The following is a 55,945-nucleotide window of genomic DNA, read 5'->3' as shown; positions in this document are numbered from 1 at the left end:
CCGCCTCCTGTTGCACGGCGAGCGCCTCCTGGTAGGCCGTCCAGCCTCCGCCGTAGACGGTCACCGAGCCGGTTCGCAGCTCCGCGATACGGTCCACCCGCTCCAGGAGCTCCAGGTCGTGGCTGACCACCACGAGGGAGCCGGAGCGCCAGGTCTCCACGGTCTCGTAGAGCCTGCGCCGGGCGAACAGGTCCAGGTTGTTGGTGGGCTCGTCCAGCAACAGGACGTCGGGGCGCTCCAGCAGAACGGTGGCCAGGCGCAGCAGGACCGTCTCGCCGCCGGACAGCTGCCCGACGCTGCGGTCCAGGCCGACCCCGTCCAACCCCAGCGAACCCAGGGTCGCGAGGGTGCGCTCCTCGATGTCCCAGTCGTCACCGACCGTCTCGAAGTGGCGTTCGGAGGCGTCACCGCCCTCGATGGCGTGCAGGGCGGCGCGCTTGTCGGCGACGCCCATCGCCTCGTCGACACGCATACCCGTGTTGAGCGTGACGTTCTGCGGCAGGTACGCCAGACTCCCGCCGACGGTCACCGAGCCCCGCGCCGGACGCAGTCGGCCAGCCAGGAGCCGGAGCAGAGTGGACTTGCCAGCGCCGTTGGTACCGACCAGTCCGGTGCGGCCCCGGCCGAGGGTGAGGGACAGGCCGTCGAACACGACGGTGCCGTCCTTCCACTGGAAGGCCAGGTCAGAGCAGGCGACGGCGGCACTCGTGGGGGTGCTGGTCTTTGACATGGGTGTTCTCGCAGTCAGAAGCAGTGGGAAAAGGGCTTCGTGTGCGAGCACCACGCGGCGTTGCGCCGGGAGGGGTGGGAGTCCCGGTCGAACCGGGGACGTCTCCTACACCGAGGTTCCATACACGCGTCGGACAGACCGGATACCGGCTCCGTACCGCGTGATGATCGCGAACCTCAGATGCGCAACGTCCACCTCGTTCGTAGACAACAGGACGAGGAGTACTGTACCCACTCGGCGCCGGGAGTCAATCACCATTTCCACGTGACCCGGGTCTCGGAACCACGGGTGGGGCCCAGATGCGCGGGTGGGGACCCAGATCCGCGGGTGTCGGGACAGACTCCGGGCCGGGTCTCAGGATGTGGACCGGGTCTTGGAACCGCAGGGCTGGACACGAACGTGGACCGGGCCTCAGGACGGGTCTCAGAACTCCTCCAGGTCGATCCTGCGCTGGAGGTACTCCTCCCGGCTGATCTCCCCACGGGCGTAGCGCAGGCGCAGCTCCTGTGTGGCGGCGTCCCCTGGCTCGTCCACCGGTGGCTCGTGACGCCGCCGGAGCAACCGCCCGGTCTCGGTGACGGTGAGCACGAGGAAGAAGCCCAGGCCCGCCAGGACCACGATCGCGACCACGGCGACGAAGACGTTCACGGTGTGCCTCCCTGCCCCCTGTCTACCGCCTGACCGGGGCCGCCGCCAGGACCCCAACGCACCGCGAACCCCCCAGAACGCCGTAACCTGGGACATCGCGATCCGGTAGCCGGGACAGAAGGGGCGGGATGCGCGTCCTCCTCGTGGACAACCACGACTCTTACACATACAACCTCTTCCAGCTCCTCGCCGGTGCGCTCGGCGCCGAGCCCCGGGTCCTCACCAACGACGACCCGCGCTGGGTCGAACTGGACCCCGCCGAGCTGGACGCCGTCGTGGTCTCCCCTGGGCCGGGTCGCCCGCAGAACCCGCGCGACCTGGGGCGTGTCCCCGAACTCCTCGCCCGCACCGACCTGCCCGTCCTGGGGGTGTGCCTGGGCCACCAGGCCATCGCGCACCTGGCCGGAGCCCGGGTGAACGCCGCCCCCCAGCCCCGCCACGGCCACCTGACCCGGGTGCGGCACCACGCCACGGGGCTCTTCACGGGAGTCCCCCAGGACTTCACCGCCGTGCGGTACCACTCCCTCGCGGTTCCCGAACCCCTGCCCCCGGCCCTGGAGGCCACCGCCTGGGCCGAGGACGGCGTGGTGATGGCGCTGCGCCACCGCGACCTGCCACGCTGGGGAGTGCAGTTCCACCCCGAGTCCGTGGCCAGCGAACACGGAGCCACGCTGGTCGCCAACTTCCTCTCCCTCGCCAGAGAACACCACGGCACCGCCCCCGTCTTCGCCCCACCACGGGTCACGGCGCCCGATGCGGCGCCGACACCGCCCGCCGTCACCGTGCCCCGCTCCGCGACCCTGCCCTACGCGGTGGACACCGAACGCGCCTTCGCCCACCTCTACGCCGGGGCCGAGCACTCCTTCTGGCTGGACAGTTCCCGCCCCGAGGGCCCGGCCCGGTTCTCCTTCCTCGGCGCGGGGTCCGAAACCCTCACCTACGACGTCGGCGACCGGAGCGTGCGCGTCGAAGGACCCGGCGGGGTCCACGCCGAACCCGGGAACGTGTTCGAGGCACTGGACCGACGCACCTGCCACACTCGTCACTCGCGCGACATGCCCGGCACCCGCCACACATGGGACCCCCGCGACGCGCGCGACACCTCCAGCCCCAACTTCAGCACTGGCGGTCCTCACTCCGGCTCCTCCGGCCCCAACTCCGGCTCCGGCCAGGGCCGCCCCGGTGCCGGTACCGGTGATCCTGGTACCGGCGGTCCCAGCACCGGCGGGCTGCCGTTCGACTTCACCGGCGGATACGTCGGCTACTTCGGCTACGAGCTCAAGGCCGACTGCGGAGCCCAACGCGCCCACACCGCCGCCACCCCGGACGCCGTGTGGATGCGCTGCGACCGATTCGTCGCCGTCGACCACCACGAGAACCGCACCTACGCGGTCTGCGCCGACGACCTCCCCGACGCCGACGCGTGGCTCCAACTGACCCTCACGGCCCTGGAGAACCTCCCTCCTCTGCCCGCCCCCGCTCCACCCGCCGCACCCGTGGATCTCGCGGGCCACCTGGAACGACCCCGCGGCTCCTACACCGACGACGTCAAGACGTGCCTAGGGCACCTCGCCGACGGTGAGAGCTACGAGATCTGCCTGACCAACCGGGTGCGCCTGCCCGACCTCGGCGACGGCGGCAGCCTGGACGCCTACCGCCGCCTCCGCGCCGCCAGCCCCGCCCCCTACGCCGCCTTCCTGCGCCTGGGGGACGTGACCGTGCTCAGCGCGTCACCCGAACGTTTCCTGCGGGTGGACTCCGAGAGAATCGCCGAGAGCCGCCCCATCAAGGGCACCGCACCCCGGCACCCCGACCCGGCCACCGACGCCCGTGTCGCCGCCGAACTGCGCACCGGCGCCAAGACCCGCGCCGAGAACCTCATGATCGTGGACCTACTCCGCAACGACCTCGGGCGCGTCTGCGAGGTGGGGAGCGTGGAGGTCCCCGCCTTCATGTACACAGAGTCGTACGCCACCGTGCACCAGCTCGTCTCCACGATTCGAGGTCGGCTGCGCCCGGACGTCTCCACCCTGGAGGCCGTCCGCGCGTGCTTCCCCGGGGGATCGATGACCGGGGCGCCCAAGCTGCGCACGATGGAGATCATCGACGGGTTGGAAACCTCCGCACGGGGCGTGTACTCGGGGGCGCTGGGCTACGTCTCGCACACCGGGGAGGCCGACCTGAGCATCGTCATCCGCACCGCCGTGCGCACCGACGGCGGGATCACCGTGGGCGCTGGAGGGGCGATCGTGCTGGACTCCGACCCCGAGGAGGAGTACGAGGAGATGCTCCTCAAGGCCAGGGTCCCCGCCCGAGCCCGTTGACGTGCGCGGGCACTGTTGGCGCGCACGGGCTCTGTTGGCGCGCCAGGGCCTGTCGGCCAGCACGGGACCGCTGGCGCGCTGACGTGCACGGAGACTGTTGACACGACGGGGCTCGCAACCGCACGGGACCGCTGGCCCGCAGGGACACCGCGAAACGTCACCAGCCCCGCCAGGCTCGCCTCTCCTTCTCCGTGATGACCGCCGGGCCGTTCGGCAAGCCCCGACTCATCCAGTCCGCGATGTCGTTGTTGCCGACGAAGAGATTGATCACCATGATCCGCACATCCTCCAGCGGCAGGCGGAAGGACCAACCGACATCGTCCTGCAAGGGCACCACCAGGGCGGAGCGGTCCGGGCCGTGCAGGGAGGCCCGGTCGGCGATCACCACGATCTCCTCGCCCGGCTCCTCGTCGTCCTCGCTCTGGCGGACCACCGCCAGCACCTGCTCGGGGGTGGCCCCGTCAAAGGCCGGGTCGTCCACGATCTGTAGGTAGGGGGCGTAGTCCTCGGAGGACTCGTACCGGGGGTCGAGGCGGTCCGCGTCCGCTGCGAACGCGGCCCAGGCCCGGTCGTCACTGAAGTCGGTGCGCACCAGCAGCCCCGAGTCGTTCTGGGTGATCACGGGCAGAGGCGATGTCGGCGGCTGGTAGCGGGGCGGTTGACCCGCCGTCTCCAGGACTTCGCCCATCAGGTGAGGGGAGGCGTCCAACCAGTCCTCGTAGGACTCGTCCGGTTCGCGTTCGGACTCGACGCCACCGCGGTCCTTCTGGTGCTCCAGGGTGTCCTCGATGCTGGGGCGATGCGTGACGAGGTAGGTGAGGGCCGCCTGACGGGGCGTGACACGGAACGGCTCGAAGTCGTCGTCGCCGGGGAGGAAGGCCACGAGGGGGCGCAGGGGAGCGTCGCGCTCGGTGCCGCGGTCGGCGACCAGGACCAGGTCGGGAACCCAGGCATCGTCGCTGTGAAGAGCTTGCAGCACCTCCACGGGGGTCACGCCCCGCCAGGCGGGGTCCTGGACCACGAGCAGGCGTCGGCGGATGGGGGCCTGGGCTGGGAGGGTGGGGTTCTGGTTGGGGAGGGTGGGGGCGTGCTCGGGAATCGGGGGCAGGGATGGTCCGGGAGTGTGCACGACCATGCCGGGCAGATCCCCCATACGGGAGAGCACGTCCTCCCAAGCGGGATCGTCGCAGTCACCCCGGATCAGTAGGGCGCCGGGCACGCGCTCGGTCTCACCCTCGGGGGGCGGGGGCAGGGTGGGGTGCGTCATGGGGAGTCTCTTCACAGTCGCGGCCTGCGGTCAATCTCGTTATATCGGGAGCGACCGACAATGCGGGAGCAGCTGACAATGCCGGAGGAACCGACAATGCGGGGAGGGCCAGGTACCAATCTGCGAACAGCACTCGGACACTTGGGGGTACGGCTCCCGATTCGCGTACTCGGAAGCGGGGTGGGGGTGGGGTTGGGTGGTGATGGGGGTTGAGGTTCTTTTGTGAGCCCACGGTCCGGGGTTGCTGTCAGCGGGACCCTCTACGGCCAACCCGTTTATCCCTTTGGGCCGGTAGGTCCTGTGCCGCTTACTGCGTACCCCTTGTGCGCTGAGGACTCTGGTCAGGGCGGGGTGTGCGCATGGTGCTCTGCCCGGACCGCACTTGGCGGTTGTGTTTTCGTGTGACACGACTGGCGGTTCAGGGCCAAGCACGGCACCGGGCCACCCCCCAGGACGACTGATGTGTTCGAGAGATGCGTGTCCCCAGCCCTGGTAAAAACCCCCGCTGTCCGAGCGCCGCCTACCGCTCTACGGCCAACCCGCTCCACTGAACCCAGCACTCACGTGCACGTTTGCACCCCGCTGTGGCTCAGGGGGTTTGCGCCGTGCGGCTCACTACCGCACATGACTGAGGTTCCAAACCCCTGGGGGGTGAGGGGGAAATCTCGCCTTCGGCTGTATCTGTGGTTGACGGGGTTTGCGCCGCCGTGCGTGATGGGGGGCGACCAGCCCCCGGGGGTGAAGCGCTGTGGTTGCGGCTTACTGCCGTTCCTGGCTCCGACCGGGTGTTCCGATGGAAGACGGCTGCCTGGCCAACTAGTGTCGGCGACACCACGGTAGCCACCCTCTGCGGAGAGACAGCATGTCCACGATCCTGTTCCTGATGACCGGCGCCGACCACTGGACCCTGGCGGACGGCACCCGACACCCCACCGGCTTCTGGGCGGAGGAGGCGGCGGCCCCCTACGCGGCCTTCCGGGACGCCGGACACGAAATCGTCGTCGCGACCCCCGGCGGCGTGGTACCACCCGTGGACCGGGGCAGCCTCTCCGCCGACCTCAACGGTGGGCAGGAGAACGCCGACCGGGTTTCGGCCGTCCTCGACTCCTTCACCGAGATGCACTCCCCGCTCAGCCTGGAAGAGGTCGACCTCGGCGACTACGACGCCCTCTTCCTCCCCGGCGGGCACGGCCCCATGGAGGACCTGGCGGTGGACGCGGTCGCCGGAGACCTCCTCACCACGGCGCTCGACACCGGCAAGGTCCTCGGGGTGGTCTGCCACGCTCCCGCCGCGCTGTTGGCCGCCGAACGCCCGGACGGTACCAACCCGTTCGCCGGGTACCGCGTGAGCGCCTTCACCAACGCCGAGGAAGAGCAGGCGGGCTTGGCGGACCGGGCCGTGTGGCTGCTCCAGGACCGGCTGGTGGAGGCGGGTGTGGACTTCCAGGAAGGGGAGCCCTGGGCGCCCAAGGTCGTGGTCGACCGGACTGTGGTGACCGGACAGAACCCGGCTTCCGCGGAGCCGGTGGCGCGGGAGCTGCTCGGGATGCTGGCGTAGCGACGGAAAACCGGTTGCTCTCACCGCTGACCAGCACCATGGTGGTGCCCCATGAGCTTCCAGATCCGGGCGGCGTTCACCGACACCGCCGTCACCGTGTACCAGGCCTACACACCCGGCATCGGGGTGCCCGCCGCGCGTGAGGGCCGCTTCCCGTCCACGTGGAAGCGCGAGCGCATGACGTGGATCAAGCCGTCGTTCCTCTGGATGATGTACCGGTGCGGGTGGGGGCGGAAGGAGAGCCAGGAGACGGTCCTGGCCGTGGAGATCACCCGTGAGGGGTTCGAGTGGGCACTGCGGAGTGCCGCCCTGTCGCACTTCAAGCCAGGCCTGCACCCCGACCACGAGGCCTGGAGGCGTGAGCTGCGCGGCGCTCCGGCGCGCGTGCAGTGGGACCCCGAGCGCGACCTGCGCCTGAACCCCCTGGGGCACCGTTCGCTCCAGCTGGGGCTTTCGGGTGAGGCGTCCCGCCGCTACGCGGACGAGTGGACGGTGTCGATCACCGACATCACGCCGCTGGTCCACGAGATCCACGCGCTGGTGACGGCGGGAGATCTGGAGGCAGCCGCCGAACTGCTGCCCCGGGAACGCCCGTACCCGATCGCGGAGGCGGCCATCGCCCACCTGCGCCCGCCGACCCCTTGACCTCAAGCTTGGTTGAGGCACCAGGATGGCGCCCATGAACACCGACACCATCGCCGTCGAACAGGTCGTCGCCGACGTCCAGCGGACCCAGCGGTCCAAGGACGCCGAAGGCTTCCTCTCCCTCTTCCATCCCGACGCCCTGTGGACCACCCGGAACGGCAAGGTCCTCGTCGGCCTCGACGCCATCGCCGGGTTCACCCGCGCCGTCCTGCCCGACGCCGACTGGGACGGCGAGGTCACCTACGCGGTGACGCACGTCCAGTTCCTGCGCCCCGACGTGGCGGCCGTCAAGGTCCGGCAGGCCTACCACGGGGCCGACGGAGACGACGAGGGATCGCCGCTCTACGTCATGACCCGCGAGGACGACGGACGGTGGCTGCTCACCGTCGGCCAGAACACCGCCGTGCACCAGGAGTAGACCCGCTATCCCGTGGGTTCCGCCCGGGCGCGCATGCCGTCCCGCGTGTACATCCACGCGGTCCCGCAGGTGAAGGGGACCTCGGCGCAGCCCTTGGAGAGGCAGGGCTCCCACGCCCCGCAGCGCCTGCTGACCGAGGTCTCCCCGTGCGGGTCCGGCTCGTCGGGCCCCAGGGTCGCCAGCAGCGCGTGGGCCTCCTCCGAACCGAAGGCCGAGACCGCCTGCCCGCGCAGTTCGCGTTCGCGCACGGGGGCGAGTCCGTCGCGGAACACCAGCACGTCGGACAGGGTGCGGCGGGCCAGGTGCACCACCTCGCGCTGGGCGGCGCTGAGATGGGGGTGGGCGCGTTCGTAGCGGCGCAGGTGTTCGATCCACAGGTCGCGGCGGGCCCGGGGAGGGAGTTCGGCGAACACGAGCCTGCGGCGGACGAGCGGGTGGGTGGTGAACTCGTCGTAGTCCCTCGGTAGGCGGCCCCGGTTGGCCTCCACCCACTCCCGGGCCAGGCCGTGGTCGCTGCGGGCCAGGGCGGGTGTGCGCCCGACCAGCGCCAGGGTCATGACGACGGCCCACCCTTCGCGCAGCCGCCGCAGACGCGGCCGTACGGAGGCGCCGGGGGAGGGGGCCTGGGCACGCTCCCAGGGTGCGCGGCGGCGCTGGCGGCTGAGTTCGCCCAGGGCCTCGACCACGCGCAGAGCCGCCTGGGCCCCGAGACCGCGCAGCAGAGGACGGACCATGGCGACACCGCTCCAGCAGCGGACCTCGGCACCCCGGTGGCGGACCAGGGTGGGGACCCATGGTGCGTTGGGGCCCCACTGCCGTACCCTCCACTCGCGCACGTCCGGGTGGGTGAGCGGCAGTGTCTCCAACCTGCCACCAGATACCGAAGCCACGGCGGTGGAGATGTCCGCGCACCTGTCGCACGAGGAATCGAAGGCCAACACGTACCGAACCCGAACATCCCTCATGATCTCCCTTGCCTCTCCGCCGCCTCCAGTGTCAAGGGGGGTCGCGCGGCGTGGGTCGGGTTTTCGGAACTTGGCACGACCGATCGGCGACAGCACGCGGGAATACCGTCGCGAACGCGGAGGAACCCGTGATCCCACCCCAGGTCAGAGCCCTTTTTTGGTGGTCACTTGAGGTGTGTATCGGGCAGGCCGAGCCCCGCGGCGCTCGGCGGGCCCCGCTCAGCGCCCTGTGGCGACGCGACGGCCGGGTCGGTCAGGCGACCAGGCCGGGGGCCAGGCGCTCCAGCCCGGCGACGGCGGCGGCGATCGCCGGGCGCTCCCGAGCCCCCGCGCGGGTGAAGGTCAGCAGTGAGCGGGCCGGTGCCGGTGAGCCCTCCAAGGGCACACGGGTGACCGGGAGCTGCGGAGACAGGTCCGCCGACCTCGGGACGAGCGCCACCCCCAGGCCGTGGGCGACCAGCGCCGCCACCGAGCTCCACTCCACCGCCTGGTGACGGCCCTGCGGGGTGAAACCGACCGCCCCGCAGGCGGTCATGACGTGGGCGTGGCAGGTGGTGTCCGGCCTCGGCAGAATCCACGACTCCCGCGCGGTCTCCACCAGGGGGACGCTCTGCCGTCCGGCGAGGCGGTGCCCCCGCTCCACCACGAGGTCCAGGGGGTCGTCGAACAGCGGGGCCTGGTCGAAGCGGGTGTCGTCCAGGGAGGGGGTGCTGGGCGCGGCCTCCACGACGGTGAGGTCGATGTCACCGCGAAACAGCAGGTCAAGACTGTCTCCGGGTTCGGATTCCAGGATCTCCACCTCCAAGCGCGGGTACTCTGTGCGCAGGGCGGCGGCCATGGGCGCCAACAGGCGGGTCAGCACGACGGGGAAACCCGCCACGCGCAGCGTTCCGGCCGGTTCCGCCTCCAGCCCGCGCATCTCGATCTCCGCCCGTTCCCATAGGGCCTGGATCGTGTCCGCGTGCCCCAACAGGCTCCGCGCGGCCGGTGTCAGCCGGACACCGCGCCCTTGGGGCTCCAACAGCGGAACGTCGAGCTCCTTCGAGAGCTGTCGGATCTGCTGCGAGGCCGCCGAAGGCGTGAAGTGCAGTGCCTCAGCGGCGGCTGTCACCGTTCCGTGGTGGGCCACGGCCCGAAGGATACGCAACCGACGAAGATCAATCATGTAGACGATTCTTCAGAGTGTCATCCAGATTTTCAACCTGGACCGCGAGGGTCCGTGGGCGTGAAGCTGGACCGGAGAAGTCGACGACGGCGAATCAGAGGTGCTTGATGACCAGTGTGTGCCCCCACTGCGGATGGCCCGACGACCAGCCCTACACGGTGCTCTCCCAGCACCGCACGGGAGCCGGGATGACCGTGTGGTCCCGTTGTGCGTGCGGCTCGGCCCAGGTCCGGGAGATCGGGCTCGCGGGGACGCGGATCGTCTCCCGTGGGCGCCCCTCGGGCGCCCGGCTCTGACGCCTGGAACTCCTCGGGCGTCCGCCCGAAAACGTGACGGGGGTCCGTCCACAGGCACGGTGCGGAAATCGTGGTCCGTGGTCGGTCCGCGATACGGTTACGGGCATGGGGAACACACCGGGGCGACCGTCCACTTCGGCCGAGGACTACGTGAAGGTCATCTACGACCTCCAGGAACGCGGCACCGGCCCGGTGACCATCTCGGGGATGGCCGAGCGGCTGTCGGTGTCCAACTCCTCGGTGTCGGGCATGCTGCGCAAACTCAGCGAACTCGGATTCGTGGAGCACCAGCGGTACGGCAACGTCAGCCTCACCGAGACCGGCACCAAGGCCGCCCTGGCGGTGCTGCGCCGCCACCGCCTCCTGGAGACCTACCTGGTGGCCGAGCTGGGCTACTCCTGGGACGAGGTGCACGACGAGGCCGAGATCCTCGAACACGTGGTTTCGGACAAGTTCGTCGACCGCATCGCGACCCACCTGGGCGACCCGGTGGTGGACCCGCACGGCGACCCCATCCCCACCCGTGAGGGTGTCATCGTCGATCGCCCGTCCGTCCTGCTCTCCGAGGCCGAGACCGGGACGACCGGGGTGATCGTCCGGGTCAACGACACCGACCCCGAGCTCCTGCGCTACCTCGCCGACATCGACCTGGGCATCGGCATGTGCGTGGAGGTCGTGGAACGGCTTCCCTTCGCCGGTTCCCTCCAGATCGCGGTCCGCCCCGAGAAGGGCGGTGAGTCCCGGGAGCAGTCGCTGGGGCTGGTCGCCGCCGAGGCCCTGTGGCTCAGCCCTGAGAACGACGGCGACACCTGACCCCGTCCACGGCGGCGGGGCTTCCGGGGACGCCCCGGCAAGCCCCCCGCCGTCCGGCCTCGTCTAAGCCAGGGGCTGGGCTCCGGCGCGACCGGCCTCGATGACGAACCGGGCCCGGTCGCGGACGGGCGAGCCGGGTCTGCTCACGTAGTCGACCACCCGGTAATCGGCGGTCCACTCCGTGGGGGTGACCCGGTTGCGCACGTAGCCCCGGTTGCGGTTGATGAACTTGATGTGCGGGTTCTCCGCCAGCTGCACCGCGTCGCCCGGGTTCTGCTCCGCGCCGTCCCGACCGCTGGTGAAGGAGGTGCCCACCAGTTCGGTGGCGACCGTGCGCGATCCCGGGTCGTCGAAGTCGGCCTTCACGTCCACCACGTAGTTGGCGTGCACGTCGCCGGTGATCACGACCGGGTTGGACACCTCCGCCAGCTCGTCGCGGACGCTGTCGCGCTCGACCCGGTAGTTGTCCCAGGCGTCGTCGCTGAAGTTGGTGGGGTCCCCCTCCGCGAAGTCGCGCTGGGAGAAGAACACCTGCTGCGCCAGGATGTTCCACCTGGCACTGGAGGCCGACAGCCCCTGTGAGAGCCACCGGCGCTGGTCGGCGCCGAGCAGTGTGCGCTCGGGGTCGTCGCGCTCGGAGTCCTCCACCTGCGCGTCCCGGTACTGGCGGGTGTCCAGCAGGTGGACGTCGGCCAGGTTGCCGTAGGTGAGCCTGCGGTACAGGTGCAGGTCGGGCCCGGCCGGTCGCTGGGCGGCCCGCAGCGGCATGTGCTCGTAGTAGGCCTTGAGCGCGTGCTCGCGCCGGAGCAGGAACTCCTCGGGAGGGATGTCCTCCTCGTAGGAGGTGTCGTCGGCCCAGTTGTTCTCCAGCTCGTGGTCGTCGAAGACCACCGCCCACGGGAAGGCCGCGTGGGCGGCCTGGAGGTCGTGGTCGGTCTTGTACTGGGCGTGGCGCAGCCGGTACTCGGCCAGGGAGCGGACCTCCGCCTCGGGGACGTGGCCGCGGCCGATACTGCCCTGGTCGGCGGTCTCGTAGATGTAGTCGCCGAGGAAGACGACCAGGTCCAGGTCCTCCCGCGCCAGGTGCGCCTGGGCGGTGTAGTGGCCGTGGGTGTAGCTCTGGCAGCTGGCGAAGGCGAAGTCGAACCTGTTCAGCCGGGTGCCCGGGACCGGTGCGGTGCGGGTGCGCCCGACCGGGCTGATCTCGTTGCCCACCCGGAAGCGGTAGAAGTAGTCGGCCCGGGGGCGCAGGCGCTCCAGTTCCACGTGGACCGAGTGCGCCTGTTCGGGGCCGGTCTCGACGCTGCCGGAGGCGGCGATCCGGCGGAAGTGCTCGTCGTGGGACACCTGCCACTCGACCTCGACCGCGCGGTCGGGCATACCGCCCAGGCCGTCCTCGGCGAGGGGGTCGGGGGCGAGTCGGGTCCACAGGACCACACCGTTGTGGAGGGGGTCTCCGGAGGCGACGCCGAGGGTGAAGGGGTCGGAGATCACGGGGCCCCGGGGCGCGGGCGCCGCGTGCGCGGCGGGCGCTCCCAGGGTGGTGCCCAGCGCGGCCGCCCCGAGGGTCACGGCGCCGCCCACCAGTGCCTGGCGGCGGGTGGCGGCGGGTACCGGAGCGGGGGAGCGGTCGGGGGAGGTGGGGAATGGGGGTGTACCCGGCATGTGCGGTCTCCTGGGTTCGAGCGGCGGACCGCCCCGGGATACCGGGACGGGAGCAACCGTGGTCCATCCGGCCATGGAAAGAGGTACGACCCAACCCCTACGCGGTGAACATTACCCCCGTTCGAGTGACGGCAAGGTTACTGAGGGTCGTCACCAGGGTGTTTCGTCGACTATGGGATGTTACGATCGCCGCCGTCCCCTTCCCCACCCCCGTAAAGGCCCTTGTATGGGTTACGCGCTGGAAGCCGTCATCGCCCCGACCGCGCTCCTGAGCCCGTTCGGCTCCGACCTGGTCGGAGCCGGGACGGTGGCACTGGGTCACGGTCTGGTCCTGCTGCCCGTCACCGAGAAGCTCGCCCGCGCCGACGACCGCGCGGCCGACCACCCCGCCGGTTTCGTGCGACTCACCGCGCCCCTCGTGGAGCGGGCCGCCGCATGGTCGCGTCGGGGGCCGGTCGCCTACGTCGAGGCCGAGTTCTTCGGCGGTTGGGGCACCCAGGCGGCGGTCGTGTGGCACCGGGGCGCGCCGGTACTGGGTCCGCTGCGCCAGGAGGAGGGTGAACCCGCCCCCGAAGAGGGGACCCCGATCTCGCGGGCCCTGCGCCACCTCGGGGTGGCGACGGGCCCCGACGACCGAGACGAGTTCGACGCGGTCGGGCTGGGGGCGCACCGCTCCACCGAGGGGTGGGCCCTTCGGGCCACACCGCTGGAGGCGCCGTAGGCTCCGGTCGGGCGATGCGACGACCCCGCACTCCGTCGGCCTCCAGAGCGGAGCCGACCCCGGCGCCCCCACCCCTGTCACACGCCCGTTCGGCCTCCTATACTGGGCGCGTGAAGCGACGACATTAGGTCCCGAGCCGCGGCCGAGGCCGGTCCGCGACGCGATCCCGCGCACCGCCGGGTGGAGACCACCACCGGTGCCCGCGTCCGTCCGACCGAAAGACCTCCATGACCGCCCAGTCCGCGCGTGCGTCCGCCACGCGCCCCTCCAGGCTGACCCGTCCGCTGTACGCGTACGCCTTCCTGGAGGAGTTCGTCCTCCTCTACCCCCTGTACGCCCTGCTCTTCACCGAGACCGGTCTGTCCGTGGCGCAGATCAGCTCCCTCTTCGTCCTGTGGTCGCTGACCAGCGTGCTCCTGGCGATCCCGACCGGCGCCTGGGCGGACGTGGTCCCACGCCACCTGCTGCTCGCCCTCGCACCGTTGCTGACCGGAGCGGGGTTCGCGTTCTGGCTGTTCCTGCCGTCCTACTGGTCCTTCGCCCTCGGCTTCGTGCTGTGGGGAGCGGCCGGCGCCCTGGCCTCGGGCGCTCTGGAGGCACTGGTCTACACCGAGCTCACCCACCGGGGCGCCGCCGACCGGTACGCGCGCGTCATGGGCGTCACCAGGGCGCTGGGCGTGGCGGCGGTCGGTACGGCCACCCTGCTGGCGGTACCCGTCATGGCGTACGGCGGCTACGCGGCGATCGGACTCGCGAGCCTGGCCGCGTGCGTGCTGTGCGCGCTCACCGGCCTGGCCCTGCCCGAGAGCCGCCCACCGCGTTCGTCCCCCGATCACGGCCCCGACGACACCGCCGCGACCGATCCCGGCACGGGCCGGGCCGACGCGGGGGCCGCACCCGAACCCGGCTACCTCGAGACCATGCGGCTCGGCCTCGCCGAGGCGCGCGGCAGCCGACGGGTCCGCACCGCGATCCTGCTGGTGGTCACCGTCACCGCGTTCTGGGGGATGCTCGACGAGTACCTCCCCCTCCTGGCCGCCTCCTCCGGGGTCGCCACCGAGGACGTCCCCCTGGTGGTCCTCGTGGTCTGGATCTGCGTCACCGCCGGCGGGCTGCTCGCCGGTCCCGCCTCACGGCTGTCACCGCGCGCCGTCGGCGTACTCCTGGCCCTGGCGGCCGTGGCCATCGCCGCCGGCGCCCTCCTGGGCACCGCACCGGGATGGGTCCTGCTCGGCTGCGGTTTCGGCGTGTGCCAGATGGCGAACGTGGTGGCCGACGCCCGGCTCCAGGACAGCATCACCGGTTCCAGCCGGGCCACCGTCACCTCACTCGCCGAGGCCGGTACGGAGACGGTGAGCGGCGCGTCCTTCCTGCTGTACGCGGGGGTCTTCCTGGTGGCCGGGCACGCGACGGCCTTCGCCGTGTTCGCCGTCCCCTACCTGTTCGCGGCCGTCCTGGCCGCCCGGGGCGGACGTTCCCAGCCCGCGGAGCCCACCGGCTGAGCCCGGCCGCGGGCCCCGACCGCTTTCCCCACGCCCCCTGTTCATCCCCTTGCGTACGTGAATAGCATCGTTTGTTGTGACACACCAGACGACGGACACCGCGAACAGCGAAGGCCCACGTCTCGCGTCCGTGCGCGGGATCAGCGTCAGTTACGACGACCGCGGCGCAGGATGCCCCGTCCTGTTCGTCCACGGTCACCCCCTCGACCACAGCATGTGGGAACCACAGGTCAGAGCGCTCGCCGGGCGCGGATACCGGACCATCGCCCCCGACCTGCGCGGCTACGGCCGCAGCACCGTGGTGCCGGGGGTGACCTCGCTGGACACCCTCGCCCGCGACCTCGCCGCCCTCCTCGACCACCTGGGGCTGGACGTGGTCAACGTGGTGGGGCTGTCCATGGGCGGCCAGGTCGCCCTGGAGCTGTACCGGCTCTTCCCCGACCGCGTGGACTCCCTGGCCCTCGTGGCGACCAACCCCCTTCCCGAGACCGAGGAGGGCAGGACCAGGCGCGCGGCGATCGCCGCGCGCCTGCGCACCGAGGGCATGCGCGGCTACACCGACGACATGTTGGTGGGCATGATGACCGCGGAGAACGTGCGGGACCTGCCCGGGGTCGCCGACCACGTGCGCGCCATGATGTATGCCGCGCCTGCGGAGGGGGCCGCCGCCGCGCAACTGGGCCGGGCCGGGCGCCCCGACCACACCCTGCTGCTCAAGCACATCTCGGCACCCACCCTGCTGGTGGTGGGTCAGCACGACGGCTTCACGCCGCCGGGGGGAGCCGAGCTCATGCACGTCCGTGTCGCGGACTCGGTCGTGGAGATCATCGAGGGCGCGGGGCACCTGCCCAACCTCGAACGCCCCCGGCGGTTCAACGAGGTCCTGCGCCGCTTCCTGGAACAGGCCCGTACCCGACCCCGACCCCGCCACCACTGAGCGACGGGGCCCGAACCGCGTGCGGTCGGGCCCCGTCTCCCTCCGAGTCAGTCAGAGGCCCGTTCCACGGGGAGCCACAGCTCCCCGGAGGCGAGGTCGCCCTCGTACTCCACGCTCAACAGTTCGGGCCCGTGCCGGAACCGGTAGGCGGGGTTGGAGGGGAACCACTCACCGAGCGCGTGGACCCACATGCGCTGGACCCCCTCGGGGAAACCGAGCCCCTCGAAGGGGAAGACGACCCAGGTGCCCTCGGGCACCTCCAGGACCGCGTCCCCCTCGGCCGTGGCGGATGAGGAGGTCGCGGCCGCCAGGAGGAAGTCGACGTCGCTCCCCTCCCGCCGGTCGGGATCGTGGGTGAGGGTCACCGACACGACACCGCGCGGCTCCTGGTCGGACAGTTCCGCCAACCGCTCGTACACCTGGTCCCCGAGCCCACGGACGAACGCGGCCATGGGCGCGTTGTCCCCCTCGCGGACCAGCGGGACCCGGGTTCGGGGCCCGACGAGGCGGAACGCGGCCTTGTCGACGACGCGGTAACGCATGATGGTGCTCCCTTCGATGGTGAGACGGAAGGTCAACCGCGACTGCGACGTGAGCGCCGCGCCGGTGCGCCGCGCCTCACCCGGGCTCATCCCGTGCATCGCCCGGAACGCCCGGCCGAAGGCCTCCGCGGACCCGTAGCCGTAGCGCACGGCGATGTCGAGCAGGGTGTCCCGGCCCTCGATCACCTCCGCCCCCGCCAGGGTGAGACGGCGCCGGCGCGCGTACTCCGACAGCGGCATCCCGGACAGGGCCGAGAACATCCGCCGGAAGTGGTGTTCGGAGGTGAGCGCGGTCCTCGCCATCGCGGCCGCGTCCACCGGTGCGCCCGGGTCCCTCTCGATCCGTTCGAGTGCCTCGTTCAGTCCGTCCAGCACGGTCGCCTCCCTCGTTCACCACCGACGTTAGGGACACCGGCCCGGCCCCGACCCGACCGTTGCCGATCGCGTCCGGTCGGGTGCGTCGGGGCGCCGTTCCGGGGAACGGCGCCCTTCTGCTCGGCGGAGAAGTTCCTGTCGCACCCCTCTGCCACCCTCTACGGTGACCGTGCCCGAGCCCCCCGCCCCCCGACTGGAAGGTCCCCCCGTGCCCGAGTCCGCCGCGCGTGCCAGCGCTCCGCCTCCCGACCAGCGCCGGAGCGAGCCCCTGGGCCCACGCTTCCACCGACTGCTGGGGGCGGTGGGGCTGGCCAACCTGGGAGACGGCATCGCCGTGGTCGCGCTGCCCTGGTACGCCGCCACGCTCACCGACGACCCCCTCCTGGTAGCGACGGTGGCCGCGGCCACCAGGCTGCCCTGGCTGCTGCTGGCCCTGGTTGCCGGGGTGGTGGGCGACCGGGTGGACCGGCGGCGCCTGATGGTGGGCGCCGGTGCGGCCAGGGCCGTGCTGCTGGCGCTGTTGACCGCCGTGGTGTTCCTGGGTGCCGGCTCCATCCCCCTGCTGGTCCTGGTCGCTCTGCTGGTGGGGGCGTGCGAGGTGTTCTTCGACAACACCACGCAGTCGCTGGTGCCCGCCGTGGTGCCGCGTGCCCGGCTGGAGCGGGCCAACGGGCTCCTCCAGGGTGTGGAACGCGTGTGCAACGCGTTCCTGGGCGCGCCGCTGGCCGGGCTCCTGCTGGGAGTCTCCACCGCGTGGGCCTTCGGTGCCCAGGCCGCGCTGGTCCTGCTGGCCGTCGTCTGCCTGGTGAGCCTGCGCGGGGACTTCCGCCCGTCCGGGGAACACCAGGGGGGCGAACGGGAACGGCCCTCCATCGGGGCCATGCTGCGCGAGGGTCTGGTGTGGTTGTGGCGCCATCCGGTGCTGCGACCGCTCGCGCTCGTCTCGGGGGCCTCCAACCTGGCGGGGGCGATGAGCGGCGCCGTGCTGGTGCTCTTCGCCCAGGACGTGCTCGGCGTGGGGGCTCAGGGCTACGGGCTACTGATGACCGTCACCGCCTTCGGAGCGGTCGCTGGGGCGATCGTCGTTCCCTCCTTCTCCGCGCGGGTCCATCCCAGCACCGCCATGGCGGTGGTCCTGGCGCTCCTGGGGGTGACCTCGGCGAGTATCGGTCTGCTCCAGACCGTCCCGGCGTTCGCGGTCTGCTACTTCCTCACCGGGTTCGCCATCTCCTGGTGGAACGTCACCCTGCTCTCCCTCATCCAGAGAGTGACGCCCGACCGGATGAGATCCCGGGTCTTCAGCGCCCATCGCACCGTCTCCTGGGGGCTGCTCTCGGTGGGACTGGGCCTGGGCGGCGCCCTCGCCTCCTCTCTGGAGGGGGTGTGGGGCCGGGAGTGGGGGCTGGCGGCCCCCTTCCTCACGGCGGGGGCCATCGGCCTGGCTCTGGCCGTGGTCAGTGCCCTGGTGATCACGCCGAGCCTGGTCGACCGCGCCCTGGCCGACGCCGCCGCACCGCCACAGGAGCGGGGCGAGACCGGGTCCGGATCTCGGCAAGAGTGACCCCCGGAAAGGGACGATCAGGAAAAACCTGGAAATCTTCGGGCAACATCCGTGTCTGGATCGACACGGCGCCCTTCCCACCCGCACCATGGCCGCACAGGATGACCCGCAGGCCGACCCTGAGAAGGAGGTGGGCGGGGCGGGGTACACGCGCCCCGCGGACTCTATGGACCTTGGTTTTCTGCGACCTCTGTACGAAAGCGACGGCCCGGTGGCCTCGGTGCACCTCGACACCAGTCGGGACACCACGGACGCCGACAAGAAGATCGAACTGCGCTGGCGGCACCTGCGCGAGGAGCTGGCCGCCCTCGGAACCGACCCGGCCACCCTTGACGTCCTGGAGGAGGCCGTGGGGGAGGGCAACTCACGCGCCTTCGGCGACCACGGACAGGCGCTCTACGCCTCCGAGGGCAGGCTCCTGGGAGCGCACACCCTCGCCGCTCCGCCCGCACAGGACCGGGCGACCTTCCTGCCCGTCCCGGACGCCCTCCCTCTGGCCATCGACCGGGGCCGTCGCCTCCCCTACGTCCTCGTGGCCCTGGACCGGGTCAACGCCAAGGTGTTCGCCTACCCCAGCCACCCCACGCGCGGCCCCGTCATGGAGGCCGCCAACGAGGGTGAGAACATGCAGAACCTCGATGGAGCCAGCCGTATCTTCCCCGGCCAACGGGGAGACGCGGGCGGACGCCGCGCCGACACCGGGTTTGCCCAGGACCTGTGGCGCGACAACACGGCCCAGGTGGCCGACCTGGTCCGCGAGGCCGTACGCCTGGTGGACGCGGCGGTGATCATCGCGGGCGGCGACGACGAGGCCATCGCCTACCTGCGCGAGAACCTCGGACCCCGCCAGCTCACCATCCCGATCAAGGTGGTCGCGGGCGGCCGCGGCGGCGCCGACGCCGAGGAACGCCTGCACGAGAACGCGGAGCGGTGCCTGCTCGAGCTCATCCACGAGGAGCAGGCCCGGGTGTACTCCGAGTACCAGCGCAAACTCGCCCACGACCAGGCGGTCAAGGGCACCACCTCGGTCCTGCCGATGCTCTCGGAGGCCAGGGTGGACACGCTCCTGATGGGCCCCGACCGCGAGAACGAGCCGTACCTGTGGGGTTCGCTCCACTCACCGATCCTGGTGGAGACCTCCCCGCGCGGTCTGGACGACCCGGACGCCGGGTTCCGGGCCCCCGCCAGCGCGCTCATGCTGCGCGCCGCGGTGATGTCGGACGCTCGGTTCACCGAGCTGCCGGTGCCCGAACGGGCCCTGGACGACGACAACAGCGCCGGGACCGACACCGGCACGGTGGATGCGGGCGCCACACTGCGCTTCCCCAAGCAGTAGCGACCGGCCAGGTGCCCCGTCCCCGCCGGTGCGGGGGCGGGGCACCGCCGCGCGACCCTCAGGAGTCCGCGAACACCCCCAGTTCGTTCCCGCTGGGGTCGGCGAAGTGGAACCGCCGACCGCCCGGGAACGCGTAGGGGCCCTGGAGCACACGGCCGCCCGCCCCCTCCACCGCGGCGATGGACCGGTCCAGGTCCTCCGAGTACAGGAGCACGAACGGGCCCCCGCCGCGCACCTCACCAGCCGGGTTGAGCCCGCCCACCTCCGAGGCGCCGTCGGGCGAGCGGATGCCCGCGTAACCGGGCCCGTAGTCGTTGAAGGTCCACCCGAAGGCCTCGGCGTAGAACCGCTTGGCCTCCTCCAGATCGGTGACCGGGAGTTCCACGTAGTCGATGACGTGGTGCCGCTGTTCGCTCATGGCAGGCATTGTCCCCGCCGGGTCCGACACTCGGGGACACCGCCTTCCCCGGCGGTTCCGGGCCGATCCGGCCCAACCCGCCCCCGACCGGACCTTCACAGGGCAGGATGGTGCGGGCGGGACGCGTCGCCACGCTCCCCCCACCGACCACGAGGCGAGGTTCCATGGCAGCACCGTTCCCGGTGACCGACCTCCTCGGCCCCTGGCACCGCGCCGCGCGCGCCCTCGGCGCCTCCCCCGACCACGGGACCGAGCACCGCTCCGGGGTGGGCGGACGCACCCTGAGCGGACCGGTCACCTACCGCGGGGTGCCCGCGTGGCTGCGGGTGGCGGGCGCGGCCCGCCGGGGCGGACGGCTGTGGGACGGCCCCCTCCTGGCCGAGGCCGTCCTCGACGAACGGGTCCCCAGGCCCGCCCTCCTCGCCGAGCACGCATGGGACGGCGGTACGACGGGAACGGTGTTCCAGGCCCACCTGTGGGAGCACCTCACCGGACACGAGGTCTCACCCACCCCCGACCTGTCCTCCCCGGCCCGGGTACCCGACGTGTGGTGGAAGGAGCTCAGGACGGCCCTCGACCGGCTACGGTCCGCGTCCGCCGAACGGACGCGGCCGCGCAGTCACACCCCGGGGTTCCTCGAACGCGTCCCCAGGTACCTCCCGGAGTTGGCGGGCACGGACCTCACCGTGCCCGCCTGGGAGACCTCCCACGGCGACCTCCACTGGGCCAACCTCACCACCGGGCCGCTCACCCTCCTCGACTGGGAGGGCTGGGGCCCGGCCCCGGTCGGCTACGACGCCGCGGTCCTGCACACCTACGCGCTGCCCGTACCGGAGTCGGCGGCGCGGGTGCGCGCGGAGTTCGCCGACGTCCTGGAGTGCCGGGCCGGACGGTTCGCCCAGCTGCTCATCGCCGCCGAGGTGATCCAGGCGGCCGAACGCGACGACCTCCACGCCCGGCTGCTCCCGCACGTCCGGCAACGGGTGGGCGAACTGCTCACCCGGTAACCGGGCGCACCGACCCTGCGGTCAACCCCACCCCTCCCCGACGGAACACCTCATGGCCTGGCCGGGCACCGGTTCCTAGCGTGGGAGTCGACATCACCGACCCCACGACGGGACCGCCATGATCACCCTGCGGGGACTCACCAAACGCTACGGGGACACCCTCGCCGTCGACGGCCTGGACCTCTCGGTCCGCCCCGGCCGCGTCACCGGGTTCCTGGGGCCCAACGGCGCGGGCAAGCCCATACGCGGTTTGAGACGCGATTGTTACGTTGTGCGGAAAGTGAGCGACCAGTGCCGCCATGCGTAGAGGCGGCTCCGACCCTTAGCCTGACAGTGTGAGTTAATCAGGAAGGGATGCAAGACCATGCCCCACGATCGTGACCATGTGGACCTGTCTACCTTCGGAAGGCGCGTGCAGCACTACCGAACGCGCAACGGTCAGACTCGTGCCGTACTCGGTGGTCTTGTCGGACGGTCCGCTGAATGGGTCAAGGCGATCGAAACGGGTCGTCTCAAGGTTCCCCGGTTGCCGTTGCTGCTTCGCCTTGCTGAAGTGCTGCGGATTGATGATCTGGCTGTGCTCACGGGTGAGGAACGGCTGTCAGCCACGACCTTCACCAGAGATACCCATGAGGCCCTGCCGAAAATTCGTGACGCGCTCACCACGTATCGGCTTACCCTCCCCGACCGTGAACCACCGACGGCCCAACGGCTCGAAGATCGCGTAAGGCAAGCGTGGCAACTCTGGCACGCTAACCCGGATCATCGAACCCAGGTCTCACGAGTTCTCCCCGGGCTACTTGCCGATCTTCAAACGACAGCGCGAGTAGTCGAGGGGAACGAGCGCCGCCGGATACTCGCGGCAATGGCGCAGACCTACCACCTTGCTCAACTCTATTTGAGCTTTCAACCAGCACAAGAGCTGGTGACGTTGACTGGCGACCGAGCGATGGCCGCTGCCCAGGACGCCGACGACCCACACGCCATAGCCGTCGCGTCCTGGTATATGAATCATGTTTTCCGTGACGCTGGTGAGAGGCACGAGGCCCGCGTAGATCTAGCGATGAACGCCGCAGACCTCCTACGCCCTGAAAACGGTACCGAAGACCTTGCTCGCTGGGGCCTTCTCCAACTCGCTGCCGCACTCTCCTTCGCGAAGGTTGGTCGCAGTGGCGACGCGTGGCGCTTTTGGGACCAGGCGGACAGGGCTGCGCGACGCCTTGGTGATCACTACGCACACCCTTTTCTGATTTTCGGCAGGAGCATGGTGGACGCATACGCGGTCACGATAAACGTTGATCTATTCAAGTCGGGGACGGCCGTCCGCACGGCCGGAATCATCGACTTGGCCGCGATTCCCTCTGCCACACGGCGAAGTTTCCACATCATCGAATCGGCGCGCGCACACAGTCTGCAAGGTGAGGAGGTGGCAGTAGTCCACCTGCTAGCCAAAGCATTCGAGGAGTCACCCGAGACCGCTCGATACAACCGCTTCACCCGGGCGACCGTCATGGACTTGAGCGTCTCGGGCGGCGGGATGATCCGTGAGGACGCACAGAGACTGGCTCGCAAGATCGGTGTTCCTGCGGCGTAGGGGGTACAAGCTGTACCCATCAACGAGGGGGTAGCTTCGCTACCCCCTCGCGCATGTCTGGCGACATAGCGTTAGCGAAACCGGACCCCGGCGAGCCGGTAGGACGACTCCCGGGGCATGGCCAACGCTGACTCAGGAGCGCTGACGCTTGCACCATACATCCCCACTCCTCTCGGAAAACCCGCGCCTTGCGCGTGTCCCCAAAGGAAAGCACCGCCGACACCCGGCACCCCCGATCTCATCCCGCTCGCGCCGACAGCACCACGGTCTGATCGCTCTGCTAGCGGTATCGGCTCCCGCGAATCCCCCCATGATCCCGGAGTCGCTGGCACCCGCACCCAGGCCAATTCTGATGGATGACCCGAGCGAGACTCGCAGCTATCGGTTGGTGCGCACGCCGTATCTGGCCTGGGAGCACAACGGCTCTGACCACCCGAACGAGTTCGCGGATCTCGCCGCGGTCGTGCGTCGTGCTCTGGCCCTGGGGATCGGACGGTGATCACGATGCCCTCTCACTACGTCGATTCCCGCGACGCTTTGGACCGGGTGCCTGTGAGCAGTGCCGCTACCGCCAACGTCTTCCCCTGTCGTTGGCGCTGCGTCGCCGTGAACGCACGTTCATCGTCGACCTGTGCCACACGGTCAACCCTCACTCAGACCGAGTTGTCCTGCTTGGTCGGGGTGAGTCAGTCAACCATTTCCGATTGGGTGACCGGAAAGAGAAGAGAGCGGTCGTTTCCTCTGCTCTCTGCGCTCGCGATCTTTGAGAACTTGGGTGCTTCCGATTAACCCTTTTTCTCCTTGGATAAGACGCTGGATGCCTGGGAGTACGTTCGGGCTTTGACCATCACCGCGCCAGAGACTGTGCAAGTGCGGGCGGGCGACAACTTGTCTCCTGCAAAGGAACCTCTTACCTTTGTGGCGCGGGGTGAACATGGTCTGGTGATTATTTCAAAGGAAGGCACTTCGTGGTTTTCTGACACTCACCGCAACACGAGTACGGCCCGGATTGCTTTGAAGGATTCAATCCACCTTTCACCCGAACCTGGCGGCGATGAAAGGTAAGGAAGTCGCTGTCGTGAGATTGTTTGCGAACTGAGTGGGACGCGCGGCCTGGATCGCTCTTCCTGAATAGCTTGCCAAGCTCCGCACGTCCAATGATGTGCGGCACTCCGGCCCTGCCCGGGGTCGGACTCACCCCACACGAAAGGAATGAACACATGCAGACAAATACGTTCTCTCACCCCGAGGAAATCGAGAACGTCGTTCTCGACCTGGGCGACGCCGCTGACCTGACCCTCGGCGAAGGCAAGTCGGAAAACGAGGACAAGCGAAAGATCTACAACTAGCCGCCTAGCCGCCTGACGGATCACTACAGAAGGGGTGCCCATTCCTTGGGGCACCCCTTTCACAGGATTAGGAGAACCGTGTTCGGAGGAATAACCACCCCGGTTCACCAAAGGACCCCATGCGGCTCACGACCTGTGGCGGGGGTTTCCTCTGCGTGGATGACTTCCGAAGAGGAACTGCCCATGGTCGTCGCCACGGCAACCGGATATCTTGTCGTCATGGGGTTGTGCAACGCCACCAGCGAAGAGGTGGCCAGGACAGTAAAATCAGCTGTTCCCGATGATGTGGCATGGCGTTGGTCCGGCGCTTACATCGTCGCCCACGTCGAAGGTGAACACGTCACCCTGTGGACCAACCTTGGCGCGCTCCCGGTTTACGTTCATCGTGAAAATGGGGTTCTGTATTGGTCTACCAGCGCCCGAGCTCTGGCCTCTCTGGGCAGTTCAATGGAACTGGACAGGAAGGCGGTTGAGGAATTCATCGGCGGATTCCCGATCACCCATTCCCTGTTCTCGGGAATCGAACGTCTTCCGGCAGGGCACCGCATCCGCCTCGGTGATGGCGTGGTGTCAGCCACCCAGGTATGGTCTCCCCGCCGCTCACCTGTCCCTGCGCCGCTGCGCCTTCGCCAGGCTCTACAAGAGGCCGTGACCACTCGCGTGGATCGGTTCTCCACCCCCACGTGCGACTTCTCCGGAGGTCTTGACTCCACGACCTTGGGCCTGTTGGCCGCGCGCCGACTGGCACCGCAGGCGCGCTCCATCACCGCGACAACCCTTCATCCTGTCCGAACCACGACCGGCGGAGACATGGACTATGTCGGCGACGCCATCCGCACCCCCGGCCTCACACATGCGTGGATCGGCCGCGACCACACGCACGCCCCCTACGGTGACCTGCGCCTTGTGCCCACGGATGAACCACCCGTGAGCACGGTGTCCTTACCGAGCTTCCGCGATCACATGCACTGGCTCTCTGCCCACGGTTCCACCGTCCATATGACGGGGGACGGAGGTGATGCCTTGCTCTTGACCCCTGCGGTGTACTTCCGGGAGATGATCGGCAAACACCCCTTCCGGACCACGGGGGCGGCCTCACGTTTCGCCCAGGCGCGGCGCATGTCCCTCCGGCAGGCGTTCGCTCACGGCCACACCTCTTCACCCGCCCGCACCGGGTTGGACCTGCCGAGCCGAACCCACCACACGATGTTGGCAACGCTCATCGACAGCGCCCGCTCCGCACGTGCGGACGTGGAACTGGCCGCCACCTGTGGGGTGCGACTGGACAACCCGTTCTTCGACGCACGGGTGATCGACGCCTACCTGTCGATGGACGTGCGCGAGATGCCCGAACCCGCCCGGTACAAGCCCGTCCTGAAAGAGGCGATGGCCGATCTACTGCCCCCGGCGTTACTGCGCAGGACCACCAAAGCGACCACCAGCGCCGACCACTTCGAGGGGTTGCGTCGCGCGCTGCCACAGGTGAGCGCGCTCGTTGACGGACACCTCGCCACGGTCGGGCTGATCGACGCGCAGGCCGTTCAAAGTCGGCTCGGTGCGCTCGCGGTGGGAGCGGGTGACCTGGGGCCCATTGAGCGCATCGTGGCCTTTGAGGCCTGGTGGAATGCACTCCGCCCGATTCCGTGGAAGGAGTCGGCTCATGCCCACACGTGAGCGCGCGTGCTTGCTGGATCTGGGGTGGTTGCTGGTCGTGGATTACGACAACGGGCGGACCCGACTCCTGCCCCCGCAAGCCGCCGAGGAGTGGCAACGCACCTGTATCTTTCCTCCGGTTCCGCGTGTGGCCTGGACACCGTCGTGGAGCACCCATGAAGTGCCGTTGGCATGGGAACCCTCACCGCGGGCCGGTGGACTCGCCCAGCTCACCGCGGTCTTGGGGGTGGTGATGATGTCGATCATCTCCTGTGTCGGGGCGCGAAGGAAGCGGATGCGCCGGATGCTCGCCGTGGTGCGCTGGTCCTGCGCACGGGCCCGATGCCCAGCATCGACCACCGTGGCCGTGGAGACCCTGAACGCGGTGCGAGGCTTGGGTTTTGTGCCCGGTCGCATGGCCTGCCTGGAATCATCGGTGGCCACCGTCATCGCCCTGGCTTTACGGGGGCGGTCGGTGGCCTGGCACCACGGGGTGCGCTGCGACCCGATCGGTCTGCACTCCTGGATCTCGGTCAACGACACCCCGGTAGGCGAACCCGTGAGCACCCTGCGGTGCACCAAGCTCTTGACCATCACTTCCCACACGATGGAGGAACACCTATGAACGAGGACCACCCGTGGATCTGGCTGCGCGGCGACGTCGCGGGGCTCGGGCCGATCCGCGAGGACCTGGTGGAAACCTACTGGCGGTTGGACCAGCAGATCAGCACGATCGTCGGCTACAACCGGCAGAGCCCGCAACCCTTGCGCACGACCCGGGCCATCCTCATCGACGGTGGCAGCAGTGATGAGCCCCGTTTCACCATCTACGATCTCACCGAAGCCGAGCCCGTTCCGGTGGGAGTGGCCAAGCTCGCCATGGACACCGCTCGGGGCAATGCCGAGTACATCGTGTCGATGGACCCTGACCACCATGGACGAGGTATCGGAACCGAGGCGACCCGCCTGGTGTTGGACTGGGCTTTTCACGTGGCGAACATGGCCTGTGTGTGGCTCACGGTGCTCGAACCCAACGCCGGAGCGATCCGAGCGTATGAGAAGGCGGGTTTCACCAGGCAGGGCATCCGCCGCGACTCCAACATGTGGTTGGGCCAGCGGGTCAACGAGGTGCACATGGACGCCGTACCAGCCGACTTCCCGGGGCCGTCCGTGGTCAAGCAGAAGTTCCACTGACCGTCCTGACCTCGAAATATTGACCTGCGGAAGGGCCTCGCTCGATCGAGACGGGCGGAGTCCTCGCACGCTCCGCCGGGAACATCTCCGTGTCCGGTTCGGGCCCCTCTACCCTGACCGGGAGGTGAGGTTCCCCTTTCGCACACAGGTTCTCGGGCTACCACCGGTCCTGGAAGGCGAACGGGACGGTATTAGCATCGTCACCTCACGTGAGGGATCGGTGGTGCTCCGGTACAGAGACGCCTGAGCGAGGACGGACGGGGTGATGGTGGTCGTGGACGGCGGGACGGCACCGGTGACGCGCCGCGCGGTGGAGCACGCGGTCGGCCGCGGACGCGAGTTCGTGGGGCTGGTGTGGGGCGTCGGGGTCAGCGCGCTCACCCTGGTGTGGGTGGCGGCCTCGGCCCTGGTCCTGCTGGGCGCGCTGGTCTCTCCTCGGTTCCGGCCGCGCGCACGGGGCAGGATCGAGGACTGGGCGTCACGGTTGTGCGAACGGGACCTGTCCCGGCTCTCCCACTGGATGGGCGCCACCATCACCCCCGAGGCGGGCGTCCCCAGCCGCGCGGTCCACCTGCTGCTGCGCCTGCCCGTGCACCTGTGCTCCCTCTACGTGCTGCTGTCGGTCGCCTCGCTGGTCCCGATCCTGGTCGGCGGGGCGCTGATCCAGGCGGCCACCGGCACCGCCACGCACGTGAGCGCGGACTGGCCCGGTGTGGGGGTGGGCGTGTCCAGCGTCCCGCTGGGCCTGATGGCCGCCCTGGTGGTGCTGGTGGTGACCTGGTGGCTGGTCCGGCTGCTGGCCGGGGTCGAACGGTGGCTGGCCCGCAGCATACTCGGCCCCACCGAGGAGGACCTGATGCGTCGGCGCATCCAGGAACTCACGCGCACCCGGTCCGGAATCGTGCGGGCGGTGGACCAGGAACGGCGCCGGATCGAGCGCGACCTGCACGACGGTGTCCAGCAGCGGGTGGTCGCCCTGGCCATGCTGCTGGGTCGGGCCCAGCGCGGCCGCGACCCCGAGCGCGCCGCCGAACTCGTGCGCCAGGCCCACACCGAGTCACGGGTACTCCTGGACGAACTGCGCGAGGTCGCCTGGCGGATCTACCCGACCGCACTCGACACCCTGGGGCTGGAGGCGGCCCTGACCGAGGCCGCCGAACGCGGACCGCTCCCGGTGGTGGTCCGCGCCGACCTGCCCCGCCCCCTGCCTCAGGAACTCGCCACCGCCGTCTACTTCGTGGCCCGCGAGGCCATGACCAACGCCGCCAAGCACTCGGGGGCCGACAGCGTGGTCGTCGACCTCGGTGTGTACGACTCCCGCGTGTGGCTGACCGTCTCCGACGACGGCCGGGGCGGCGCCGACCCGGGAGGCGACGGCCTGACCGGGCTGGCCCGGCGGGTCCGGGCACTCGACGGCACCCTGGAGGTGCGCAGCCCGCGCGGCGGACCCACCACGGTGCACGCGGTCCTGCCCCTCGCCCGATAATCGACTCTTCGACGCCCACGGAACGGAGCCCGCATGCGCCTGGTGATCGCCGACGACTCGGTCCTGCTCAGGGAGGGTCTGATCCGTCTGCTGGAGGAGGAGGGGCACGAGGTGTGCGCCGCGGTGGGAGACGGCCCGACCCTGCTGGAGGCGGTCGCCGAGCACCGGCCCGACCTCGCCGTGGTGGACGTGCGGATGCCGCCCACCCACACCGACGAGGGGCTGCGCGCGGCGTTGCGCATCCGCGCCGAGCGGCCCGGCGTGGCGGTCCTGGTGCTGTCGCAGTACGTGGAACAGCGCTACGCCGCCGAACTGCTCACCGGAGCCCCCGAACGCGTCGGATACCTGCTCAAGGACCGGGTGGCACAGGTCGGCGAGTTCCTGGACGCCCTGGACCGGGTGGCGGCCGGAGGCGCCGCCTTCGACCCCGAAGTGGTGCGCCAGCTGCTGGCCCGGACCACGCGCACCGACCCGCTGGCCCGGCTGACCCCGAGGGAGCGCGAGGTCCTGGAGAACATGGCGGAGGGGCTGAGCAACACCGCGATCGCCGCGCGGCTGTACGTGTCGCTGAGCGCGGTGGAGAAGCACATCAACGCGCTCTTCGACAAGCTGGAGCTGGCGCACGCCCCCGAGTACAGCCGCAGGGTGCTGGCGGTCCTGCGCTTCCTCGGCTCCTGAGGACGCGGCACCGGTCCGGACCGGGCCCCGTCCCCCTCTTGTTGGCGCGGCGGCCCCGACCTAGGGTCGGTGTTCCCACCCTCACCCACGGTGAGGTACAACCCGACACGGAAGGTCTGCCCCGTGCCCACCCCCCGCACCCGGCCGCGCCCGCTCCGGTCCCTGGCCGCCCTGGGAGCCCTGGCCCTGGCGGCCCCGGCGGCGCCCGCGCACGCCGGGACCGCACCCGTGCCCTCCGAGGTCCGCGTCGCCGACGCGCCCGCCCTGGAACGGGCCCTGGCCGAGGCCCGCCCCGGCCAGACCATCACGTTGGACAGCGGCGAGTACGCCGGTTCCTTCGTCGCCACCACTCCCGGGACCTCCGAGGCGCCCATCACCCTGACCGGCCCCTCCGACGCCGTCCTGGTCAACGACGAACCGGTCTACGGCAGCGGCTGCCCCGCACCCGACACCCACAGCAGCGGCTACGGGCTCTGGATCTACGGGGCCGACCACTGGAACGTGCGCGGACTCACCGTCGCCGACTCCAAGAAGGGGATCGTGGTCGACCGCTCCGACCACGTCCACCTGAGCGACCTCCAGGTGCGCGGCACCGACGACGAGGGCGTGCACTTTCGCAGCTCCAGCTCGGACGGGTCGGTGCGCGACTCCCGCATCACCGACACCGGCCGCGTCCAACCCGGGTTCGGCGAGGGCGTCTACCTGGGCTCCGCCACCAGCAACTGGGGCTGCTACGGCGTGGACGACGGCGTCGACCGCAGCGACCGGGTCGAGGTCACCGGCAACCACATCGGCCCCGACGTCCGGGGCGAGCACCTCGACGTCAAGGAGGGCACCCGCGACGGCCTGGTCTCCGGCAACACCTTCGACGGACGCGGCATCTCCGGCCAGAACTTCGCCGACAGCTGGGTGGACGTCAAGGGCAACGGCTACCTGTTCGAGCACAACACCGGCACCTTCGAGCGGCCCGGCGTGTTCGCGCACGGCTACACCAGCACCCAGCAGGTCGACGGCGCGGGCTGCGGCAACGTCTTCCGCGACAACCACTCCGACCTCGGCGGGGTGGGCGGCTTCGCGATCGCGCTGTGGAGCCAGTCCGACTGCGCGGACGAACCCAACGTGGTGCACGCCAGCAACACGGTCACCAACGCCACCCGGGGCCTGACCAACATCGCCGTCACCCCCTGAAGCGCGGAGGCGCCCCCGCCCCGAACGGGGTGGGGGCGCCTCGCGAACACGCGGCGACCGGACGGATCGGCGACCCGCCGGATCAGCCCTGCTCGGCCACCTGCTTCTCCGCGCCGACCAGGCGCACGCACACGGCCAGACCCTCGATGGCCTCCTCCAGCGCGTCCAGCTCCGGGAAGGAGGGCGCGATCCGGATGGTGCGGTCCCGCGGGTCCTCGCCGTAGGGGTGGGTGGCCCCGGCGGGGGTGAGCGCGATCCCGGCCTCGGCGGCCCGGCGCACCACCTCGCGGGCGCACCCGTCCAGGACGTCCAGGCGCACGAAGTAGCCGCCCTTGGGGGTGGACCAGGTCGCCAGACCGGTACCGCCCAGGTGCTTGGTGAGGACGCTCTCCACCATCTCGAACTTGGGCTCCAACAGCTCGCGGTGGCGGCGCATGTGCGCGCGCACGCCCTCGGCGTCGCCCAGGAACATCGCGTGGCGCAGCTGGTTGACCTTGTCCGGGCCGATGGAGCGCTTCCCGGCCAGGCCCAGGTACCACCGCACGTTCGCGGGGGAGGACCCGAGGAACGCCACACCCGCACCGGCGAAGGTGACCTTGGAGGTGGAGCCGAAGACGAACGCGCGGTCGGGGTTCCCGCTCTCGGCGCACGCGCCCAGCAGGTCGGCGATCTCCACCTCCTCGTCGGTCAGGTGGTGCACCGCGTAGGCGTTGTCCCAGAAGATCCGGAAGTCCGGGGCGGCGGTGGTCATGGCGGCCAGGCGGCGCACGACCTCGTCGGAGTAGGAGACACCGTCCGGGTTGCTGTACTTGGGCACGCACCAGATGCCCTTGACGCCGGGGTCGGAGGCCACCAGGCGCTCGACCTCGTCCATGTCGGGGCCCTGGTCGGTCATTGGCACCGGGATCATCTCGATACCGAAGCGCTCACACAGCGCGAAGTGCCGGTCGTAGCCGGGGACCGGGCACAGGAACGCGACCCGCTCGGCGTCCGCCCAACGGCCGGTCCCGCCCGGAACCGTGCCCAGGAAGGCGTTGGCCAGGCAGTCGTGCATGAGCTCCAGGCTGGCGTTGCCCGCGGCGATCAGCTGGTCGACCGGGACCTGGAGGAGGTCGGCGAAGATCTCCCGCAGCTCCAGGAGACCCTGCGGCGCACCCGCGTAGTTGCGGCAGTCGGTGCCGTCCGCGGCGGTGTAGGCACCACGGGGCAGTTCGAGCAGGTCGGCCGACAGGTCCAACTGACGGGGGGACGGCTTGCCCCGGGTCAGGTTCAGGGAGAGTCCACGCTCGACCAGGGCTGCGTGGTCGCGCCGGGCCGACTCCAGGAGTTCGGCGGGCGGGGTGGGGCTGCTTGCGGTGGTCACGGGATGTTCCTTCCGATGGGACGCCCCCGGTGTGCCGCACGTCGTGGAACGGGGCGCACGGGGCTTCGCCCTGGAATTGTCCCAGATCGCGGCCGCGCCGTTCCGCCCAGGTCGACACCCCGGGCACCGGCGGACCCCGCGCGCCGTCCTTCCTAGACGGAGGTCACACCGAGGCGGCCCAGGAGCTCGGGTTCGGTGATGATGTCGATGCGCTGGCCCTTGGCGGCGTAGGCCTCGGCCTGCCGGTGCTTGGAGGTCTTGCCACCGTGGTCGCTGTCGGCCACCACCAGCACGTCGGTCTTCTTGGTCACGTTCTTGGCGGGTCGGCCCCCGGCCTCGGCGATGCGCTTCCACACCTCGGGTTTGTCCATGGCGCGCAGGTCGCCGGAGACGCAGACCGTACGTCCGTAGAGCGGACCGGCCGGGTCGGCGTCGGCGGAGGGTTCGGGGAGCGGGGCCTGGGCGGCGCGCTGCCAGCGGCCGAACCGGTCCTCACGGCCGAACCGCTCCTCGCTCACGGGAGCGGGCACGGCGGGTGCGAGCGGCGTCGCCGCGACCGCCTCCAGACGGCCCAGGCGCAGGCCGCTGACCCGCCTGAGTTCGGGCAGGGTGTCGGTGCCGTGGCGGCGCATCGCCGCGATCATGATGTGCGCGGCGGCCTCGGCGTCGGCGTCGGCCCGGTGGTGCCGGGTGACGGTGTGGCCCACGTGCGCGGACACCGTCGGCAACCGGTGGTCGGGCAGGTCCCAGGTGCGCCGCGACAACGCCAGCGTGCAAGCGTAGTCGAAGGCGGGCAACGCCAGACCGGTGTGTGCGCAGGCCTGGCGCAACGCCCCCATGTCGAAGGGCGCGTTGTGTGCCACCAGCGCCCCGCCCCGCGCGAACTCGACCAGCTGGTCGCGTACCCGGTCCCAGGTGGGGGCGTGGGCGACGTCGGCGGCGGTGATGCCGTGCACGGCGGTGTTGTGGCGGGAGAAGAACGCCACCGGGTCCGGCGGGCGGATCAGGGTGGTGAACCGGTCGACCACCCGCCTCCCGCTCACCCGGACCAGACCCACGGCGCACACGCTGCCGCGGTCCTGGTTGGCGGTCTCGAAGTCGATCGCGGTCCAGGTGTGGGACACCCCCCGCCACCTCCTTAGGGTGTGTTTTTTGGGTGCTTTCGCCTTCTGGCGGCGGAGCCGCCAGCTCCGCGAGCGGCCGTCCAGGCCATCTCTCGCAAGACGATGAGCGAGAGGCAGCCCGGGGTTGGCTGGCCGAGCTTCATCGGCGCGGTGAGAGGCAGCCTGGTGGTCGCGAGCGCGGAATGATCCACAAAACAGGCCCTAGTCCGTGCTGCGCGACGGATCGAGCGTACCGGGGCCGCCGGACCGCTGGAGTCAGAACGGGTCGAAGGAGTCGATCGCCTGGTCCCGTAGCTGCGCGTCCCCGGCCCAGACGTCCTCTCCGGAGGACCAGGCCAGGGTGTAGTACTCGCCACCGGAGACGTTGATGTTGCGGGCCAGCAGGTGCCAGGCGCCCTCTCCTCGGTCCCAGGTGAACTCCCAGTCGGCGGCCGAGGCGAAGGGGGTGCGGTCGGTCACGTCCTCCACCCTGACGCGCTGGTATCCGGGCAGCCGCGCCTCCTCCAGGGAGATGGTCTCCTGCTCCAGTACGTGCTCGTACTCGTCGTCGACCGAGTGGGGGGTGCGGTCGACCTGGAGGTAGGCGCTGGTGGTGGTGGAGCTGTAGAAGACGCTGGCGCCGTCCACGCGGCGCACCCAGCCGTCGGGGACCAGCAGTGCGAAGCCCTCGGCGTCCCGGGTCCACGTCATGCCCTCGGCGGTGGGCCCCTCCTGCGGCTCCGCTTGGTCCGGGTCCTCCTGCGCGGCGGGGGGACCGGCCTCCCCGGTCGGCGCCCAGGGTGCCCCGTCCGCTCCTCCCCAGCGGTCGACGGCCACCAGTGAGGCGGCCACCAGCAGCGCGGCCAGCCCGAGGACGAGCACCACCACGGGCCACGACGGGCGCCGGTGCCGCCGGGACCCGGTGGCGACCTCGCCGCTCCCGGTCGGCGGCACGGGGGAGGAGGCGGCCTCGGGCAGGGGGTGCGCGGGCCCGACCACGCGGGTCCGGTCCTGCGGACGGCCGGTCGAGTCCAGGTCGCCGGACTCCGGGCCCGCCCCCGGCGCGGCCGGGGGGAGGTGGGCCAGGGTCACCGCGCTGGTCCCGCTCTCGCCCCGGGCGGCGGCGCTGAGCAGGGCCCGACAGCCGGGGGCGTCCAGGCGGTGGGCGGGGTCCTTGACCAGCAGGCCCCGGACCGCCTCGCCCAGCGGTCCGGGCAGTGACTCGGGCGGCTCCGAGCACAGCACCGCGTTCAGGGTCGCGTGCACGCCCTCGCGCAGGAACGGGGAGACCCCCGTCGTCGCGTGGTAGAGGGTGGCGCCCAGGGACCACAGGTCGCTGGCGGGGGTGGCGGGCAGGGAGTCCAGGCGTTCGGGCGCCACGTAGGCGGCCGACCCCATGACCGCCGAGTTCTGGGTGACGGCGGCGGTGTCCACGATGGTGGCGATCCCGAAGTCGGTGAGCACCACCCGCCCGGCCGCGGTGATCATGACGTTCTCGGGTTTGACGTCGCGGTGGGTGATGCCCTGCCCGTGGGCGGTCTCCAGCGCGTCGAGCAGGCCCAGCCCCCAGGCGGCGGCACGCTGGGCGGGGACGGGTCCCCGCTCGCGCATCAGGCGCAGCAGGGAGTCTCCGTCCAGGAGCTCCATGACGATCCACGGGCGCCCGTCGTTCTCGACGATGTCGTAGACGGTCACGATGTTGGGGTGCTGGCCCATCGCGGTGGCCTGGGCCTCGCGTCGGGCGCGGGCGGCCACCAGGGCCCGCTCCTCCTCGTCCATGCCCGGCCCCAGCAGGATCTCCTTGACCGCCACCGCCCGGTTGAGTCCGGTGTCGTGGGCCCGCCAGACCCGGCCCATGCCTCCCCGTCCGACCTCGGAGTGCAGCTCGTAGCGCTCGCGCAGCGTGCGGTGGGGAAGGACCACCAGGTACTCCTGTGGGACGGGGGCCGTACGGTCGGGCGACGTGGCCGCAGCGGGGGCGCGGGCGGATCGGGAGATCCCACGTCAGGGCGCCCATTGTAGGAAGGTTCGGACCTTGGGGGCGCACTCCGGCCGCCGGGTCAGTCCCCGCCTTCGGTAAGGAAGTCCCTGACCAGGCGGTTCACCCGTCCGGGGGACTGGCGGTTGACCCAGTGCCCCTGTCCGGCCAGGAGTTCGAGACGGGCCCCGGCAACGGCCTGGGCCGCGGCGACGGTGATGGCGGGTTTGACGCCCCGGTCCTTGTCACCCTGGATGAACAGCACCGGGCAGCCGATCTCGCCCAGGCGCGGGCGCAGGTCGACGTTCATCCGCCAGGGTCCGATGGAGGCGTTCTGCCAGTCCGAGGAGCCCGCGCCGTTGGCGTCCATTTCGGCCATGACCTCGTCGACGACCTGTTCCTGGTCGGGGGCGGGCCCCGCGAACAGCCCCGTGCGGACGAAGGACTCCACCCTCTTCCTGTCACCGACCATCATCCCGGGCAGGGTGGTGTTGAGCAGGCGGCTGCGGGAGACGAGCCACAGGAGCTGGTGGTAGACGGGCGGGAAGGACAGGACGCCCGCCGGAGCGATGGCCACCAGGCGTTCCACGCGGTCGGGGTGGTCGATGGCGGTGGCCAGTGTCATCGCCCCACCCTGCGACATCCCGACGACGGCGGCCCGTTCGGCGCCGACGTGGTCCAGGGCGGCGAGTACGCAGTCCTGGAGGACGGCGTGGCCGGCGAGGCCCTCCCAGGGTGTGCTCCGGCCCTGCTTGGGCCAGTCCGGTGCGATCACGCGGTGGTCCCGGGCCAGGTCGGGGATGAGGTGGCGCCAGCTCATGGTGGCGCTGTCCACTCCCGCGCCGCTCAGCAGCAGTACCGGCGGGGCGTGCTCGGGACCCTCGACGATGACGCTCAGCCGCCCTCCGGGCAGGTCCACGTGCTCGCGGTGGAAGTCGGGGGCGCTCATGCTCGATCCTCATCCTCGTTTCGGTCCCGCCAGCGCTGGAGCATGGCGGGGAGTTCGTGCTCCAGGAACCCGTAGAGCTCGTGGACGTTGGCCAGGCGTTCGCGGCGCTCGGGCGAGGCGTCCTCCAGGGCCCGCAGGCCGCGTTCGGTGACCTGTCGGAAGCTGGTGGCCAGGGCGTAGCGGCGCTCCAGCATGCGGCTCCAGCCGTCGGCGGCGATGCGGAAGTACTCCTGGCGTTCGCCGCGTCGGCGCACCCCCTCGACGAGGCCGCTGGGGGTGAGCATGCGGGTGGCGGTGCTGATGGAGCTGCGGCTGACCTGGAGCACCTCGGCCAGGCGCGCGGCGCTCTGTTCGGGGGGGTCGCTGATCAGCAGCCAGCCGATGACCCGGCCGGAGATCAGGGGGAGCCCCTCGCGTTCGAAGAACACGGCGACGTCGTCGACGAAGGCGAGTTGGTCCTCGGTGGGTTCGCTCATGCCACCAGACTACCGTCATTGCAGTCATGACTGCAATGACGGCAACGACTGCAACGAACGGGAGGGGCGGATTGCGGACCGACCCGAACGAGCGACCGGACCGACTCTCCCGTGCGCAGTTTGCCCTGCTTGTGGTAAAAGTTAGGCGTGCCGAACATGAGAGATGGGTTCTCTTCAAACCCCTGGTCGACAGTGATACCCGGGGCCGCACTGGCCCTCGCCCTCAGCGCCTGCACCACCACCTCCGGAAGCGAACGCGACGACGACCGCCCCCTGGTCCTCACCACCTTCACCGTCATCGCCGACATGGCCGAGAACGTCGCCGCCGACCGCGTCGAGGTCGCCTCCCTCACCCGGCCCGGCGCGGAGATCCACGGCTACGAACCCACACCCGACGACCTCGTCCGCGGTCAGGACGCCGACCTCATCCTCGAGAACGGCCTGGGCCTGGAAGCCTGGTTCCAGCAGTTCACCGAGCGTGTGGACGCCCCCACGGCCGTCCTCAGCGAGGGCATCGACACCATCCCCGTCTCCTCCGGCGGCTATGCGGGCGCACCCAACCCGCACGCCTGGATGTCCCCCGACAACGCCCTGGTCTACGTCGACAACATCCGCGACGCCCTCACCGCCCTGGACCCCGAGGGGGAACGGGAGTTCGCCGAGGCCGCCGAGGCCTACAAGGAGGAGATCTCCGAGGTCGGCGCCTACCTGGAGAGCGAACTCGCCGACGTGCCCGAGGCCTCCCGGGCCCTGGTCACCTGCGAGGGCGCCTTCTCCTACCTGGCCCGCGACGCCGGGCTCACCGAGCGCTACCTGTGGCCCGTCAACGCCGAACGCGAGGGCACCCCGCAGCAGATCGCCGCCGTCTCCGCGTTCGTGCGCGACAACGACGTGCCCACCGTGTTCTGTGAGAGCACCGTCAACGACAGCGCCCAGCGCTCCGTGATCCGCGAGACCGGGGCCGCCATGGGGGAGACCCTCTACGTCGACTCGCTCTCCGAGCCCGGCGGCCCCGTACCCACCTACCTCGACCTGCTCCGCCACGACGCGGAGGCCATCGTCACCGGTCTGGCCGACGCATGAGGAAGGAGACCGACATGAGGCAGGGATCGCGGTGACCGCCGCCATCGAGGTCGCCGGGGCCACCGTCCGCTACGGCGACGTCCTCGCCCTGGACGACGTGCACCTGTCCGTGGAACCCGGCCGGGTGTGCGGGTTGCTCGGCATGAACGGCTCCGGGAAGTCCACCCTGTTCAAGACCGTCCTCGGGCTGGTCCCCGTCGACCGGGGCCGGGTCCGCCTCCTGGGCATGGGCCACACCGCCGCCCGGCGCAAGGGCCTGGTCGGGTACGTTCCCCAGTCCGAACAGGTGGACTGGGCGTTCCCGGTACGCGTGCGCGACGTGGTCATGATGGGCCGCTACGGGCACATGGGCCGCAGACGCCGCCCTCGCCCCGCCGACCGCCAGGCCGTGGAGCACGCCCTGGCCCGCACCGACCTCACCCAGCTGGCCGACCGCCAGATCGGCGCGCTCTCCGGCGGCCAGCGCAAGCGCGCCTTCGTCGCCCGCGCCATCGCCCAGGACGCCGACGTACTGCTGCTGGACGAACCCTTCGCGGGCGTGGACAAGCGCTCCGAGGCCACCATCACCGACCTGCTCCTGCAACTGCGCCAGGCCGGGCACACCCTGCTGGTGTCCACGCACGACCTGGCCCAGGTGCCGGTGCTGTGCGACGAGGCCGTCCTGCTGCAACGGCGCGTGATCGCGCACGGACCGCCCGAGAAGGTCCTCGAACCGGACGTGCTCCTGGAGGCGTTCGGCATCCACCCCAGTGAGGAGCGACGCCCGTGGACGCCCTGACCGCGCTCGTGGAGTGGTTCACGGTGCCGATGCAGTTCGAGTTCGTACAGAGGGCCCTGCTGGTCAGCGCGGTCGCGGGCGTGGTCTGCGCGGTGCTCTCCTGCTGGATGACCCTGGTGGGGTGGTCGCTGATGGGGGACGCGGTCTCACACGCGGTACTGCCCGGTGTGGTGCTCTCCTACATGTTCGGGCTGCCCTTCGCGCTCGGCGCCCTGGTGTTCGGGGGCGGCTCGGTGGCGCTGATCGGGGTGGTCAACCGCACCTCCCGGGTCAAGGAGGACGCGGTGATCGGGGTGGTCTTCACCGCCATGTTCGCCCTGGGCCTGGTGATGGTCTCGCGGGTGCCCAGCCAGACCGACCTCAGCCACATCCTGTTCGGCAACGTGCTGGGGGTCTCCGACTCCGACATCCTCCAGGTGCTGGTCCTGGCCGCCGTGGTGCTGGCGGTGGTCTGGTACAAGCACCGTGACCTGACCATGTACGCCTTCGACCCGGTCCACGCCCACGCGATCGGCGTCAACCCCCGGCTCCTGGAGACCCTGCTGCTCGGGTTGCTCTCGGTGACGGTGGTGGTGGCGTTGCAGGCGGTGGGGATCATCCTGGTCGTGGCCATGGTGATCATCCCCGGCGCCACCGCGTACCTGCTGACCGACCGGTTCGAGCGGATGCTGCTGATCTCGGCGGGGATCGCCCTGGTCGCGGCCGTGGTCGGGGTGTTCACCAGCTTCCACATGAACGTGTCCACCGGTGGCTGCATCGTGCTGGCCCAGGCGGCCGCGTTCACGCTGGCCTACCTCTTCTCGCCGCGGCAGGGACTGCTGTGGCGGGGGCGCGCCGTCCGCGCGCTCAGGACCCGGGGGAGGGGGACCCGTGTCCTCGACTGAGGGCTTGAACATTTCGTTCAAAACAATGTGTTGACAACGATGGCCTGTAAACACATAGTTGAGGCATGGAGAACACGGCGCAGGACCCCTTCACCCGACCCGACCCCGAACAGGCCCGGCGCGGGAGGGCCCACGAGGCCCTCTTCCGCATCACCGAACGGCACGCCACCGGCCAGGACCGCGACCGCTGGACGAACATGCGCATGCCGATGTCCCCGCACGCCGCGATCCAGCGCGTCAACGACCTCGCCGCGGGCAGCGCCCTGCCCGACGAGGGCGCTCCCTCCGTGGACCAGGACGACCTGACCGCCGCGCTGACCCTGGTGCCGTGGGCCCGCGCCGAGTTCGACCAGCTGGAGTCGGGTCTGCTCACCATGGGCAAGGGGCACGGTATGACCTGGCAGGAACTGGCCTTCGGCCTGGGCCTGGGCACCGCCCAGGCCGCCCGCCAGCGCCACGAACGCCTCACCCGCCGCACCGAGGAGGAGTAACGGCCCCCGAGGCGCGGGACGTCCCGATCCGACAGGCGGGTCCGCCCAGGCGAGTGACGGCGGTGAGACGCCGCCGACCGGCTCACGGTTGCGTGCCCCGGCCCCCTCACCCGTCCCGCGACGGGGCCCCGCCCACCGTGGGGGAGGGGATCACAGGAGCATGGCGAGCTGGCGCGCCTGGGCGACCAGGGTGCCCTGGCTGTCCCAGATCTCCATGTCCTCCTCGTGCAGGCCGTGGGAGACGTGCTTGGTGAAGACCCGGCAGGCCAGCCAGCCGGGGGCGGGCCGGGCCCGCACGTGGGTGGTGAGCTCCACGGTGATCGTGCCGAATTCACCGATCTCCAGCACGGCCGGGACGGCGAAGTCGACCATCGCGGGCAGTGAGCCGGCGTCGGCGTCGCGGCCGTCGGCGAAGCGCATCCAGAAGTCGGTTCGGGGGCGTCCGTCCTTCTTGCCGTCCAGCCATCCGGGACGCTCGGGGTAGCGGTAGTCGACGCGCTGGGCGATGGTGACGCCCTCGGTCGCGCCCGCGAACTCCGGCGGTGCGTAACAGTCCTCGGGGGCGGGTAGCTCCGGCGGCCCCTCCAGGTGCAGTTCGCGCCCCTCGGCGGCCAGGTTACCGTAGGTGGCGGTGGCGCGCAGGATCTCCTTGCCGCCCTGTTCCAGGACGACCGCGCCGGTGGCGGTGCGGCGCCCCTCACGGACGGTCTCGGTGCGCAGCAGGGCCTGGCCGGGTGCGGCCGGGCGCAGGTAGAAGGCGGAGACGACGAGGGGGTCGGTCTGGCTGAGGGTCTGTCCCAGGGCGTTGAGGGCCGTTCCCAGGACGTAACCGCCGTTGGGGTGCGAGGTGAAGGTGGTCCAGCCGTCGGTGAGGGTGGCGGTGAACTCGCCGTCGGCGCGCTTGTCGACCCGGGTGTCGCGGTCGAACTCGTAACCCTCGGCGGGGTGGTCAAGGCTCATACGACAATGTTACCGACCAGTAGAAGCCGTGGCCACACTCAACCGAACTCCATTCGGTTCGGTGTCCGGGCAGCCCCGCCCCCACGACCCCACGCCACCGGCAACGGTACCCGCACCGAGTGGGACGGCGTCCGTTGGTGTCCGAGGCGCCGCGCACGAGAACGCCCGCCGACGAGGTTACGGACCGGCCTCGACAATCGGACACCGCCACCCCGGCTTCCGGCCCCCACGGCACCGCACGGGGTGGAACCGCAGGGGCCCGACCCTGGCACAATGGGGCGCCCCTCCCGCCCCCTCACCCCTCCTGGCTACCACCTTGCACGAGTTCCGTCATGCCTACGACACCCACCTGCGCGGCCACCTCCCCTCACCTCCCCAGGCCGGGGCGGTGCACCTACGGGACCGGTTCCTGGACGGCGGACGTCTCACCCGCACCCACTACGGCACCCACGGCGTCGTCGACCACGGGCCCCTGCCGCCCGGAACCGACCTGCCCGCCCTCGTCGCCCGCCAGCGCGCACGGTTCGCGGCGCACCGCGAACCCGCCCACTGGCCGGTGCACGACCACGACCCGACCGGCCTGGCCCCCGCGCTGGAGGCCGCCGGGTTCCGCCCCGGGGCCGAACGCTCCGTCCTGGTCGCCGAACTCGCCGACCTGCCCAGCCCGCCACCCCCGGGGGACGAGGTACTGCGCGAGAACGACCGGGTCTCCGCCCAGGCCGTGCGCCGACTGGCCGCCAACACCGGCCCGCACCGGCGCCCCCTGACCGAACACGAGGCGGACGGCACCGCCTTCGAGAACCGCACCCTCACCCTCGTACGCGGGACCCGGGTGACCGCCGCCAGTTGGGCCACCCTGCGCACCGGGACCCCCTTCGTCGTCCTGGAGGGCATGACCTCACCGCGCCCGGAGTTCCTGGGGGAGTGGGCCCGGCACGCCACCTCGGGCCGCGTCCTGCCCCTGTGGTGGGTGTGGACCCAGGCCGAGGCCCGCCTCATGGCCGCCGAAATCGACCCCGCCGCCCAACCCGACCTGCACGCACTGCTGCTCGACTCGGGCCTGCGGCGGATCGCGACCGTGCGCACCCACACCTGGACCCCACCCGGAACACCCTCGCGAACCCGACCCGTCACCGAGCTCCACGACGACCCCGAACACGACGACGTGTGGGACCGGTTCACCGAACGCTTCTTCTTCACCCCCAGCACCACCGTCTTCCCCGGCATCGTCGAACCCACCCCCTCGACGACCTGGCCCGTCCGCGCCGTCACGGGCGACCCCGCACGCATCAGCGAACTCAACCGGGTGGTACGGCGCGCGCTCACCGCGGGGGTCCCGCCGGGCGAACACCTGTACTCCCTGGACTGGCAGCACATCGGACGCCGGTACGACCCCCGCCGGGTCGGCGGCGACGAACGGCCCCGCCACCCCGCCTGCGCCTTCCCCGACGGCGACTACTCGCTCAACCTCTCCCACGACCTGCGCCTGGGCACCTTCGGCCACCCCTGGGAACACGGCCAGGGCACGCTGTGCGTGTTCGGCCGCGAGCTGCTCGACGTGGTGGCGGCGGACCTGGACCGGCTGCTGGGAGCTCCCCTGCGCCGGGACGGACGCCCCGCGCGCTGACCCCGCAGGAGTGCTCCCGTACGGGCGCGTCCGGCGGGCGGCACAGGACCGAAACCGCCGACCCGACCGGGCCCGGGGGGCGCCTCGGCGGGCCTCCCGCCAGGGACTCAGGACCCCGGGACCCCGGCCGGGCCCTCACCCGACGGGAGCGCCGCCCGGGCCCGGGCCAGGTCCCCCGCGGCCAGCTCCCCGCGATGGGGGTCCGCGCTCTCCCCGAGGAGCCCCACCGCGCGCTCCAACTGGGGGACCGCCCCGGCGGGTTCCCCCGCCCCCACCCAGGCCAGCCCGAGTTCGTGGCGCACCCACCCCTCGCTGTGCGGGTCACCCTCCTCGGCGAAGAACTCCGCCGCCTCCTCCAACAGGGCCAGCGCCTCCTCCGTGCGTCCCACCTCCCGAAGGCACGTGCCCACCCCGGCCTGCGCGCTGACCGCCTCCCGGGTGTCGCCCAACTCCCCGAAGACGTCCCGCGCCCGCGCGTACGCCTCCAGAGCCCCGTCGAAGCGGCGCTCCTCCCGGGCCACCGCCCCCAGGTTGACCCACACCCGGGCCTGACGGTGGGCGTCACCCAGACGGTGGAAGTCCCGCAGGGCGTGCTCATGGGCCTCGATCGCCTCGGCATACCGGCCCTCCTCGCGCAGAGCCACCCCCAGGTTGTTCCACGCGATGGCCGCCCGGTGCGCGTCGTCCACCCGGGTGAGCATCGCCAGGGCACGACGCAGGACCACCATGGCCTCGGCGAAACGGCGCTCCTCGATCAACGCCGCACCCAGCCCGCCGCACGACACCGCCTCCCCGTGCACGTCGCCCCGCTCGACGAACAGGACCCGAGCCCGTTCATGGGCGTCGACGGCCTCACCGAAGCGCCGCTGCTCACGCACCACGGCCCCCAGGTTGTTCCACGCGATCCCCTCACGGACCGCGTCCCCGGTACCACTGGCGGCGTCGATCGCGATCGAGTGCACGGACACCAGATCAGTGAAGTCCCGGCGCCGCTTGAGATAGGTGTTGAGGTACACCGGCAGCTCGGCCGCCGTTCGCGTCTGGCCCAGGCGGTGGGCCTCGTGCACGGTGTCGATCAGCACCGCCCGTTCGGCGTCCAGCCACTCCGTCGCCGACACGCGATCGGCGAAGGTCGCCGGGGCCGCCCTCCCCGGCAACGCCACCAGGTGCAGGCGGGCGTGGTCGGCACGGGCCGTGTAGTGGTCGAAGAGCCGTGTCCGAGCCCGGGCGTACCGGGCCGGAGCCCCCTCCCCGGCGCTCAGCGAGGCCGCGTAGTCGGCGACCAGGTCGTGCATCCGCCACCGCCCCGCCTCACCGGTGACCAGGTGCGCGGCCGCCAGGCAGCGCAGACGCCCCACCACCTCGGAGACGGTGGTCCCGGCCAGGACCGCCACCGCCTCCGTCGACACGTCCGGCCCCGGGGCCAGCCCGAGAAGGGCCAGCAGTTCGGCGACCTCCGGGGCCAGCCGGGCACGGGACTGCTCGAAGACCGTGTGCGGGCTGCGGGAGCCGTCCCTGAGCCGGGACGGCCGCGCCCTCCCCTCCTCCAGCGTCCGTGCCAGTTCCACCACGGTCATGTCCGGGGCCGCCCCCAGCAGCGCGGCGCACACGCGCAACGCCAGCGGAAGCCCCGCGCAGGCCCGGGCCACCCGGGCCAACGCCTGATCCGCCACCCGCGGATCGTCCGGATCACCGACCCGCAGGGCCTCCGCCAGCAGCCGCACCGCGCGGTCCTGCGGAAGGTGGTCGACGGACACGCGCCGCCAGCCATGGGAGGCGAACCGGTCACGCGAGGTGGTCAGCAGACGGTGGCGGGCCCGCCCCGGCACGAGCGGAACCACCTGCGCGGCCTCCGAGGCGTTGTCGGCCACCACCAGGATCGGCCCGCCCAGCTCCAGGGACCGCTCCTCCAACGCCGACCGGTACAGCCCCCGCCTGGCCTCGGGATCATCGGGCCAGCGCCGCGCGGGCACGTCCAACCCGTGCAGGAAGGACTCCACCGCCCGGTCCCCGTCCACCGGGGTGGTGTACCCGTGCAGGTCCACGAAGAGCGCCCCCGCGAACCAGCCACGCCGAAGCGCCTCGTGCCCGGCGGCCAGGGCCAGCTGGGTCTTGCCGATCCCGCCCATACCCTGGGAGACCACCACTCCCGGAACGCCGCGCGCCTCAGGATCGAGCACCGCCAGGACCCGCTCCAGCTCCACCTCCCGGCCGGTGAAACCGGCCTCCACCGAGGGCAGGGTCAGCAGCGTCTGCGCGGCGCCCCGGGCGGGTCCGCCGCCGACGTCGACGCGGACGTCGCCGTTGACCGTGCCCACCTGGGTGAGCGTCCCCCACACGTGCCCGGCGGTGTTGGCGGCCCGTCCCGCCTCCCGTTCACCCGAATCCACCGCTCACCCTCCCCGGGCCGAGGACACGCACCCGGCTCGTCCACCGCCCGCGCCCACCACACCCCCCGCTCACACGACGCACCCGGTCGCCGCGCCCACCGCTCCGGCCCACACCGGGGCGACGGCCGACCGGGACTGCCGAACCCGCAGCGTCCACTCCGGCCCACCCGCGCCGCCCCTAGCCTTCGGAGCGGCCGCCCCCGTGGGGGTACCGGGTACCGGTCACGTCAGGCTCGGACCGGGCACCGCGCGGGTCCACGCGGTCACCGTCCACACCCGTCACGTTCCGGTGGACACCACCCCGGATCGTGCCCGCCTGGATGAGCGTGCCGTGCACGTCACCGGCGATGTTGGTGACGTTGCCCGACCCCGAGGGCGCCACCTCGTCCAAGAGCGCGCGCAGCTCGGCGGCAGCCTCCGGGTCCTCACGCAGCAGCCGACGCAGCTGGGTCCGCCAGGTCTGCTCCACCTCCTCCACCGGAACGGCGTCCGCGCCGCTCTCGAGCAGGTCGCGGCGGGTCTGCTCCAGCTCCTCCAAAGCCCTGTCCCGCTTGGCCCCATCCCCCCCGAACACCCGGGTGACCCACCCCCGGACCACGGTCCAGCCGCCCTTGACCATCTCCTGCGTCAGGACCTTGGCACCTTCCTCGAACAGCTCCACCGCTCGCCACTCCCTACCGTCGCGCCGACTGGTCCACGGGGCCGCCCGGCAACCGCGAAAGCCCCGTGGACCAGACACCCTAGCCAGCCCCAGGGGCCGCGCACAGCGGGCCCGAAGGCCCCCGAACGCCCCGAACCGCCCCCGCTGCCACCCGCGCCCGCACCCACCTGGGGGAACACCCCGCCCCCTGCTAGCGTTGGACCCCGCGAAGCCGAGAGCCGACCCGCGCGAACAGAAGCGAACCGATGACCGTCGCGACCGGCGACGCCACGAGCGCCGCCCCCAGCACCCGCGTCCCACGGGTCCCGGCCTGACCACACGGCGGGACCCCCGAACACGAAGGTCACACCCTTGTCCCACCCCGCACACCCCTGGTCCACCCGGCCCGAGACCAGCGCCGACACCGCCCGCATCCACGCGATCGTCAGCGCCGCCTTCCCCACTCCCGCCGAGGCCGACCTCGTCGACGCCCTGCGCGCCGACACCGACGCCTGGATCGAGGGGCTGTCCATCGTCACCGAGGACACCGACGGCACCCCGGTCGGGCACGCCCTGTTCACGCGCTGCCACGTCGACGGCGCACCCGCCCTGGCCCTGGCCCCGTGCGCGGTGCTGCCCTCCCACCAGCGCACCGGAGCCGGTTCGGCCGCCATCCGCGCCGGACTCCGGGCCGCCCGCGACCTGGGGGAGAACCTGGTCCTGGTCCTGGGCCACGCCGACTACTACCCCCGGTTCGGGTTCACCCCGGCCTCCGGCCACGGCGTGCGCGCCCCCTTCGAGGTCCCCGACGAGGCCATGATGGCCCTGTCCCTGGACCCCTCGCGCGCCACCCCGCGCGGCACCATCCGCTACCCGGACGCCTTCGGGGTCTGACCCGACGACGCGGCCCCCGCCACGGAACCGCTGTTCCGTGGCGGGGGCCGCGGTGCGTTCATCCCGCCAGGGACAACCCGCCGGTCAGTTTGTTCACGTCCTTCTTGGGCCCGAACACCGCCAAGCCGACGTACTCCACGTCGCCCGGACCAGTCCGCTCCAGCCGGTCCAGGTAGTCGGCGTAGGTGCGCGAGCGGCGGGCCACCTCGTTGAACCCCACCACCGTGAGGTCCCGTTCGTCCGCCAGCTCCTTGATACGGCGCAACTCGGCACCCGAAGCGGCCAGCGTCGGCACCGGGTGCGGGTTGATCCCGGCGTGCAGGCCCCCGCCCGCGTCCTTGCCGTCGGCCCCCAGCGATTTCTCCAACCGCGCACCCAACGCCAACCCGAGCACCGCTCCCGCGTTGGCCGCCACCGCGAGCCCGAGGTCCGAACGCAGGACGACAACCAGCTTGGTGGACATGCTCATGCGACAATTCCCCGTTCATCCGTCGTGTGGACAACGCAGAAACTAGCCACAGACACATCACCCTGGACAGATCGCCGAACACTATTCGACCACCGGCCTACGATGGCCGATATGGACGAACTAGATTCGGCGATCGTGCGTGAACTCCAACGCGACGCACGGCAGACCAACCGGGCCCTGGCGCACACGCTCGGCGTGGCGCCCTCCACCTGCCTGGAACGCGTGCGCCTGCTCCACCAGCGCGGGGTGATCCGCGGGTACCACGCCGACATCAACCCCGCGGCACTCAACCGGCGGGTGGAGGCGTTCGTGTCCGTCGGGCTGCGCCCGCCCAGCCGCCGCGCCATCGAGGGCTTCAAGTCGGCGATGTTCGCACTACCCGAGGTCCTCGCCGTCTACGTGGTCTCCGGAGAACAGGACTTCCTCGTGCACGTGTCCGTCCCCGACCTGGACTCCCTGCACGGCTTCCTCATCGACCGGCTCACCGAACGCCGTGAGGTCGCCTCCTTCCGCAGCCAGGTCATCTACGACAGCGCCCGCAAACACGTGAGCGACCCGCTCGGCTGAGACCATCCCGGCCTCAGCGCCGTTCCAGCCCCTCCTCGACCAGCAGCCGCTCGCTCACCAGTTGGTAGCGCAGGGACCGGTTCACCGCGAGCATCCCCCGGTTCTCCCTGTCGACGGTCACCGTCACCGCCTCCACGTGCGGGAACAGGTCGTGCACCCGCAGCGCCTGGGTGGCCTTGACCCGGCTGGCCAACCCCTTGCGCCGGTGGGCGGGCAACACCGCCGTGTCGTGCTGGTCGGCCACCGACCCCCGGGAGACCGTGCTCACCGTGGCCGCCACCACCAGATCCGAGGTGCGGTCCAGGGCCGCACCCACCACCAGCCGCGAACCGTCCTCGGTGACCCGGCGCTCCCACTCACGTACCCGCGCCACGTCCCAGGCCAACGCCCCCTGGCGTGCCTGCGTACCCGGAGCGTCCCCCACATGAGCCATGACCCGGCCGAAGGACGCCGCCAACGGCTCGGGCACCGCACCCTCCCAGTGGGTGAGCCGGTACCCGCGAGCCGGGGTGGCCGCCACACTCCAACACCGCCGCAGCGTCTCCTCGTCCAGGTACTGCTTGTGCAGCTCCAACCGCACCAGGGAGCGCAGGTAGGGACTGGACCGCACGAAGCGCTCACCCGGCTCCCCGACCAGCACGGTGCACTGGAGCCGGTCCATCCCCTGGGCACGGGCCTCCGCCACCACGGCCTCACGCAACCGCCGACCGCTGCCCCGGCGCCGCGCCGTGTCGGCCACGAACAACCGCAGGAACCCGATCCGCTCGTCATGGTGCCGGGGCCGCAACTCGGCCACACCATGAATGGCGTGCCCCCGGGACGCCCGCGCCGCCCAACGCCACGCCCGCCCCGCCCTGCCCGCACGCAGACGGGCGGCCAGCTCCTCGGCCGGGGCAGGAGCGCCACCGGACAGCTCGCTCTGCCCGTCGGTGAACACCGACGTCCACGACGCGAGGTCATCGGCGCCGGTCACGGCGGGGTCGAAGGTCTCGATGTGCGGGTCCACCCCGCCACGGTGTCACACACCGGGCCGCACCCCGAGCACACCACGCCCCCGACCCGCGAACCACCGGCACGGCTCACACCGGAAGCAGCGCCACCACCGCACACACCAGCGCCGCCACCGAGACCAGCGAACGCACGTGGTTCCACCGCACCCACCCCGGCTCGAACGCCGCCCGCACCGCGGCCGGGTCCCGCAGGTGATCGGCCTCGCCCGCCTGCTCCAGGGCGTTGTTGCGGGGCACGTTCACCACGAACGTCACCACCACCGCCACCAGGAGCAACACCAGCGCCGCGCCGGACCACACCAGCGACCGCACCGGGCCGGAGGAGGCGTACAGGGCCGTCGTGCCCAGGGCCACCACCGGGGCGCCCACGAACACCAGCGCGAACAGCGGGTTCAGGATCGCCGTGTTGATCCCCCGCATCGCGTCGATCATCGACCGGTCACCCGCACGCGCCAGACCCGGCATCACCGCCATCGAGAAGGACAGGAACAGCCCGGCGAACAACCCGGTCAACACGGCGGCCAGCACCGGAACGACCCCGAACACCATCTCCATCATGGGAACGCGCCCGCCCTTCCTCGTCCGCGCCGCACACGGGTCACGTGACGCCCCCATCCAAGCACCCCCGGGGCCCGACGCGCCACGGAGTTCACACCCGGCAGGAGGCCCCCGCGCACACCCGTTCACCCTCTACCGCTACCGCGCGGCCCCGCGACGCCCCAGCCGGAACCGTCCTGGCCGGGTACCGCCCCACGCACCGACCCCTTCCCCACGCCCCCGCCACAAGGGCGGCACGACCCCACCCCGCCCCGGGGGAACGCCCCCGGCCCCGCCACCCGCCACGGGGCCGAGCGGGTGGCACCGGGCCCACGAACGCAACCAGACCGCCCCCGCGCGCGTCTGACCAGCTGACCGACGGCACCGGCACCCCGGCCGGAGCGCGCCACCACCGCGAGGAGTCCCCCGACCATGTCCCCACGAGCCCCAGGCAGCGCCCCTCGGACCCGCCCGCCCCGGGCCTCCACACCACGCGCCCTGGGCCTGACCGGCGCGGTCCTCGCCCTGAGCCTGGCCCTGACCTCCTGCGGCCTGCTCCGCGACCTGACCTCCGACAGTGACGGCGCCGCACCCGCCGCCGTCGAGGAGAGCGACCAGCCGATCCTGGCCGAGGACGTCGAACTGCCCTTCGTACGCCAGGGGCGCATGTTCGTCGAGGGCGGCAACGACGTCGGCGTCGAGATCACCATCGAGGCGCTGGAGAACAACGGCGAATACCTCATGATCGACTTCAGCCGCACCATCCTGGAGACCATCAACGGCGAAGAGGTCTCCTACGCCGGAGCACCCCTGCGCCTGGTCGACCCGGTCTCCGGCGAGGTCCTGCTCCCCATCACCGACCCCGAACACGGCGAACCCTACGGCAGCTACTTCATCGAGGGCAGCGACCTCGTCCCCATCCACGAACGCCTGCCCGCACCCATCCGCCGTTACTTCCCCGCCCCCAGCGAGGACGTGGACTTCCTGACCCTGACCGGCATGACCGCCGCCCACGTACCCGGTATCCCCGTCACCCGCGTCGACACCTTCACCCCGCTTCCCGAACCCGACGTCCACGACTACATCGACCCCGAGACCTGGGTCATCAACGGCGACCTGCCCACAGACGAGATCGTCTACCCCGAGACCCCGCCGCGACCGGGCCTGGACACCACCGCGTTCCTCCAGACCATGGAGAGCTTCGTGGACAGCTCGACCGCCTCCACCACCCGCGCGGGCGACGAGGAGGTCATCGCCCTGCACGCGGACAACATGTTCGCCTTCGACGAGTCCGACCCCACCGACGAGGCCGCCGCCACCATCCGGGAGGCCGCCCAGTCCCTGCGCGAGAACCTCGGCGAGGACGTACGGGTCACCATCGTCGGCCACACCGACGGCACGGGCTCCGACACCTACAACCAGACCCTGTCCGAAGAACGCGCCGAAGCCGTGCGAGCCCTGCTGGAGGAGGAACTGGGCTCGGACTTCACACTGGTCACCGAAGGGCGCGGCAGCACCGAACTCCTCGCCGAAGAGGGCGGGGACGACGACGAGCAGGCGCGGGCCCGCAACCGCCGCGTCGAGTTCTCCTACGAGGTGCCGCTGTCCGACGACGGAACCGGCAAGGACGGCGCGGGCCTGGACGCGGCCCAACGCCACGTCGGCCCCCCGGCCGCCTACTTCGAGGAACTGGACCCCTTCACCACGGCCGTCCACAACGACCTCGACCTGAACGTCTACCCGCTGGTGCGCGACGGCGCCTACCTGTTCCAGATGGTGGGCTTCCAGAACTCCACCCTCACCGACCTCGAAGCCGACCTGGAGGGCGACGAGGCGTTCCTGCCCGGCAGCCCCCAGCAGTACACCGAGGGCACCATGGGCGGCTTCCGCCTGGAGGAACCCGACACCGGGGTGATCCGGTACGTGATCCGCATCCGCGCCGGCGAGGGGGAGTACGAGGACTTCGCGGACGAGGTCCTCACCCTCTCCCCGGGCGAGGAGTACCTGGCCCTGGCGGTCTTCCCCGCCCCGAGCACGGACGTGACGCAGATGACCCTGTACGCGGGCGCCTTCGGCGAGATCCCCGACGTCCCCGTCCGGTAGCCGCCCCCGCGACGCGCGACCGCCCCGCCCAGGGGAGTGCGGGGCCGAGGCGGGAAACCACGGGAGGCGCAGGAGGCACCGGTCATGACCGGTGCCTCCTCCCACGGGGGCGAACCCCCACCCCCTCACGGGGGAGCGGTCTGCCTCCCAGGGGCAGGACCGCCACCGGCCGGGCTCAGCTCCGAGGCTCCCGGTTCCGCCACGCCCGGTCCAACGCGGCGGTGAACACCTCCAGGGGCTGGGCCCCGGAGATCCCGAAGGCACGGTCCACGACGAAGAACGGCACCCCGGTGGCACCCAGCCGACGGGCGGTGCGCACGTCCTCCTCCACCTGCGCGGTGTAGGCGTCGGTGGTCAGGACGGCTCGGGCCCGTTCGGCGTCCAGGCCGATCTCCGCGGCCAACTCCACCAGGGTGTCCACCCGTCCCAGGTCACGGGCCTCCACCAACTGGGCCCGCATGAGCCGCTCGTGGGCCTGTCCGCCCAGCCCCCGCTCCCGGGCCAGGTGGGTCAGCCGGTGGGCGTCGAAGGTGTTGACCATGACCGCGCCGTCGAACTCGTAGTGCAGCCCCTCCGCGGCCGCGACCTCGCGGACCTGGGCGGTCATCTCCCGGACCTGGTCGGGGGTGGCGTTCATCTTCTTGGCCAGGGAGTCCAGGACCGGTTCGCCCACACCGCGCGGAAAGCCCGGGTCGAGCTGGAAGCTGCGCCAGACCACCTCGACCTCCTCCGCGTGCTCGAAACCCTCCAGAGCCCGCTCCAGGCGCCGCTTGCCGATGTAGCACCACGGGCACACGATGTCCGACCACACCTCGATCCGCACGCTCGCCCCCCTCACCAGCAGATTCCGTCCGAGCACGCGGGCGCGTCCTCGGACCCCAACACCACCAGGCCGCCGACCTCCGGCAGGGGAACGCTCTCCCCGTCGCCCGTTCCGACGATCCCGGGCTCCGGCGCGTCCTGCGCTCGCCGCTGCGGCTCGCCCACACCCACCACCCCTCACTCACTTCTTGTGCGTAACCTACTGATCAGTGAGTATGCAGGCAGAACAGACCGGCCTCAAAAGGAACTCCCATGTCCGTAACGAACACCCCTGTGCCCCTGACCGAACGCGACCTCACCCCCGACCCCGAGGACTGCCCGGTCCGCGAGGTCCTGGACCGGGTCGGCGACAAGTGGAGCGTGCTCGTCATCGTCCTGCTCGGGCGACGCACCCACCGCTACGGCGAACTCCACCGCGCCGTCGAGGGCATCAGCCAGCGCATGCTCACCCTGACCCTGCGCGCCTTGGTCCGCGACGGGCTCGTGGAACGCACCGCCCACCCCACCGTGCCACCGCGCGTGGACTACTCCCTGACCGCGCTCGGCCACACCCTGCTGGAGCCGCTCACCGCCCTGGACCGCTGGGCCCAGGAACACCGCCAGGACGTGCGCGCCGCCCGCGAGCGCCACGACCGCGACCACGCCTGACCCCCCGGGGGGAGCGGCCCTCAACCCCTGGCCCGGTAGCGCGCCACCGCCCTGGCCCGGGCCAGGACCAACAACTCCCGGGTGCGATCGGCGGTGCGCGGCCCGGGATTGAGCACCGACACCCACCCCTGGGCGGCGTAGACCGGGTGCGGCAGAAACCGGTCCAGCTCGGAGGCGTCACACCCCCGCCCGCTCCCGGCGTACGCGGCGGGGGAGCGGCCCACCACCTCCTCGAACGACACCCGACCCACGGCGGCGTTGACCCGGAACACCCCGGGGCGATCCAGGCGCGAGGCGGTGTCGAAACCCGGATAGTCCTTGGTCACCAGGGTCGCGAAGGGCGCGAAGCCCGCCCGATCACGCGCCCGCCCGTCCGGTTCGTACAGGAAGAAGGAGTCACCCCACGCGATCTCGGGTGAGCCGTCCCCGACCCCGGCCGTCATCACCCGCACCCCGTCCAGCCCGCGCACGAACCCGAGCACCTCGTCCTGGTCCACCACGTCCCCCTCACCCGGTCCGGGCGCCCCCAGTGACCGCCCTCCCTTCAAGTGTGTCATTCAACCGCTTTGTGAGACTTTCACCGACCCAGAGTTCGCTGAGCACCACAGAAAGCTCGCACACCCTCAAATACTGACCAGCCTCACCCTCGCCGGGGCCGCTCAGCCGAACGCAGGAACACCAGAGCCACCACGGCGCGCACTGCTCGACGCCATCATCGCCGCCACACCCGCCGAGGACACCACCCCCGGCCCCGGCACCCGCGCCTAGGACACGGCCCCCTCCAACGCCCAGGCGGGCAACGGCTCCGTACGCTCCACCCACTCCCGAGGCAACGACCCCACCGTCATCCCCGCCCCCAGCACACCCCCCACGACCGCGCACGTGGTGTCCATGTCACCACCCGGCGCCACCGTCGCCCACAACGCCGACGCCAACCCCGACCGGAACCGCGCCGCCACCCACAACGCGAACGGCACCGTGTCCAGGGCACTGACCCGCGACCCGTTACCCAACTCCCGCGCCACCGCCACCGGGTCGGAGGTCACCAGCAGCGCACGGGCGTCCCGCACCGCCTCACGCATCCGCCCCCCGGGCAGCCACGCCACCACCCCGTCCAGGAACGGGCCCGCGCCCAACGGCTCGCGCCGCGCCACCAGGGCGGCGGCCACCGCCACCGCCACCGCGCCGTCCACCGCCTCGGGATGGGTGTGCGTCACCAGGGCGCTCACCCGCGCCCGCTCGACGACCTCCTCCAGGTCCTCGGCGTACCAGGCCCCCAACGGGGCCACCCGCATCGCCGCCCCGTTCCCGAACGACCCCGCCCCCTCGAACAACCCCGACGCCAACGACCGCCAGTCACCGCCCTCGCGCACCAGACGCAACAAGCGCCCCGTCGCCGGACCGTACCCCCGGTCGAAGTCGTGGTGGAGGGCGAAGGAGGACACCAACCGGTCGGCGTCCACCACACCACCACGCGCCACCTCGGCGTAGACCGACGCCGCCATCTCGGTGTCGTCGGTCCACTGCCAGGGACCGGGCGGCAACTCGCGCTCCTCCAGGAACACACGGTTGTCGGGAACGAAGAACTGAGAGCCGAAGGCGTCACCCACGGCCAGAGCGGACAGGGACCCCAGGGCGCGCACCGGGCGCGCGACGTCGATGGTGTGCATAACACCCCCATCCTCACGCGCCGGGCCCCCACTGTCCACGCTCCCGCACCGCCCACCCCGCGCCCGCGTGACCACAACCGGCTCAGCACGTGCCCCAGAGCCCGCTCCGGGGAAGACCCCCACCTGGACCCGCCCGCACCGACCGCCCCCACAAGGAGCACCGTGCCACCAGCCCCCACCCACCAACGCCCCGTCGAAGAACCCTCCCACGACCGCGCCGTCGGCGCCCTGCTCGGCGCACTGGCCGCAGCGGCCCTGGTCGGCGCCCCCGCACCCCTGGCACAGCGCTTCGCCTCCGCCGCCACCGACCCGCCCGAACCGGGCCCCCTGGAGGGCACCGGACCCCGCCCCCTGGCCCTGCTGGTCCACACCGCGCTGCGCCACCGCACCGCCGCGCCCCCCGCCCGCTCACCCGAGCACGCCGCGTGGGTGCGCACCCTGCGCTCCCTGGTCCTGACCGGCGGAGCCCCCGCCTCGCAGCCCGCCCTGGAGCACACCGCCCACCACGATCCCCTGGGCGTGTCCTGGCGGGCCCTGACCCGCACCCCCGTCCCGGCCGACGCCCCGGCCCGGGGCGTGTTCGCCTGCGACCACCTGGTGGACGCGGTCTGGGCGGCCCACCACGCCCACGGGGACCCGGCCGCGATGTACACCGGAGCGCTGGCCGGAGCCCGCTGGGGCGCCTCGGCCCTGCCCCTCCAGGCACTGCGGGGGCTCAGCGAACACACCGACCCCCACGCGCTGACCACCGCGGCCCTGGCCGCCCTCAACGGCCCCCACCCCGACCGCTGGCCCCACCTGCCCATCCGCCACCGACCCGACCAGCGTCTGCCGCCCTTCGCCGTACCCCACCCCCTGGACCCCGACGTCCTGCTCGGCAACCTCGACCACCTGCGCACCCACCCCGAACAGGTGGACGCGGTCGTCTCCCTGTGCCGCACCCACCCCCGGGACGCACCCCACCTGGCCGGGGCCGACTGGATACGGGTGTGGCTGCACGACACCCCCGGCCGCAACCCGAACCTGCACTTCACCCTGGACGAGGCCGCCTCCGCCGTGGCCGCGCTGCGCGCCGAGGGCAAACGGGTCCTGCTGCACTGCTGGGCCGGCGCCTCCCGCACCCCCGCGGTGGCCGCCCGCTACGCCACCGCCTCCCTGGGCGCCCCACCCCTGCCCACCATGGCCGCCCTCATCCCCGCCGTGGGCGGACACCTGGACAACCCCACCCTGTCCCAGGCGGTCGCCGAGCTCCACGGCCTACCCCTGCCCGACCCCCTGACCAGCCTCTTCCCCCACGGGCTGCCCCCGCGCCGACCCGAACTGAGAACCTTCCAGATCAGCGGGTGATAAGTTCCACAAACCGGCACTTTCCGGTACCGTTACCCTCGCGTTACCCCTAGGCTCTGCGCCCGGACCCCGTGCGATGCCACCGGCGGTCCCCGCTGTCACCCGTGCTCGGCTCCACCGACACCCGGAGCCCGCACCACCGGCGCACCGCGCCTTCCACGGCCGAGCGCCCGGAAGAGCCACCGCCACACCCCTGTTCCCGTTCGAAGGACTGAGTTGTGGGCACCAACGAGCCCCAGATCCCGCCCGCCGACGACCACGAACCGGCCACCGAGGCCGCGCCCGTCGTCGGCCCCCGCCAGGCCGCCGCGCGCTCACGCTCACGCCGCAAGCGGGCCCTAGTCGTGGCCTCCGCGGCCGGCCTGACCCTGGTCGTGGGCGGCACCGCGGCAGCCGCCGTCCTGATCACCGGCACCGACCCCGGCACCGCCACCAACGCCGCCGGCATCCCGCAGGCCCAACCCCAGACGCTCGTCGTCGAGGAGCCCGCACCAGACACCGAACCGCCCCAGGACGACCAGGACCGCACCCAGGCCGCAGCGCCCCAGGCCCTGACCGCCACCGGCTCCGACATCCGCGAGGAACCCGAGGAGGAGGAGACCACCGCACCCGAGGAACCCTCCGGCGACACCGGCGCCTCCGAAGGCGCCAGCGGCGGCCAGGGCACCGGCGAGGGCGGCACCTGCCAGGCCTCCTTCTACGGCGACGGCTTCCACGGAGCCACCACCGCCAACGGCGAGACCTTCGACACCTACGGCATGACCGCCGCCCACAAGACACTGCCGTTCAACACGATGGTCAAGGTGACCAACCCCAACAACGGCAAATCCGTCACGGTCCGCATCAACGACCGCGGCCCCTTCATCGCCGGACGCTGCCTGGACCTGTCCACGGCCGCCTTCGACCAGATCATCGGCACCGGCGCCGGCGTGGGCACCGTCGCCTGGGAGGTCGTGGGCTGACCCCACCCCCCAACAGCCGCACCCGGCGCGCCCCGCACCCCCCAACCGGTGCGGGGCGCGCCCCCCCCCCCCCCCCCCCCCCCCCCCCCCCCCCCCCCCCCCCCCCCCCCCCCCCCCCCCCCCCCCCCCCCCCCCCCCCCCCCCCCCCCCCCCCACGTA

Annotated in this window: 55 protein-coding genes and 1 pseudogene (1 of these 56 cut by a window edge); 33 read left to right on the top strand and 23 right to left on the bottom strand. The window is 71.5% G+C overall.

What is annotated here, in order from left to right; all coding sequences use genetic code 11:
• Together ACFYL4_RS21515 and ACFYL4_RS21510 are read right to left on the bottom strand one after the other, a co-directional pair.
• Nucleotides 1-730 carry the beginning of an ABC-F family ATP-binding cassette domain-containing protein gene (locus tag ACFYL4_RS21515; protein WP_387520336.1) on the bottom strand. Its footprint begins 938 nt before the window's first position, so only the first 730 of its 1,668 coding nucleotides appear in the window; its start codon is at nt 728-730; the stop codon falls past the left edge of the window.
• Between the two features lie 423 nt (nt 731-1,153).
• A complete protein-coding gene (locus ACFYL4_RS21510; protein WP_387520333.1) occupies nt 1,154-1,378 on the bottom strand; it encodes an SHOCT domain-containing protein in 225 nt (74 codons plus the stop codon).
• 128 nt (nt 1,379-1,506) lie between these two features.
• Between ACFYL4_RS21510 and pabB the strand changes: the two genes are divergently transcribed.
• Nucleotides 1,507-3,702: an aminodeoxychorismate synthase component I gene (gene pabB, locus ACFYL4_RS21505; protein WP_387520330.1), complete on the top strand. Its 2,196-nt coding sequence runs from the start codon at nt 1,507-1,509 to the stop codon at nt 3,700-3,702.
• Nucleotides 3,703-3,859: 157 nt separating this feature from the next.
• Here pabB and ACFYL4_RS21500 read toward each other — a convergent pair whose 3' ends face one another.
• Nucleotides 3,860-4,969, bottom strand: coding sequence for a DUF6924 domain-containing protein (locus tag ACFYL4_RS21500; protein ID WP_387520327.1), 1,110 nt, complete (start codon nt 4,967-4,969; stop codon nt 3,860-3,862).
• Nucleotides 4,970-5,831: 862 nt separating this feature from the next.
• Between ACFYL4_RS21500 and ACFYL4_RS21495 the strand changes: the two genes are divergently transcribed.
• From ACFYL4_RS21495 to ACFYL4_RS21485, 3 genes are read left to right on the top strand one after another with little or no spacing between them, the layout of a single operon-like run.
• Entirely contained in the window at nt 5,832-6,527 is a 696-nt protein-coding gene (locus tag ACFYL4_RS21495) for a type 1 glutamine amidotransferase domain-containing protein (RefSeq protein ID WP_387520325.1), read from the top strand.
• Between the two features lie 51 nt (nt 6,528-6,578).
• The gene (locus ACFYL4_RS21490) at nt 6,579-7,172 is read left to right on the top strand and encodes a DUF4291 domain-containing protein (RefSeq protein ID WP_387520323.1); all 594 of its coding nucleotides are present in this window, start codon (nt 6,579-6,581) and stop codon (nt 7,170-7,172) included.
• A 34-nt stretch (nt 7,173-7,206) separates the two neighbouring features.
• Complete coding sequence (locus ACFYL4_RS21485) at nt 7,207-7,590, top strand: SgcJ/EcaC family oxidoreductase (protein ID WP_387520321.1); 384 nt, start codon at nt 7,207-7,209, stop codon at nt 7,588-7,590.
• Nucleotides 7,591-7,595: 5 nt separating this feature from the next.
• Here ACFYL4_RS21485 and ACFYL4_RS21480 read toward each other — a convergent pair whose 3' ends face one another.
• The gene (locus ACFYL4_RS21480; protein ID WP_387520318.1) at nt 7,596-8,456 is read right to left on the bottom strand and encodes a bacteriocin fulvocin C-related protein; all 861 of its coding nucleotides are present in this window, start codon (nt 8,454-8,456) and stop codon (nt 7,596-7,598) included.
• A 352-nt stretch (nt 8,457-8,808) separates the two neighbouring features.
• Entirely contained in the window at nt 8,809-9,720 is a 912-nt protein-coding gene (locus ACFYL4_RS21475; RefSeq protein WP_387520315.1) for a LysR family transcriptional regulator, read from the bottom strand.
• A gap of 107 nt (nt 9,721-9,827) precedes the next feature.
• Between ACFYL4_RS21475 and ACFYL4_RS21470 the strand changes: the two genes are divergently transcribed.
• Nucleotides 9,828-10,016 (top strand): hypothetical protein, encoded by a 189-nt coding sequence (locus ACFYL4_RS21470; protein ID WP_357761949.1) that lies wholly within the window; start codon nt 9,828-9,830, stop codon nt 10,014-10,016.
• 105 nt (nt 10,017-10,121) lie between these two features.
• The gene (locus ACFYL4_RS21465) at nt 10,122-10,829 is read left to right on the top strand and encodes a metal-dependent transcriptional regulator (protein WP_357761946.1); all 708 of its coding nucleotides are present in this window, start codon (nt 10,122-10,124) and stop codon (nt 10,827-10,829) included.
• Nucleotides 10,830-10,892: 63 nt separating this feature from the next.
• Here the strand turns inward: ACFYL4_RS21465 and ACFYL4_RS21460 are convergent, their stop codons facing one another.
• Nucleotides 10,893-12,494 carry an alkaline phosphatase D family protein gene (locus ACFYL4_RS21460; protein WP_387520310.1) on the bottom strand — a complete coding sequence of 534 codons (1,602 nt, stop codon included), beginning with the start codon at nt 12,492-12,494 and terminating at the stop codon, nt 10,893-10,895.
• 226 nt (nt 12,495-12,720) lie between these two features.
• On the opposite strand from ACFYL4_RS21460, the gene ACFYL4_RS21455 reads away from it, so the two are divergent.
• The 3 genes from ACFYL4_RS21455 to ACFYL4_RS21445 all read left to right on the top strand — a co-directional run bounded on the left by ACFYL4_RS21455 (nt 12,721) and on the right by ACFYL4_RS21445 (nt 15,654).
• A complete protein-coding gene (locus tag ACFYL4_RS21455) occupies nt 12,721-13,215 on the top strand; it encodes a hypothetical protein (protein WP_357761940.1) in 495 nt (164 codons plus the stop codon).
• Between the two features lie 227 nt (nt 13,216-13,442).
• Nucleotides 13,443-14,717 (top strand): MFS transporter, encoded by a 1,275-nt coding sequence (locus ACFYL4_RS21450; protein WP_387520307.1) that lies wholly within the window; start codon nt 13,443-13,445, stop codon nt 14,715-14,717.
• Between the two features lie 76 nt (nt 14,718-14,793).
• Nucleotides 14,794-15,654: an alpha/beta fold hydrolase gene (locus ACFYL4_RS21445; protein WP_387520305.1), complete on the top strand. Its 861-nt coding sequence runs from the start codon at nt 14,794-14,796 to the stop codon at nt 15,652-15,654.
• Nucleotides 15,655-15,701: 47 nt separating this feature from the next.
• Here ACFYL4_RS21445 and ACFYL4_RS21440 read toward each other — a convergent pair whose 3' ends face one another.
• Complete coding sequence (locus tag ACFYL4_RS21440) at nt 15,702-16,571, bottom strand: helix-turn-helix domain-containing protein (RefSeq protein WP_387520302.1); 870 nt, start codon at nt 16,569-16,571, stop codon at nt 15,702-15,704.
• A 208-nt stretch (nt 16,572-16,779) separates the two neighbouring features.
• Between ACFYL4_RS21440 and ACFYL4_RS21435 the strand changes: the two genes are divergently transcribed.
• A complete protein-coding gene (locus ACFYL4_RS21435; protein WP_357761928.1) occupies nt 16,780-18,132 on the top strand; it encodes an MFS transporter in 1,353 nt (450 codons plus the stop codon).
• Nucleotides 18,133-18,298: 166 nt separating this feature from the next.
• Entirely contained in the window at nt 18,299-19,468 is a 1,170-nt protein-coding gene (locus ACFYL4_RS21430) for a hypothetical protein (RefSeq protein ID WP_357762207.1), read from the top strand.
• Nucleotides 19,469-19,526: 58 nt separating this feature from the next.
• On the opposite strand, the gene ACFYL4_RS21425 is transcribed toward ACFYL4_RS21430, so the two are convergent.
• Nucleotides 19,527-19,886 carry a VOC family protein gene (locus tag ACFYL4_RS21425; protein WP_357761925.1) on the bottom strand — a complete coding sequence of 120 codons (360 nt, stop codon included), beginning with the start codon at nt 19,884-19,886 and terminating at the stop codon, nt 19,527-19,529.
• A 164-nt stretch (nt 19,887-20,050) separates the two neighbouring features.
• Between ACFYL4_RS21425 and ACFYL4_RS21420 the strand changes: the two genes are divergently transcribed.
• From ACFYL4_RS21420 to ACFYL4_RS21370, 11 genes and pseudogenes are all read left to right on the top strand, one after another.
• Nucleotides 20,051-20,893 (top strand): phosphotransferase, encoded by an 843-nt coding sequence (locus ACFYL4_RS21420; protein ID WP_387520299.1) that lies wholly within the window; start codon nt 20,051-20,053, stop codon nt 20,891-20,893.
• A gap of 118 nt (nt 20,894-21,011) precedes the next feature.
• Nucleotides 21,012-21,131: pseudogene (locus tag ACFYL4_RS21415) on the top strand (ABC transporter ATP-binding protein); the annotation flags it as partial.
• 174 nt (nt 21,132-21,305) lie between these two features.
• A complete protein-coding gene (locus tag ACFYL4_RS21410; protein WP_387520297.1) occupies nt 21,306-22,487 on the top strand; it encodes a helix-turn-helix domain-containing protein in 1,182 nt (393 codons plus the stop codon).
• Between the two features lie 504 nt (nt 22,488-22,991).
• Entirely contained in the window at nt 22,992-23,276 is a 285-nt protein-coding gene (locus tag ACFYL4_RS21405; protein ID WP_387520357.1) for a helix-turn-helix domain-containing protein, read from the top strand.
• A gap of 431 nt (nt 23,277-23,707) precedes the next feature.
• Entirely contained in the window at nt 23,708-23,836 is a 129-nt protein-coding gene (locus ACFYL4_RS21400; protein ID WP_387520295.1) for an albusnodin family lasso peptide, read from the top strand.
• Between the two features lie 78 nt (nt 23,837-23,914).
• Nucleotides 23,915-25,510, top strand: coding sequence for an albusnodin/ikarugamycin family macrolactam cyclase (locus ACFYL4_RS21395; protein ID WP_387520293.1), 1,596 nt, complete (start codon nt 23,915-23,917; stop codon nt 25,508-25,510).
• Entirely contained in the window at nt 25,497-26,114 is a 618-nt protein-coding gene (locus ACFYL4_RS21390; protein WP_387520290.1) for a lasso peptide biosynthesis B2 protein, read from the top strand. The genes ACFYL4_RS21395 and ACFYL4_RS21390 overlap by 14 nt, the downstream gene beginning before the upstream one ends.
• Nucleotides 26,111-26,683 (top strand): GNAT family N-acetyltransferase, encoded by a 573-nt coding sequence (locus ACFYL4_RS21385; protein ID WP_387520288.1) that lies wholly within the window; start codon nt 26,111-26,113, stop codon nt 26,681-26,683. Before ACFYL4_RS21390 ends, ACFYL4_RS21385 begins: the two co-directional genes overlap by 4 nt.
• A 265-nt stretch (nt 26,684-26,948) precedes the next feature.
• The gene (locus ACFYL4_RS21380; RefSeq protein ID WP_387520286.1) at nt 26,949-28,169 is read left to right on the top strand and encodes a sensor histidine kinase; all 1,221 of its coding nucleotides are present in this window, start codon (nt 26,949-26,951) and stop codon (nt 28,167-28,169) included.
• A gap of 33 nt (nt 28,170-28,202) precedes the next feature.
• Nucleotides 28,203-28,847, top strand: a complete 645-nt coding sequence (locus tag ACFYL4_RS21375; protein ID WP_387520284.1) for a response regulator — start codon at nt 28,203-28,205, stop codon at nt 28,845-28,847.
• 123 nt (nt 28,848-28,970) lie between these two features.
• A complete protein-coding gene (locus tag ACFYL4_RS21370; RefSeq protein WP_387520282.1) occupies nt 28,971-30,035 on the top strand; it encodes a NosD domain-containing protein in 1,065 nt (354 codons plus the stop codon).
• A gap of 82 nt (nt 30,036-30,117) precedes the next feature.
• Here ACFYL4_RS21370 and ACFYL4_RS21365 read toward each other — a convergent pair whose 3' ends face one another.
• The 5 genes from ACFYL4_RS21365 to ACFYL4_RS21345 all read right to left on the bottom strand — a co-directional run bounded on the left by ACFYL4_RS21365 (nt 30,118) and on the right by ACFYL4_RS21345 (nt 35,904).
• Nucleotides 30,118-31,398 carry an aminotransferase class I/II-fold pyridoxal phosphate-dependent enzyme gene (locus ACFYL4_RS21365; RefSeq protein WP_387520280.1) on the bottom strand — a complete coding sequence of 427 codons (1,281 nt, stop codon included), beginning with the start codon at nt 31,396-31,398 and terminating at the stop codon, nt 30,118-30,120.
• A gap of 152 nt (nt 31,399-31,550) precedes the next feature.
• Entirely contained in the window at nt 31,551-32,522 is a 972-nt protein-coding gene (locus ACFYL4_RS21360) for an exonuclease domain-containing protein (RefSeq protein ID WP_387520278.1), read from the bottom strand.
• A gap of 255 nt (nt 32,523-32,777) precedes the next feature.
• On the bottom strand, nt 32,778-34,424 hold the full coding sequence (locus ACFYL4_RS21355) for a protein kinase (RefSeq protein ID WP_387520275.1): 1,647 nt from the start codon (nt 34,422-34,424) through the stop codon (nt 32,778-32,780).
• Between the two features lie 137 nt (nt 34,425-34,561).
• Nucleotides 34,562-35,428 carry an alpha/beta fold hydrolase gene (locus ACFYL4_RS21350; protein WP_387520273.1) on the bottom strand — a complete coding sequence of 289 codons (867 nt, stop codon included), beginning with the start codon at nt 35,426-35,428 and terminating at the stop codon, nt 34,562-34,564.
• On the bottom strand, nt 35,425-35,904 hold the full coding sequence (locus ACFYL4_RS21345; protein ID WP_387520271.1) for a GbsR/MarR family transcriptional regulator: 480 nt from the start codon (nt 35,902-35,904) through the stop codon (nt 35,425-35,427). Before ACFYL4_RS21345 ends, ACFYL4_RS21350 begins: the two co-directional genes overlap by 4 nt.
• Before the next feature lie 147 nt (nt 35,905-36,051).
• Here ACFYL4_RS21345 and ACFYL4_RS21340 point away from each other — a divergent pair, with 147 nt between their 5' ends.
• The 4 genes from ACFYL4_RS21340 (at nt 36,052) to ACFYL4_RS21325 (ending at nt 39,140) form a co-directional block, all read left to right on the top strand.
• The gene (locus ACFYL4_RS21340; protein WP_387520269.1) at nt 36,052-36,987 is read left to right on the top strand and encodes a metal ABC transporter substrate-binding protein; all 936 of its coding nucleotides are present in this window, start codon (nt 36,052-36,054) and stop codon (nt 36,985-36,987) included.
• A 31-nt stretch (nt 36,988-37,018) separates the two neighbouring features.
• On the top strand, nt 37,019-37,765 hold the full coding sequence (locus ACFYL4_RS21335; protein WP_357761892.1) for a metal ABC transporter ATP-binding protein: 747 nt from the start codon (nt 37,019-37,021) through the stop codon (nt 37,763-37,765).
• On the top strand, nt 37,753-38,649 hold the full coding sequence (locus ACFYL4_RS21330; protein ID WP_387520266.1) for a metal ABC transporter permease: 897 nt from the start codon (nt 37,753-37,755) through the stop codon (nt 38,647-38,649). Before ACFYL4_RS21335 ends, ACFYL4_RS21330 begins: the two co-directional genes overlap by 13 nt.
• Nucleotides 38,650-38,714: 65 nt before the next feature.
• Nucleotides 38,715-39,140: a DNA-binding protein gene (locus tag ACFYL4_RS21325; protein ID WP_387520263.1), complete on the top strand. Its 426-nt coding sequence runs from the start codon at nt 38,715-38,717 to the stop codon at nt 39,138-39,140.
• 150 nt (nt 39,141-39,290) lie between these two features.
• Here the strand turns inward: ACFYL4_RS21325 and ACFYL4_RS21320 are convergent, their stop codons facing one another.
• Entirely contained in the window at nt 39,291-40,100 is an 810-nt protein-coding gene (locus tag ACFYL4_RS21320; protein WP_387520261.1) for a thioesterase family protein, read from the bottom strand.
• Between the two features lie 316 nt (nt 40,101-40,416).
• Between ACFYL4_RS21320 and ACFYL4_RS21315 the strand changes: the two genes are divergently transcribed.
• Nucleotides 40,417-41,727, top strand: a complete 1,311-nt coding sequence (locus ACFYL4_RS21315; protein WP_387520259.1) for a DUF2716 domain-containing protein — start codon at nt 40,417-40,419, stop codon at nt 41,725-41,727.
• A gap of 107 nt (nt 41,728-41,834) precedes the next feature.
• Here ACFYL4_RS21315 and ACFYL4_RS21310 read toward each other — a convergent pair whose 3' ends face one another.
• Nucleotides 41,835-44,117, bottom strand: a complete 2,283-nt coding sequence (locus tag ACFYL4_RS21310; protein ID WP_387520256.1) for a tetratricopeptide repeat protein — start codon at nt 44,115-44,117, stop codon at nt 41,835-41,837.
• 178 nt (nt 44,118-44,295) lie between these two features.
• Nucleotides 44,296-44,778, bottom strand: coding sequence for a hypothetical protein (locus ACFYL4_RS21305; RefSeq protein ID WP_387520254.1), 483 nt, complete (start codon nt 44,776-44,778; stop codon nt 44,296-44,298).
• Nucleotides 44,779-45,129: 351 nt separating this feature from the next.
• Here ACFYL4_RS21305 and ACFYL4_RS21300 point away from each other — a divergent pair, with 351 nt between their 5' ends.
• Complete coding sequence (locus ACFYL4_RS21300; RefSeq protein WP_387520252.1) at nt 45,130-45,651, top strand: GNAT family N-acetyltransferase; 522 nt, start codon at nt 45,130-45,132, stop codon at nt 45,649-45,651.
• 58 nt (nt 45,652-45,709) lie between these two features.
• Here ACFYL4_RS21300 and ACFYL4_RS21295 read toward each other — a convergent pair whose 3' ends face one another.
• A complete protein-coding gene (locus ACFYL4_RS21295; protein ID WP_387520249.1) occupies nt 45,710-46,120 on the bottom strand; it encodes a DUF2000 domain-containing protein in 411 nt (136 codons plus the stop codon).
• A gap of 111 nt (nt 46,121-46,231) precedes the next feature.
• Between ACFYL4_RS21295 and ACFYL4_RS21290 the strand changes: the two genes are divergently transcribed.
• Entirely contained in the window at nt 46,232-46,687 is a 456-nt protein-coding gene (locus tag ACFYL4_RS21290) for an Lrp/AsnC family transcriptional regulator (protein WP_387520247.1), read from the top strand.
• A gap of 13 nt (nt 46,688-46,700) precedes the next feature.
• Here ACFYL4_RS21290 and ACFYL4_RS21285 read toward each other — a convergent pair whose 3' ends face one another.
• Entirely contained in the window at nt 46,701-47,693 is a 993-nt protein-coding gene (locus ACFYL4_RS21285) for a GNAT family N-acetyltransferase (RefSeq protein ID WP_387520245.1), read from the bottom strand.
• 73 nt (nt 47,694-47,766) lie between these two features.
• Nucleotides 47,767-48,255, bottom strand: coding sequence for a DUF1772 domain-containing protein (locus tag ACFYL4_RS21280; protein ID WP_387520243.1), 489 nt, complete (start codon nt 48,253-48,255; stop codon nt 47,767-47,769).
• A gap of 411 nt (nt 48,256-48,666) precedes the next feature.
• On the opposite strand from ACFYL4_RS21280, the gene ACFYL4_RS21275 reads away from it, so the two are divergent.
• Nucleotides 48,667-50,337 (top strand): OmpA family protein, encoded by a 1,671-nt coding sequence (locus ACFYL4_RS21275; RefSeq protein ID WP_357761856.1) that lies wholly within the window; start codon nt 48,667-48,669, stop codon nt 50,335-50,337.
• Nucleotides 50,338-50,512: 175 nt separating this feature from the next.
• Here the strand turns inward: ACFYL4_RS21275 and ACFYL4_RS21270 are convergent, their stop codons facing one another.
• Together ACFYL4_RS21270 and ACFYL4_RS21265 are read right to left on the bottom strand one after the other, a co-directional pair.
• Nucleotides 50,513-51,160 (bottom strand): DsbA family protein, encoded by a 648-nt coding sequence (locus ACFYL4_RS21270; protein WP_387520354.1) that lies wholly within the window; start codon nt 51,158-51,160, stop codon nt 50,513-50,515.
• A gap of 11 nt (nt 51,161-51,171) precedes the next feature.
• On the bottom strand, nt 51,172-51,324 hold the full coding sequence (locus ACFYL4_RS21265; RefSeq protein ID WP_357761853.1) for a hypothetical protein: 153 nt from the start codon (nt 51,322-51,324) through the stop codon (nt 51,172-51,174).
• Between the two features lie 87 nt (nt 51,325-51,411).
• Between ACFYL4_RS21265 and ACFYL4_RS21260 the strand changes: the two genes are divergently transcribed.
• Nucleotides 51,412-51,807 carry a helix-turn-helix domain-containing protein gene (locus tag ACFYL4_RS21260; RefSeq protein ID WP_357761850.1) on the top strand — a complete coding sequence of 132 codons (396 nt, stop codon included), beginning with the start codon at nt 51,412-51,414 and terminating at the stop codon, nt 51,805-51,807.
• A gap of 20 nt (nt 51,808-51,827) precedes the next feature.
• Here the strand turns inward: ACFYL4_RS21260 and ACFYL4_RS21255 are convergent, their stop codons facing one another.
• Together ACFYL4_RS21255 and ACFYL4_RS21250 are read right to left on the bottom strand one after the other, a co-directional pair.
• Nucleotides 51,828-52,364, bottom strand: coding sequence for a DUF6194 family protein (locus tag ACFYL4_RS21255; RefSeq protein WP_357761847.1), 537 nt, complete (start codon nt 52,362-52,364; stop codon nt 51,828-51,830).
• 207 nt (nt 52,365-52,571) lie between these two features.
• Nucleotides 52,572-53,477, bottom strand: a complete 906-nt coding sequence (locus ACFYL4_RS21250) for an ADP-ribosylglycohydrolase family protein (RefSeq protein WP_387520239.1) — start codon at nt 53,475-53,477, stop codon at nt 52,572-52,574.
• A 162-nt stretch (nt 53,478-53,639) separates the two neighbouring features.
• Between ACFYL4_RS21250 and ACFYL4_RS21245 the strand changes: the two genes are divergently transcribed.
• A complete protein-coding gene (locus ACFYL4_RS21245; RefSeq protein WP_387520237.1) occupies nt 53,640-54,824 on the top strand; it encodes a dual specificity protein phosphatase family protein in 1,185 nt (394 codons plus the stop codon).
• Nucleotides 54,825-55,042: 218 nt separating this feature from the next.
• Complete coding sequence (locus tag ACFYL4_RS21240) at nt 55,043-55,786, top strand: septal ring lytic transglycosylase RlpA family protein (RefSeq protein WP_387520235.1); 744 nt, start codon at nt 55,043-55,045, stop codon at nt 55,784-55,786.
• Nucleotides 55,787-55,945 lie beyond the last annotated feature (159 nt).

Origin of the sequence: Nocardiopsis sp. NPDC006938 (assembly GCF_042869555.1) — a bacterium.
In the GTDB taxonomy this organism is placed as follows: Bacteria; Actinomycetota; Actinomycetes; order Streptosporangiales; family Streptosporangiaceae; genus Nocardiopsis.
This window is presented reverse-complemented; position numbering and strand designations above follow the sequence as displayed.

Bases quoted from the DNA above. Each gene is read 5' to 3' on its own strand.
- ACFYL4_RS21255 (WP_357761847.1), bottom strand. From the start codon at position 52,364: ATGACACACTTGAAGGGAGGGCGGTCACTGGGGGCGCCCGGACCGGGT.
- ACFYL4_RS21295 (WP_387520249.1), bottom strand. From the start codon at position 46,120: ATGAGCATGTCCACCAAGCTGGTTGTCGTCCTGCGTTCGGACCTCGGG.
- ACFYL4_RS21290 (WP_387520247.1), top strand. From the start codon at position 46,232: ATGGACGAACTAGATTCGGCGATCGTGCGTGAACTCCAACGCGACGCA.
- ACFYL4_RS21320 (WP_387520261.1), bottom strand. From the start codon at position 40,100: ATGAGCCTTGACCACCCCGCCGAGGGTTACGAGTTCGACCGCGACACC.
- ACFYL4_RS21470 (WP_357761949.1), top strand. From the start codon at position 9,828: ATGACCAGTGTGTGCCCCCACTGCGGATGGCCCGACGACCAGCCCTAC.
- ACFYL4_RS21500 (WP_387520327.1), bottom strand. From the start codon at position 4,969: ATGACGCACCCCACCCTGCCCCCGCCCCCCGAGGGTGAGACCGAGCGC.
- ACFYL4_RS21490 (WP_387520323.1), top strand. From the start codon at position 6,579: ATGAGCTTCCAGATCCGGGCGGCGTTCACCGACACCGCCGTCACCGTG.
- ACFYL4_RS21400 (WP_387520295.1), top strand. From the start codon at position 23,708: ATGCAGACAAATACGTTCTCTCACCCCGAGGAAATCGAGAACGTCGTT.
- ACFYL4_RS21425 (WP_357761925.1), bottom strand. From the start codon at position 19,886: ATGAGCGAACAGCGGCACCACGTCATCGACTACGTGGAACTCCCGGTC.
- ACFYL4_RS21375 (WP_387520284.1), top strand. From the start codon at position 28,203: ATGCGCCTGGTGATCGCCGACGACTCGGTCCTGCTCAGGGAGGGTCTG.
- ACFYL4_RS21345 (WP_387520271.1), bottom strand. From the start codon at position 35,904: ATGAGCGAACCCACCGAGGACCAACTCGCCTTCGTCGACGACGTCGCC.
- ACFYL4_RS21280 (WP_387520243.1), bottom strand. From the start codon at position 48,255: ATGATGGAGATGGTGTTCGGGGTCGTTCCGGTGCTGGCCGCCGTGTTG.
- ACFYL4_RS21260 (WP_357761850.1), top strand. From the start codon at position 51,412: ATGTCCGTAACGAACACCCCTGTGCCCCTGACCGAACGCGACCTCACC.
- ACFYL4_RS21420 (WP_387520299.1), top strand. From the start codon at position 20,051: ATGGCAGCACCGTTCCCGGTGACCGACCTCCTCGGCCCCTGGCACCGC.
- ACFYL4_RS21250 (WP_387520239.1), bottom strand. From the start codon at position 53,477: ATGCACACCATCGACGTCGCGCGCCCGGTGCGCGCCCTGGGGTCCCTG.
- ACFYL4_RS21475 (WP_387520315.1), bottom strand. From the start codon at position 9,720: ATGATTGATCTTCGTCGGTTGCGTATCCTTCGGGCCGTGGCCCACCAC.
- ACFYL4_RS21385 (WP_387520288.1), top strand. From the start codon at position 26,111: ATGAACGAGGACCACCCGTGGATCTGGCTGCGCGGCGACGTCGCGGGG.
- ACFYL4_RS21275 (WP_357761856.1), top strand. From the start codon at position 48,667: ATGTCCCCACGAGCCCCAGGCAGCGCCCCTCGGACCCGCCCGCCCCGG.
- ACFYL4_RS21485 (WP_387520321.1), top strand. From the start codon at position 7,207: ATGAACACCGACACCATCGCCGTCGAACAGGTCGTCGCCGACGTCCAG.
- ACFYL4_RS21325 (WP_387520263.1), top strand. From the start codon at position 38,715: ATGGAGAACACGGCGCAGGACCCCTTCACCCGACCCGACCCCGAACAG.
- ACFYL4_RS21455 (WP_357761940.1), top strand. From the start codon at position 12,721: ATGGGTTACGCGCTGGAAGCCGTCATCGCCCCGACCGCGCTCCTGAGC.
- ACFYL4_RS21450 (WP_387520307.1), top strand. From the start codon at position 13,443: ATGACCGCCCAGTCCGCGCGTGCGTCCGCCACGCGCCCCTCCAGGCTG.
- ACFYL4_RS21405 (WP_387520357.1), top strand. From the start codon at position 22,992: ATGCCCTCTCACTACGTCGATTCCCGCGACGCTTTGGACCGGGTGCCT.
- ACFYL4_RS21430 (WP_357762207.1), top strand. From the start codon at position 18,299: ATGGACCTTGGTTTTCTGCGACCTCTGTACGAAAGCGACGGCCCGGTG.
- ACFYL4_RS21495 (WP_387520325.1), top strand. From the start codon at position 5,832: ATGTCCACGATCCTGTTCCTGATGACCGGCGCCGACCACTGGACCCTG.
- ACFYL4_RS21350 (WP_387520273.1), bottom strand. From the start codon at position 35,428: ATGAGCGCCCCCGACTTCCACCGCGAGCACGTGGACCTGCCCGGAGGG.
- ACFYL4_RS21465 (WP_357761946.1), top strand. From the start codon at position 10,122: ATGGGGAACACACCGGGGCGACCGTCCACTTCGGCCGAGGACTACGTG.
- ACFYL4_RS21380 (WP_387520286.1), top strand. From the start codon at position 26,949: ATGGTGGTCGTGGACGGCGGGACGGCACCGGTGACGCGCCGCGCGGTG.
- ACFYL4_RS21390 (WP_387520290.1), top strand. From the start codon at position 25,497: ATGCCCACACGTGAGCGCGCGTGCTTGCTGGATCTGGGGTGGTTGCTG.
- pabB (WP_387520330.1), top strand. From the start codon at position 1,507: ATGCGCGTCCTCCTCGTGGACAACCACGACTCTTACACATACAACCTC.
- ACFYL4_RS21460 (WP_387520310.1), bottom strand. From the start codon at position 12,494: ATGCCGGGTACACCCCCATTCCCCACCTCCCCCGACCGCTCCCCCGCT.